Raw genomic sequence first — 57,671 nt, 5'->3', positions numbered from 1 at the left:
ACGCGCGGCACGCCACCAGCCGCCGAACCCCGACGCCGAAACCGACCCCAGGCCGCGACGCCGCAAGGCCCCCATCACCGTGGACCAGGTCATCGACACCGCGCTGGGCGTCATCGCCACCGAGGGCTACGAGGCACTGACCATGCGCCGCCTCGCCGGCGCCCTCGACACCGGGCCCGCCTCCCTCTACGCCCACGTCGTCAACAAGGCCGACCTCGACGAGCTGCTCATCGGACGGCTGTGCGCCGCGCTCGCCCTGCCCGAGCCCGACCCCGCGGCCTGGCGGGACCAGATCCGCGGCGTCTGCACCCGGATCCGCGACCAGTACCTGGACTACCCCGGGATCTCCCGCGCCGCGCTCGCCATCGCCCCCACCGACCTCGAAACCATGCGCGTCAGCGAAGGGATGCTGGCGATCCTGCTCGCCGGCGGCGTCGCCCCACAGGCCGCCGCCTGGGCCGTCGACGCGCTCCTGCTGTACGTGGCCGCCTACTGCCTCGAAGCCTCGATCGTGCGCCAGCGAGCAGCACACGACGACGACGCGTGGGTCCTCGACCGCGACGAGCTGCTGCGCCGCCTCACCGCCCTGCCCGCCGAGACCTTCCCCCACACCACCCGCCACGCCGCCGAACTCACCGCCGGCACGGGCCACGACCGCTTCGACTTCACCGTCTCCCTGATGATCGACGGCCTCGCCCGCCGCTAGGGCGTGACGTTCCGAAGCCAGCCGGGTTCACTGTCAACTGCTGTTCACGCAGCTCCGCCCGTCTGCTCACACAGCTCCGCCCGTCGCCCCGGCCCGAGAACGGGGGCCGGAGCGACGGGCGGAGCGACGCGCGGGTGTGGTCAGGCCTGTGCGTTGCCCGGCTGGCGGCCGGGGGCGTCGGCGGCGGCGCGCTTGAGGACGGCGGTGTTCGCGGTGACGGTGCCGGGCTTGACTCCGTAGGCTTCGGTGACCTGGACGCTGCGCTCGCCCAGGAAGGCGTAGGAGCTGCGGTCGAAGATGATCTCGTCGCGGGAGCCGGTGGTGGTGTTGGTCCGGGCGATCGCGATGCCGGTGCGCCCGGCGGCGTCGGTGGCGCTGTCGAGGAGGACGACACCGGGGATGCGGGCCGCGGCCTGGTAGAGCGCGGCGGCGAGCTTGCCGGGGACGGCCTGCTCGCGGATCAGGTCGGCGATGGTGACGAACGCCTCCTGGTCCGGCCCGTTGCCGCTTCCCTTGGTCTCGGTGTAGATCTTCTGCAGCAGTTCCTGCGGGTCGGTGGGCAGGGTGCGCACGTAGTCGTAGGAGGGCGCGTTCAGGTAGGCACCAGTGCCCGATTCGAGTGCCTTGCCGCCTTCCGGGGACTTGCCCTCTTCGGTGAGCCAGCCCGTGCGGCCGTCGGCCGAGTGCCAGATCTGGCGCTGGTGGGGCTTCTCGACCCACACGTTCGAGGTGCCGCTGGCGGCGTCGATGGTGCCCGTGAGGTGGGAGACGGTGCTCTCGATGTAGACGTACTGCCCCGGGCGCAGGACGAGGTCGGGCGCGGCCGCGGCGGCCAGCGAGATCCGCTCCACCGCGCCGGCCAGGCCCGCGGTGTCGCCCGCCGAGACCTGGATGACGGGTGCGGCGACGCGCTCACTGCGCGCGGGGGTCGTTCCCGGGCTGCCGAGCGTGGTGGCCGCCACGGTGGCGGCGAGGGCGAAGGCCGCCACCGTGGTGGGCACGGCGATCAGCAGCCGCCGACGCCTCCTGGCCTCGGGGCGGACCGGCACTGCGGCTTCGGGGGTACGGGTGATCTCGTTCATCAGGAACTCCTCGATCTGGCGCTGTCGGCCGAGCGGGGCGGCCGGTGCTCCGGCCGCCGGCAGCAGGTGCCTCAGCTCCGCGTCCTCAAGCGGCTGCTGCCACTCCGGGGTGCTGGTCATCTGTTCCACTCCTTGTTCGACCGGGCCGGAACCATCCGGCCACCCTGTACTTGTCCGGCTGCCGGCAGGGGTTCCCGGCGAGTTTTCGAAGCCTGCCGCAGTTCCTTGTCGGCCAGAGCACGCAGCCGGGTCCGGGCCCTGGAGAGCCTGGAGCGCACGGTGCCGACCGGGATGCCGAGGGCCTCGGCGGCCTCGGGGTAGCTGAGGCCCGCCCACACGCACAGCGAGAACACCTCGCGCTCCCCGCGGCGCAGTTTCTCCAGCGCCGCCTTGGCAGCGAGCAGTTGATCGCGGTCGGCGAGCCGGCCGACCAACTCGTCGGCGAAGTCCGGGGCGGGTTCGGCGAGCGGCATGCGGGCGAGGGCGGCCGCATGCCGGCGGGCGGCCCTGGCCCGGTTGCGCAGCACGTTGACAGTGATGCCCATCAACCACGGGCGAGGAGTGGTCCCCTCGTCGCGGAGCTTGTCCCGCAGCCGCCAGGCCTCCAGGAAGACCACCGCCATGACGTCCTCGGCACCGGCGCGGTCCCCGCTCACCCGGACCGCGTGCGACAGAACCGCCTGCGAGTGCTCCTGGAACAACTGCCGGAAGGCGCCCGGGTCCCCGGCTCTGATCCGTTCGTGCAGCGAATAGTCCACACCTCTGGTTGTCCGGCCACCACGAAGCAGTTCCAGTGAGCTGCGTCACAGGTGTGCCGGCAACCGGCGGATGCCTTTCGCGCGGACGACGGGTCCTCCGCGCAGGTGCCGACTTGAGCGGCGGCACCTGCGCGGCGGCACCTGAGGCGCTCGGCCCGGTGGCGAGCGGCTGCCACCGGGCCGTCCCCCGAACGCCACGAGGTGTTCCGGCGAACCCCCCGATGCCAGAAACTCTGCAGCGGCGGCGCATTGTCCGAAAGAGCCCTCTGGGCAGGACATTCAAGTCGGACAACGATGTGAGGGGGCGGGAGAGGCCTGCCAGGGGTGGTGAACGTGGACACGCGGCCGAACGGGACACGGCGCAAGGCCCGACTGGGCAGACCGGAGCGGTTCGTCGATCCGCAGGCCGGTCCGGTGGAGCGGCTCGCCTGGGAGCTGCGCCAGCTACGGGACCGGTCGGGCGCACCGAGCTACCGCGCGCTGGCGAAGGAGTCGCACTACTCCGCCAGCACGCTGGCGGAGGCAGCGAAGGGCGAGCGCCTGCCGTCGCTGGCCGTGGTGCTCGCCTACGCGCGGGTGTGCGGCGGGGAGAAGGCGGAGTGGGAGGCCCGCTGGCTGGCGGCTTCCCGGGCCGTCCAAGGGCCGTCCGCCACGGCGCAGGACGGCGACAAGGACCGCGCGGACGGGGGCGACCCCGCTCACTGCCCGTACCTGGGACTGGCCGCGTTCGGCACGGGGGACGCCGACATCTTCTTCGGCCGGTCGGAACTGGTGAGCCACCTGGTCCGGCACGTGGGTGACCACCGGCTGACGGCAGTCGTCGGCGCCTCCGGCAGCGGCAAGTCCTCGCTGCTGCGGGCCGGGCTGCTCCCCCGGCTCGACGAGTCCTGGCACACCGCGCCGCTGGTCCCCGGCGACCACCCGCTACGGGCGCTGGCCCTGGCGGTCTGCGCCCTGACGGGCGGTGACGCGGAGGCACTGTCCCGCGCGCTGGCCGACGAGCCCGCGGCCCTGGGGATCGCGCTGGACACCTGGCTGGTCACGCAGCCCGCCGACCGGCGCGTCGTCCTCGTCGTCGACCAGTTCGAGGAGCTCTTCACCACCTGCGCGGACGTCGGGGAGCGGGAAGCGGCCCTGGCCTGCCTGGCCTGGACGGCCGGCGACCGCACGGCCGTCGACGGGACGGCCGACGGCCACACAGCCGGCGACGGAGCGGCCGGGGCCGGCGCGGCCGAGGCCCGGGTACGGGTCGTCATCAGCGTGCGCGCCGACTTCTACGACCGCTGCCTCGCCCACCCCGCCCTGGCCGCCGCCCTCCGCTCCGGCGCCCAACTGCCGGTCGGCGCACCCACCCGGGCCGAGCTGCGGGACATCGTCGTCGAACCCGCGGCCCGAGCGGGCGTCGTGGTGGACCCCGACCTGCTGGAGGCCGTCCTCGCGGAGGCCACCGGCCAGCCCGGCGCGCTGCCGCTGGTGGCCCACGCGATGCGCGAGACCTGGACCAGGCACCGCGGGACCGTCCTGCGGCTGGCCGACTACCGGGCCACCGGCGGCATGCGGGGAGCCATCACCCAGACCGCCGAGGCCATGTACGCCGCTCTCCCGCCGGGCCACCAGGAGGCCATGCGGCTGCTGTTCCTCCGGCTCACCGCCCCGGGCGAGGGCACCGAGGACACCCGCCGCCGCCTGGCCCGGAAGGAACTCGACGGCCTCGCCGACGCCGCGACCGTCGACGACCTCCTGCACCGGCTCGCCGCCGCCCGCCTGATCGTCCTGGCCGACGGCACCGTCGACGTCGCCCACGAAGCGGTCATCCGCGCCTGGCCTCGGCTGCGCCACTGGCTCGACGTCGACCGCGAGGCCCTGCGGACACACCGCCGGCTCACCCAGGCCGCCCTGACCTGGAACGAACTCCAGCGCGACCCGGGAGCGTTGTACCGGGGAGCACAGCTCGCCACCGCCTGGAGCTGGTCCCGTACCCGCGGCGCGGCGCTCAACCGGCTTGAGTCCGCCTTCCTGGACGCCAGCACCGCGGCGGACGGCCAGCGTGGCCGTCGCCGGCGCCGGACGGTCGTGGCGCTGGCCGTCCTGACCGTGCTCTCCCTGGTGCTGGCGGTGACCGCGTTCGTCCAGGGGGAGCAGTCCGACGCGCAGCGCCGCGTCGCGGTCTCCCGCGAACGGGCCGCCCAGTCCAGGCAACTCCTCGAAACGCAGCCCGAGGCCGCGGCGCTGGTCGCGCTGGAGGGCTACCGGACGGCCCGCACCACCGAGGCCCGCGGCAGCCTGCTGAGCGCCTACGCCGCCTACTCCTCCAACCAGTTCACCGGTCACACCGGCACCGTGACGGCGGTGGCGTACGCGCCCGACGGCCGCACCCTGGCCACCGGCAGCGCCGACCACACCGTGAAGCTGTGGGACACCACCACCCACCGCATGCTCGCCACCCTGACCGGCCACACCGGCATCGTCAACACGGTCGCCTTCAGCCCCGACGGCCGCACCCTGGCCAGCGCCGGCGCCGACCGCACCGTACGGCTGTGGGACGTCGCCTCCGACCGCACGACGGGCATCCTCACCGGCCACACCGGCGCCGTCTCCTCGGCGGTGTTCTCGCCCGACGGACACACCCTGGCCACCGCCGGGTACGACCAGACCGCCCGGCTGTGGGACGTGGCGTCCCAGCGCGCCCTCACGACGCTCACCGGTCACGCCGGTTCCGTACGAGCGGTGGCGTACGCGCCCGACGGCCGCACCCTGGCCACCAGCGGCGCCGACCACACCGTGAAGCTGTGGGACACCACCACCCACCGCATGCTCGCCACCCTGACCGGCCACACCGGCGCCGTCGGCACCGTCGCCTTCAGCCCCGACGGCCGCACCCTGGCCAGCGCCGGCGCCGACCGCGCCGTGCGGCTGTGGGACGTGGCGTCGCACGACACCACGGCCGTCCTCAACGGGCACACGCAGGAGGTGAGCCAGGCCGCGTTCACCGCCGACGGCCGCACCCTGACCACGATCGGCCAGGACAACACGGTCGCCCTGTGGGACGTGGCCGAGCGCCGACTGACCGCCACCCTCCACGAGACCAACACATCCGCCCCCGCGCTGGCGCTCTCCCCCGACGGCAACGAGCTGGCCACCACCGCCACCGACAACATCGTCCACACGTGGGACCTCAAGAGCCGCCAGATCGCCGCCACCTTCAGCGCGACGAACGACCTGGACACCCTCGCGACCGTCGCCACCTACGCCCCCGACGGCCGGACCCTCGCCATCGGCCACACCGACGGCTCCGTCACCTCGTGGACCACCGCTCCGCTGCGCCCCGCCGTGACCTTCGCGGCGCACAGCCAGGGCATCATGCACCTGGCGTTCTCCCCGGACGGCCTCCTGCTGGCCGCCGCGAGCTCCGACCGCACGGCACGCCTGTGGGACGCCGCGTCAGGCCGCCCGGTGGCCACCCTCGAAGGCCACACCGACCAGGTGTCGAGCGTCGCCTTCTCCCCCGACGGCCGCACCCTGGCCACCAGCAGCCTCGACACGACCGTACGCCTGTGGGACGTGGCGACCCACCAGACGACAGCGGTCCTCCAGGGGCACACCAGCCTGGTCTCCAAGGCCGTCTTCGCCCCCGACGGACGCACCCTGGCCACCGCCGGGTACGACGGGACGGTGCGCCTGTGGGACCTGGCCACGCACCGCACCGTCGCCGTCCTGTCCGAGAACACCAACGCCATCGCTTCCCTGGCCTTCTCCCCCGACGGCCGCACCCTGGCCACCGGCAGCTCCGACGCCACCGTGCGCCTGTGGGACGTGGCGCAGCGCCGGACGGTCGCCACCCTCACCGGCCACATCAACACCGTCTTCTCCGTCACCTTCAGCGCCGACGGCCGCACGCTGGCCAGCACGGACGCCAGCGGCACGGTGTGCCTGTGGGACGTGGCATCACAGCAGGTCACGGCACTGCTCGTCGGTCACACCAGAGCCGTGCACACGGCCGCCTTCAGCCCCGACCAGAGCACGCTCCTCACCGCCGCCAGCGACGGAGCACGGCTGTGGCCCACGGACGCGGACCGGACCGCCGACCGCATCTGCGACCTGAGCCGGAGCAACCACTGGCCCGAATCCCTCTCCGGTTCCGCCACGGGCGACACCTGCCGGTGAGCTCCGAGTCGTTGACGTAGCCCGCGCCCACAGCGCACCCGCCCACCCACAGCTCTCCTGCTTCGCCGCCCGCACCCGCCCGCACCCGCCCGCACCCGCCCGCACCCGCCCGAACGCCGGATGTGCCACGAAGACACCGCCAACCCCCCGTTGCGCGGATCGTCGGAGCGGGCGGACGGGCCGGGGCGCCGGTCGCGGTCCGTCAGTTGGGCATCGGGCGCGGGCGGCTGGCGGGGGGATCCGAGGGGATGTCGTCCACGCTGGGCAGGTTCTTCAGGAGCCAGTGGACGCTGTTGTCACCGCCGAGTTCGGGGAAGTCGACGACGGCGGTCTCGCAGAGCCAGATCAGGTGCTCCTTCATGGTCCGGTGCCCCTTGGCCTTCTGCTCCGCGGCGAAGTCGTAGTACTCGAAGGTGGGAGCGGCACAGGCTCCGTCCCAGGCGGGGTCGTCGCTGCCCGGGGTCGTCATGAGGAGTTCCGCGATGGGGTAGAGCACACCGCTCATCGAGGCGATGAAGGTGCGTTCCAGGTGGTAACGGGTGCTCGTCCGGTTCGGGTTGAGGTTCGACCGGACGGCGTAGAGCTTGTCGAGCATGGCCAGGGTGTAGCAGTAGGCGGCATTGAAGAGGAGGGCCAGGCCTCCGGCCGGTCCGGAGAAGTCCTTCACCCGGGGATCGCCGGGGACGTTGCGGACCTGCCCGATGACCTCGATGCCCTGTTCGATCCTCTTGAACTTCGCGTAGTGCGAGAGCTCGTCGAGGCCGGGTCGCGGGTTGACGGGGTCGATCGGGACGGTGGCCTTCTTCGGGTCCACGCCCTCGCCCTGCTCGATCACGATCTTCAAGGCGGTCTGGGCCGTGTCAAGGTCGGTGATGACCACGGGTTCGCCGCCGCCGTCATGGTTCCAGTACGCGCTCTCGTACTGCCAGGGGGCGTTTGCCTTCGCGTACTTCCACACGCCGTCCGGGTCGACCTGGGTCAGGTGCTTGAGGCCCTCTTCGATCGCCCGGTAGAACTGGCCGAGCGTGTTGTACTCGTCCGGTTGCGGCTCGGCGCCCTTCTCGGCGGGCAGTTCCAGCGGCAGGAACACCCGGGTCATCAGGTCCTTGCTGCACCGCTCCAGGTGAAGGGTCAACGGCGGAGTCCGATGGAGCATCTTGCTCGGGTACTTGGTGATGAAGTCCGGGTCGTAGAAGACGATCCGGTCCGCTCCGCCGAGCGCGACCGCCAGGTTGCGCACCAGGCACAGGTGCAGCATCTCCTCGATCGCGATGCTGATGATCGTGCGCTGGGCGGAGATTCCCGGGTCCCACTGGCTGTGGCCCTTGGTCCCGATGGAGTAGGCCGCGTACAGGTACATCGGGATCGTGGACAGCTCGACCTGGGCCGCCTGATGCAGGTGGTCGAGCAAGGCGTCGATGTCCTCGATCGGCCGGTCGGCCTTGATCGTGTCGATCGGGGTGACGGCGAAGGGGATGTCGGCCAGGCGACGGGTGGCGGACTTGGTGGCATCGGTCGTCATACCTCGGCTCCGTTCGGTTCCGGGCGCTCGTGGCGCGGTGAGGGCGGTGCGGGTGGCGGACCGGCCCGGTCGGGGCGGTCGACTCGGTCGGGGTGGCCTGCCCGGTCGGGGCGGTCGACTCGGTCGGGGTGGTCGGGGAACCCAGCCCGGGAGGCGAGGAGCGTGCGCCGGACGTCCTCGGTCAGCTCCGTCACGTGGACGCCGTGGTCCCGGCGGCGCAGCAGCAGGAGTACGGGGCGTGCGGCCGGCGGCTGCGGGTCCTCGCCGCGGGCCACCGCGGCCGCGTAGCGGTGCACGGGGTGCCGACAGGCCAGCACTCGGCACGCGCGGTCCGGCTCGGCGTCGTACACCTCGGCGAAAGCCCTTTCATATCCCGCGAGTTCGACGATCAGCTGGACCCAGGGATCGACGTCGTGGCCCGGTGGGTCGCGGTCGGGTCTGGTGGTCGCGAGGTGCGACGCGAAGCCGTCGGCGAAGTGCTCCAGGGTCCAGCTGCGGGACGGGCAGGTGTTCAGGTACTCGGTGGCGAGCGCGTCGAAGGCCTCCGGCCCCAGGAGTCGGCGCAGCGCGGGGAAGCAGGAGCGCAGGCAGGCCAGTAGGCGCAGCCGGTAACCGCGGCGGTAGATGTCCAGCCGCTCGCCGGCGGTGAGCCGGCTGGACGGCGTGAGCACCTGGGCGGTGGCCTCGCCGCCCTCCTGGTCCGGTCCGGTGGCGTGGAGGACGGCGGCCTGCAGCCAGTGCTGGAGTTCGGCCAGGTGCGCCGGCGCCCCTTCGACCGTCGACATGTCAGACTCCCGTCGCGACGGGGATGTTCGCCGGATCGAGGGCCCGCTGGCGCGCCTTTCCGAGTTCCGCCACCAGCTCGGGGAAGGGCGGCAGGCGGTCGTCCCACTCCAGCAGGGTGGACACGGGCCCGGTCAGCGCGATCGCCGCGTCGTACAGCTCCCACACGGCCGGTGCGACCGGTCCGTCATGGGTGTCGATCAGATGTGTGCCCGCGTCGGTGTGACCGGCCAGATGGATCTGTACGACCCGGTCGTGCGGGAGCGCTCCGAGGTATGCGCGCGGATCGGTGTCGTGGTTGACGGCCGACACGTAGACGTTGTTGACGTCCAGCAGGAGCCCACAGTCGGCCTCGACCGCCAGCCGCGCGACGAACTCCTCCTCCGGCATGGTCGATGCGGCGAAGCCCACGTACGTGCTGGGGTTCTCCAGCACCAGCGGGCGCTCCAGGAAGTCCTGCACGGTCCTGACCCGTCGCACCAGATGCGTCAGCGCGGCCTCGGTGAAGGGGACCGGCAGCAGGTCGTGGGTGTTGAGCCCGGCGACCCCGGTGAAGCACACGTGGTCCGACACCCAGGCGGCGCCCACCGTGTCGGCCAGCCGCCGGAGCCGCCCCAGGTAGTCGAAGTCCAGGGGCTCCACGCTGCCGATCGACAGCGACACCCCGTGCATGACCAGGGAGTGCCGCTCGGCGACCCGGTCCAGTACGTGACGTGGGTGGCCGTGGGAGTCGAGGTAGTTCTCGGAGATGATCTCCAGCCACTCGGCGCCCAGCCCATCACCGAGGTGGTCCAGTACGTACCGGTGGTGCGGGCCGCGCAGGCCGACACCGAACCCCAGGTTCGGCAGGTCGAAGCGGGACACCCGGTCGATCCGCTCGCCCTGGTGGGGCTCCGTCACGCGGTCGCCTCGTCCGACGGCAGCGGCAGCACCTGCGGCTTGCTCCGGTCGAGCCTCTTCTTCCTCCGCTCGGCCTCGTTCACCTCGTACGGCGGGACCAGGTCGTCCGGGTAGCCCTCGCCCGGGGACGGGCCGAACGGGAGGCCGGCAGCGTACATCCGGGCCTCGAACAGCTGGCGGGCGAGCTTCCAGACGCTCTTGCCCTTCAGCGGGCCGCCCGCGAACACCCGGCTGACATTGATCGGGCTCGCACAGCTGCCGTTCTGCCGACAGGCCTGCTCGCCCGGCTTGGCGAGTTCCGCGTCGGGGCCGGTGTAGCCGCACCCGCCCTGCCCGCGGCACTCGTTGGCGCCGTGGCACACGTGCAGGACGGTGGCACAGGCTCCCATGCCCGCCATCGGCGCCTTCTCGTCGATGTCGTGGTTGCGGCAGGCGTTCAAGCCCATGCACACATGGAGCTCAAGGGCCTTCTGCAGCTCGGCCGCGGACACGCGCGGCCCGCCGGCCTCGTGCGCGGCGTGCCGCAGCGCAATCCCGTCGTCGCCGCCGAGGATCACGCGCTCGATCTCCGCCAGTTCCCCGGGGCTCAGATCCGGGAAGCCGTCACCGCCGGCCGCCCTGCCACTGTTCTCCCTGCCACTCACGAGTACCTCCTCGATCGCCTTGGGTCGGGCACGCACGGCAGTGCGATCTCACTGCGATGTCACACGATGTGACGCGCGCCACAGTCGCCAAGGTCATCACAGCCGGAGGCGGGCTGGATAGCGCCAAATGAGTAGTGTGCGAATTATTCCTGCGGAGCGAGCTCCGGGCGCTGCGCGGGGCAGGCGGTTCGGACGGCGGCCCTGGTCCGGGGTGCTGCGCGGGCGGCTACGCGTCGAGCGGGATGGTGCCGAGGGCGACGGTGAAGCAGGCGCCGCCCTCGGGGCCGTGGCCGTGGACGGTGATGGTGGCGCCGAGCCGGTCGGTGAGGCGACGGGTGATGGCCAGGCCGAGGCCGGTGCCGCCGGGGCGGGTGCCCGCATAGCGGGAGTGCAGGGCGCCGGGCTCGAAGGCGACCCGGACGTCCTCGTCGGTCAGGCCGGGGCCGCCGTCCCGGACCTGTAGCTCGGTGTCGCCGCTGTCCGTTCGCCGCAGGGCCAGCACCACGGGGGCGCCGGGCGGCGAGATCCGCACGGCGTTGCCGATCAGGCCGTCGAGCAGCTGGCGGACCCGGAATCCGTCGGTGACCGTGATCACGGGTTCCCCGGCCGTTTCCACCCGCAGGTGGAGTTCGCTCTGCCGGACCCTCTGGTCCCAGGCTCGCGCGGTCTCACGGACGAGGGCGGTGAGGTCGGTGGGTTCGCGGGTGATGGGGAAGTCGTCGGCGTCCAGGCGTGCGAGTTCGAGCAGGTCGGAGACGAAGCGGTCCAGGCGTCTGGTCTCGGTCAGGAGGATCTGGCCGACCTGGGCCTGCTGCCCGGGTTCGACGACCCCGTCGGTGAGGGCCTCGGCGTAGCCCTGGAGTGCGGTGAGGGGGGTACGGATCTCGTGGGAGATCGAGGTCAGGAAGTCGCGCTGGCGTTGTTCGCTGCGTTCGAGGGCGGCGCCCAGTGCGTTCAGGGCCTGGGCGACGTCACGGGCCTCGGTGGGGCCGTCGGCCTCGCAGCGCAGGCCGCGTTCACCTGCGGCGAGTCGGTGGGCGACACCGGCCGCCGCGACCAGGGGGCGGGCGATGCGGCGGGCCAGCAGGGCTCCGGCGAGGGCGGCTCCGACCAGGCCCGCGACCAGGGGGAGCGTCAGGCTGCCGCGCATCCGGCCGGCAGCCGCATCGACCTCGGTGAACGGCTGGGTCAGCACGACAGCGCCGCCGTTGCTTGCCGGGTGTCCCTGGACGAGTACGCGCTGGTCGCCGAGCGAGGCCGTGGCGGAGAGCGTCCGTCCGGCGAGCAGCGCGTCCCGGTCGGCCGGGGCGACGGCCTGCGCCGCAGGGCCGTCCACGTGTCCGTCGGGATCGACGACGGCGACCAGGACGCCGGTGGCCCCGGTCAGCCGTTGGGTCTGGTCGAGGAGCAGCACGGACAGGTTGGGAGCGAGGCTGAGCACGGTGGCCTGCCGGGACAGGCGCTCCCGGTACTGGGACTCGGCGTTGGAGAAGGCGGTCTGCCAGGCCGCGACCCCCGCCAGTAGCACGGCCGTGGCTGCCACCACGGTGGCGAGCAGGACCAGGCTGCCGGTGAGGGAGCCCGCGCGCAGGCGCCTCACCGCTCCGGCTCCTGGGCGCTGTAGCCGATCCCCCGCACGGTGCGGATCGGGCTGGCGTCGCCGAGCTTGGCGCGCAGCTGCGAGACGTAGACGTCGACGACCCGGCTGTCGCCGTAGTCGGCCTGCCCCCAGACCTGGGCGCGGAGCTGCTCGCGGCTGAAGACCTGACCGGGCCGGGCCAGCAGGTGGGCGAGCAGGTTGAACTCGGTGGTGGTCAGCTCCAGCGGTTCGCCGTCGCAGAGCACCGTGCGGCGACCGGGGTCCAGGCGCAGCCGGCTGCCGCCCAGGACGGCCGAGACCGGTGGGCCGGCGGTGCGGCGCAGCACCGCCTTGACCCGGGCGACCAGCTCGCGGGGCGAGAACGGTTTGGTGAGGTAGTCGTCGGCACCGATCTCCAGGCCGAGGATCCGGTCGGCCTCCTCGTCCCGGGCGGTGACCAGGATGACGGGCGTCCAGTCGTCGGCGGCGCGCAGCCGGCGGCAGAAGTCCGTGCCGTCCAGCCCGGGCAGCCCGATGTCGAGAACGATCGCCACCGGCCGCAGCCGTGCCACGGCGGCCAACCCGGCGGTGCCGTCGGCCTCGGTGTGGACGCCGAAGCCCTCGCGGGTGAGGTACAGGCGCTGGAGGTCGGCGATGTGGCGCTCGTCCTCCACCACCAGCACAAGGCCCTTGCTCTGTGTCATCTGTCCGGTGTCACCGCAGTCTCCCCGCGCCGCGGCACCCATCCCGCGGCTGCTTGGCCAGTCGCGCGTGCCACGGCTTCGAACTGCACCGATGCTAACCCGCGGGCCGTCACCGTCCGGCGGACCGACGGCGATCCTTACAAGGCCCGAACACAGGCCGAACCTTCGCCTTGCACAACGGCGACAGGATGCTTCCGACCTCGCCGACCGGCGGGGTCGGGACAAGGGAGAGCAGTCGTGCTCACGGGCTCCGGATCCCTCGTGCTGCTCGGTGTCTGTGTTGCGGCCCTCCTGATCGTCGCGGTCGTCGTGCTGCTCACGCGCACCGGTCGCGCCCCGTCCCCAGGACAACGGCCGACCACAGGACGCCGCCGGGACCGCACCGGGCCGCCCGCCCCCCTCCGACGCCCCGACAACGACAGCAGGACAATGATGACCATCCGTCCAGAACCGGCCCGAACCGCCACCGCGCGGCTGGGCCGCCTCCGCCGCCCGACCACCCGGCGAGGCCGGATCACTCGCGCCGTCGTCCTGCCCGTGGCCGTCGTGCTGGCCCTCGCCGGGGGCGGCGAGGCCGTCACCCGGCACGTCCTGAAGAGCCGGATCGCCGACCGCATGGGGAAGGCGCTCGACACCCGGGTGACGGTCGACACCGGCGCCGGCCCGGCGCTGCTCGCGATCCTCGACCGGCACCTGGATCACGTCACGCTCGGCGCGGACGACGCCCACCTCGGCTCACTCACGGGCGCCTCGGTCCGCATCACGCTCGACGACCTCCACCTGGCCGAGCCCGCGACGGCGTCCGACGTCCGGGCCACCGTCACGATCCCCGCCGACTCCCTGGCGGGAGCGATCCACGACTCGGGCCAGGGCGTTCCCGTCAGCAGCACCCGGACCGACCCCGCCACCGGCACCCTCCTGCTCGCCCTGGGCCCGGGTGGCATGGGCCAGTTGACGCTGAAGCCCGCCCTGGCCGACGGCCGGGTCACCATCACCGCCACCAGCCTGCAGTTCCTCGGCCGAACGATCACCGGTCCCCAGCTCGACCAGATCAACACCAAGCTCACCGCGCGGAACCGACAAGCCGACTACCCCCTGTCCCTCAAGCCCGTCTCACTCACCGTCACACCGACCGGACTCGCCCTCACCCTGGCCTCCGGCCCCACCACGCTGAAGCAGCCATGAACCAGGAGCCGACCCCGGCGATGACCGACCCCACGACACCACCGTCCAGCCACCCCACGACACCGCCGTCCAGCCGCCGCACCCGCCTGCGCCGACGCATCGTCGTCGCCGTCACGGGCCTGCTCGTCCTCGCTCTCACCGCGGCGTCCGGCGCGCTGTGGCTACTGACCGGCAAGTTGCTGCACCCCACCGACGACACCCCGCTGAACACCCGCGTCATCGCCGTGGGGGCCGCGACGGTGACCCTTCCCGCCACCGACGAGAGCCGCTACACCGGCACCTACGGCCTGGTCTGGCAGGACAGCGGATCCGCACAGCGGCGCTCGGGAGAACTCGGCCGCGTCCTCGCCTCGGACGGCAAGACCGTCACCCGCGAACTCCAGGCCACCACCCCACCCGCCGTCGGCGCCAAGGCGAAGATCATCGTCACCGTGTGGAACTCGGACCCGCGCCGAGCGGTGGGGCTGGACCACCAGGACGTCAGCTACCCCGGCGACCTGGGCCCGATGCCCGCCTGGTACCTCCCGGGCTCGCGCAGCACCTGGGTCATCCAGGTCCACGGGCTCGGCGCCGGCCGCAGCGCGGGCCTGCGGACGATGCCCGGACTGCACGACCTCGGCTACCCTATCCTCGACATCACCTACCGCAACGACCCCGGCGCACCCCGCGACTCCAACGGCAACCGACAACTCGGCAACACGGAATGGCGCGACCTCGACGCCGCCGTCCGCTACGCCCGCGCCCACGGAGCCTCCGGCGTGGTGCTCTACGGGTTCTCCATGGGCGGCGCCATCGTCGAGAACTACCTTCAGCGCGCCCAGGACACCAGCGCGGTCCGCTCAGTCGTCCTCGACTCACCCGCACTCGACTACCGGGCGGCCATCGACACGATCGCCACCGGCCTCGGACTCCCGTTCCCCATCGCCGACCTCACGGCCCCCTTCATCCGCTTCCGAGCCGGAGTGGACCTCGACCAGGTCGACACCCTGGCGGCGAACCGGCGCGACGGCGGCCCCGAACAGCCCGTGCTGCTCTTCCACGGCACCGCCGACACACTCGTCCCGTACGCCGGCAGCGCCCGGTTCGCCCGCGACTGGCCGGACAAGGTCCGACTCGTCACCGTCCCCGGGGCCGGCCACACCGGCTCCTGGAACGCCGACCCCGCCCGGTACGACAAAGAGCTCGCCGACTTCCTCGGTCAGCACTCCTGACCGCGTCCCGGGCACCGCGCCGCAACGCCGAACAGCCCCACTGACACACCAGCCGTCCCACCAAGGAGGCAACCGATGAGCCGAACCCGCCCCGCAGCCCTCGCGGCCGCGCTCCTCACCCTGACGACCACCGCACTCGCCGCCACCACCGGCACCGCCCACGCCGCCCACGCCGCCCACGCCGCCACCGTCAACTACGTGGCCCTCGGCGACTCCTACTCCGCGGGCGGCGGATCATCCAGCACGTACCTCAACAGCTGCAACCAGAGCACCAACGCGTACCCGTACCTCTACGCCCAGTCCACCTCACCGGCCACCTTCGACTTCCAGGCCTGCGGCGGCGCCACCACCACCGACGTCGTGAACAACCAACTCGCCCCGCTCACTTCCGGCACCACCTTGGTCAGCATGACCATCGGCGGCAACGACGTCGGCCTGCGCGACGTACTGGCCTCCTGCCTGCTCGGCAGCGACGCCGCCTGCCTCAGCGCCGTCTCCTCCGCAGAGAACACCGCCCGCACCCAGCTCCCCGGCGAACTCGACACCGTCTACGGCGCCATCCGCTCCCGCGCCGCCAACGCCCACGTGGTGATCCTCGGCTACCCCCGCTTCTACGACCCCGGCGCCCCCCTCTGCCCGGGGATCAGCCCGGCCAGGCGTGCTGCCCTCAACGACGGCGCCGACGTCCTGAACAGCGTCATCCAGAGCGAGGCCGCCAAGTACCCGAACTTCGCCTACGCGGATGTGACCAGCCGGTTCGCCGGCCACCAGCTCTGCGACCCCGCTCCCTGGCTGCACGCCCTGAACTGGCCGATCGGACAGTCCTTCCACCCGACCGCCGCCGGCCAGGCCGGCGCCTACCTCCCGGCTCTGGAAGCAAACGGCTGACGCAGCCCCGCCGCCCGCCGCCATCGGACGGCGGCGGACGGCGGACGGCCGGCGCCCGGCCGGCGGTGGGCATCAGGAGGGCAGGGTCCAGCGCTGGTTGGGGCCGCCGTGGCAGTCCCAGATCTGCAGCCTGGTCCAGTCGGCGCCGCTGCCGTCGCGGGCGTCGAGGCAGCGGCCGGAGGCCGGGTTGAGGAGCGTGCCGTCCGGGCGTGGCTGCCAGCGCTGGGCGCCGGTGCCGTTGCAGTCGTAGAGCTGGGCGGGCGTCCCGGCGGCGGTCCAGCCGTTGGTGACGTCCAGGCACTTGCCGAGGGCCCGCAGGGACTCGTCCTGCCCGACGGTCCAGTCCTGGGCGCCGGTGGAGTTGCAGCGGTAGAGCTGGACGGCGGTGCCGTTGGCCGTGTCGGCGCGGTTGAGGTCCACGCACTGCCCGGCGATGCCGGTCACCCGGCCGCTCGGGCGGGGGGTGGCCCAGCTCTGTTCGGCGCCCCCCGAGCAGGTCCGCAGCAGCAGCCGGCCGTCGGCGGCCGCGAGGCAGCGGCCGGACGCCGGGTGGAGGATCGAGGAGCCCGGGCCCGGGCGCCACACCTGGTCGGCGCCCGCGGTGCAGTCCCGCAGCCGGACGGCGGCGCCGTCGTCCGGGCCCGCCGGGGTCAGGCAGCCGTCGAGGGCGCGGACGGTGCCGTCCGAGCCGACCGTGGCGTCCTGGGCCGCCGTGCCCGCGCAGCCGGCCAGTCGTACCGCCTCGTTGCCGTCCGCGGCGGCGGCGCCCGCGTCCAGACAGGACCCGTCGGCACCGGTGATCCGCCCGGACCAGGTGGAGACGACCGGAGAGCCCGGGACGTCCACCGCGCCCTGCAACTTCGGCGCGCGCGAGGAGGAGCCGACCATGAGGCCGTACCGCCCGCCGGGGACCTGCCAGCCGTGCACGCCGGGATCCCAGACCGCGAAGGAGGAGCGGTCCAGCGGCAGTTCCACGTGCGTCGACCGGCCGGGCGCCAGCGTGACCTTGTCGAAGGCCTTGAGCTGCTGCGGCGGCTCGCCGGCCGCGGACGGGAAGGAGACGTACAGCTGCGGCACCTCGGTGCCGGTCCGGGCGCCCTGGTTGGCGAGGTCGAAGCCGACCCGCACCCGGCCGGCGGCGTCCGGGCCGGTCACGGTGAGGTTGCTGTAGCCGAAGGTGGTGTACGAGAGGCCGTGGCCGAAGGGGAACAGCGGGGCGGTGGCGGTCGCGTCGTACCAGCGGTACCCGACCGCGAGCTGCTCGGTGTAGTGGTAGGCGCCGTCCGTGCCGGGGTACTGGGAGGCGTCCCGGATCGGCGTGGCCGCCGCCGAGGTCGGGAAGGTGACGGGCAGCCGCCCCGCCGGATCGGCGTCGCCGAACAGCACGTCGGCGAGCGCGGTGCCGCTCTGCTCGCCCGGGTACCAGGCCTCGACCACCGCCGGCACCGCGTCCAGCCACGGCATGGTGACCGGCCCGCCGGTGTTGAGCACCACCACCGTCCGCGGGTTGGCGCGGGCGACGGCGCGGATCAGGGCGTCGTCCGCCGGGGCGAGGTCCAGCGAGCCGCGGTCCGCGCCCTCGGTCTCCTCGTCGCCGACCACCACCACCGCGACGTCCGCCCCGGCGGCCACCGAGGCGGCCGCGGCCGCGTCGTCGCCCGGGTGGTAGCGCACCGAGACGCCCGCACCGGCCCGGGCGGCGATGCCCTGGCGAGGCGTCACGACCTGGTCGGGGTAGGGGGCGACGTGCGAGGAGCCGTAGCCGCCGGTGTAGGCGTGGTCGGCCCACGGGCCGATCACCGCGACGGACGACAGGTGGGCGGCGTCCAGCGGCAGCACCGGCCCCTGGTTGCGCAGCAGTACCGTCCCGGCGGCGGCCGCCGCCCGGGCGTCGCGCGCGCCGGCGGCGGGGTCGGAGGCGGGCGGATCGGAGGCGGGCGGATCGGAGACGGCCTGGCCCGAGCCGGAGCCGGGGCCGGAGCCGGGCGGCCGGCCGCCGTCCAGCGCCCCGGTCCGGACCATCAGCCGCAGCACCCGCCGCACCTGGTCGTCCAGGACGGCCGGGGCGAGCCGCCCGTCGGCCACGGCCGCGTTCAGGTCGGCGAAGTACGTCGTACCGCCGAACTCCTGGTCCAGCCCGCCCGCCGCGGCGTTCACCGAGGAGTGGGTGGCCGGGTAGTCGGAACCGATCACCCCGTCGAACCCCCAACGGCCCTTCAGCACGTCCCGCAGCAGCGGGAAGTTCTCGCACGCCCAGATGCTGTTGACCGGGTTGTAGCCGCACATCGCCGACCAGGCCCGGCCGTCCCGGACGGCCGCTCGGAAGGCGGGCAGCTCGATCTCGGCCAGCGTCCGCTCGTCCACCTCCGAGCTGTACGACTGCCGGTTGTTCTCCTGGTTGTTCGCCGCGAAGTGCTTCACCTGCGCCGCGACCCCCTGCGCCTGGATGCCGCGGACCTCCGCCGCCGCGACCCGCCCGGCGAGGAACGGGTCCTCCCCCAGCGTCTCGAAGTTCCGCCCGCCCTGCGGCACGCGCACGAGGTTCACCATCGGCGCGTACAGCACCTGGTAGCCGCGCGCCCGGGCCTCGCGGCCCAGCACCGCGCCGTAGGTGGTGGCGAGCCCCGGGTCGAAGGCGGCGGCCAGCGACACCGGTGCCGGCAGCGCCGTCGCCGGTTGCCCGTCCCGCACGCCGGCCGGGCCGTCGGACAGCAGCAGCGGCGGGATGCCCAGCCGCGGCACGCCCCGGACGTAGCCGACCGCGTACACCCCGTTCGGTGCGGCGATCCCCTGTAGCAGCGTCGCCTTCTCGTCGGTGGTCAGCTGGCCGAGGAGCGCTTCGATCCTCTGCTCCGGCGACGGCCCGCCGTGCGACCCCCCACCGTGCGACCCCCCGTCCTGAGACCGCCCGCCGTGCGACTGCGGACCGGCCGGTCCGGCGACCGCTGGGCACATGCCGGAGCCGGAGGCGGCCGCCAGGAGGCAGCCGCTGAGCCCGAAACGGAGTATTCGCGTCCACGAGGTGATACGCCGCATGGCAGCACCTTTCGACGAAGGCGGGCCGAGCCGGGAGGGCCGGGAAATGTGACGGCCAGTCAAATTTACGGCGCATTAACACTTACCGGCAGGTAGCGCGCAAGGGCGCGTCGGAGGCACCAAGGGCGCGAACGGTCACCGAGGGGCGCAGGCGGGGGCGCGGACGGCGTCGGCCCGGCCGTCGTTGACGCGTCGTCTATCCGCTGTCAACACGCCGACCCTAGACGAACGGTGCTGCGCAACGGTCTGTACGCCGAGTTCCTCGGGGCGATCACCGCGCCCTGCCCTGGAGATCATCGCCGGAGGGCGCTGAGCGCCGAACGGGCTGGCGCTGTCCATCACGTGTCTACCGGTGCCTCGTACGTTCTGCCGCATCAATGTCACCGAATTCCTTTGGAGAGGACATGTTGCGGTTGCGAACGACCGTCCGGCCCGGCCGGGCACCGGGGGGCCCACCGCCAAGACGGCTTGTCGGAGGGCTCCGGCGGATGCTGGTGGTCCTGCTGGCGGTTCTCCTCCTGCCCATCGGGGCGACCGGGCCGGCGCACGCCGCCGACCCGCCGGACCCGGCTCGTCCCTACCTCCAGCTCATCGAGCTGCTGCGGGGGAACTTCACCCGCCCGTACCGCGCGGACTTCAACGTCACGCTCGATGACCCGAACCCCGTGATGGTCGACCTCTTCGATCTGGGACACCCGGATCAGGACCCCGTGCCGGGGATGGAAACCGGACTGATCATCGCGCCGCGCGACATGTACATCTGCGGCTTCTACACCGTCCGGGCGGGCGTGAAGACGCTCTACCGCTTGGCCGACAGGGGCGTCGGCACATCGCGGACTGCCCGCGACAACTGGTTCACGCAGCAGCAGCGGCAGCGGCCGCAACCAGGGCAAACCATCACGGTCCGGTATCGCGAGCTCAGCGCCATCGGCGTCGAGTACGGCGACCTCAGAAACGAGTCCGCCACGCCAGGCAACCTCTTCACATTCGAGAACGGCTGGGCGAATGTCGATGCCGACGCGCTGAGGAACGCCGTCAGAGTCCTGGAGAACGTCCTCGACGGCGGCCCGGACCCGGCGGCGCAGGCGCAACGGACACCATGGTTGCGCAGCGCACTGATGGTCCTCGTCGAAGCCGTGGCCGAGGGCACTCGGTTCCAGAACGTCAGGAACGGCATCGCGGCGGCGATGCGCAGCCGGATCCCGGCACGCATCCGTGAGTACGAGACCCAGATCCTGACCTGGGCCAGGCGAAGCAGGGACCTGTGGGACGCCAACCAGGACCCGAGCAACTCCTGGTTCGCCGCCACCGCAGCCGCCGTCGGGCTGGCCGTCCTCCAGGTCCAGGCGCAGAATCGGATCTGCCGGATACCGCGGTCGAGCGACGGCCCGTTCGCGTGCTCCCAGCCACTGGTGGAAGCGAGTTTCAGCACCAGCCGTGACGTCTACCTCCTCCGGGGGCCGTTCGTCGCCCGCATCGCGGACTTCCCGGGCAACGCCAGCCTGGCCGGAGGCAAGGAGGACACCATCTCCCACCTGTGGCCGGTCCTGGGGAACACACCGTTCGCGAACGGCTTCGACGCGGCCTTCACGCTGCCGGAGAACCCGGATGAAGTGATGATGTTCCGGGGGGACCAGTACATGCGGATGAGGGTGGACCCCGACACGGGGACCGCAACGATGACCAAGCCGCCGACCACGATCGCGGACGGGTGGCACAGCCTGGCCGGCAGTGACAGCACCGCACCCTTCACCCAGGGGGTCGACGCGGCCCTCTCGGTGACGGAGAACCAGGTCTTCCTCTTCAAGGGCGACACGTACGTGTCGCTGGAAGCCAACATCGGCCGTTCCACCGACCGCGTGCTCAACGGGCCCAAGCCCATCGGCGACAACTTCACCGCCCTGACCCGAGCCGGCTGGACCGACGGGTTCAACGCGGCCATCCGGTGGCCAGGCTCGCAGTTCTCCAACAGGGCCTATGCCTCCTTCTTCCGCGGGAACCAGTTGACCAGCGGATTCGTTGCGGCCGGCGGCACGGACGGCACCGTCGTCGTGGGCCCCACGGCTCTGCGCTGGAACGTCCTGCAGGGCACGATCTTCGCCGCCGGCGACACCACCGGCATGCCGAAGATCCCGCGGATGGACGACAACGGCCGCCCGACGGACACCCCACCGCCCCCGCCCTCGGCGGCCGGCGTCTCGCTGGTCAACGACGGCACCGGCCGGGTGGCCGACGTCGACCAGGCGAACCCCGCCAACGGCACCAAGGTCAAGGCCCTCGGCGGGAACGGGAACCCGGCGCAGAAGTGGAACCTGGACCGCCAGGACGACGGCCGGTTCGCGATCCGGACGGCCCTCGACCCCGGACAGGTGCTGGACGCCAACAGCAACCGGTCGCAGACCGTGGACGGCACCAGCTACTACAGCGCGCTCTGGCGGGACGGCGGGGGCGCGAACCAGCGCTGGCAGCTCGACGCGCTGGACGGGCGGACGTACCAGATCGTCTCCTCGGACGGCGGCTGCCTGACCGACCAGGGCGAGGACAAGGCCCTGGCCTTCTGGAAGTGCGCCGGGGCCGCCGAACAGCGGTGGCACCTGGAGGGCGGCACCAGCACCGGCGACCCCGGGGGGCCGGACTCCGCGGGAGCCCCGTTCGACGACTCGCCCGACGACCGGGGGACGAAGCCCGCCTCCTCGGGCGACTGCCGGCCCGAGGGGATGGCCGCCACCCCGGGGGTGAACGCCCGGTACTGCGACGTCTACGACAACAGCGGCCGGGAGTGGGTCGGTAACAACCGCACCCGGCGCACGGTGGGGTACTTCACGGGGTGGCGCTCCGGGGCCAAGGGAGACCCCGCGTACCTGGCGTCCAACATCCCCTGGTCGAAGGTCACGCACGTGAACTATGCGTTCGCGAAGGTGGAGAACAACCGGATCAGCGTCGGTGACGTGAACGACCCGGCCAACCCGGCCACCGGCATGACCTGGGACGGCGACCGGAACGCCATGGATCCGTCCCTCCCGTACAAGGGTCACTTCAACCTGCTGAACACGTACAAGAAGAAGCACCCGGCCGTGAAGACGCTGATCTCCGTCGGCGGCTGGGCGGACACCCGGAACTTCTACGCGATGGCCACCAACGCCGACGGCTCGGTGAACCAGGCGGGCATCGACGCGTTCGCCGACTCCGTGACGGACTTCCTGGACCGGTACGGGTTCAACGGCGTCGACATCGACTACGAGTACCCCGGCGCCCTGCCCAACACGGGCAACCCCAACGACTGGGACGTCTCCAACCCGCGCCGCAAGGGCCTCCAGCAGGGCTACACCGCCCTGATGAAGACCCTGCGGACCAAGCTGGACCAGTCCGGCACGGCCAAGGGCCGCTACTACCTGCTGACCTCGGCCGGGTCCGCCTCCGGCTACCTGGTGCGCGGACTGGACGCCGGCCAGGCGCTCCAGTACCAGGACTACGTCAACGTCATGAGCTACGACCTGCACGGCTCCTGGAACAAGTTCGTCGGCCCGCAGGCCCCGCTCTACGACACCGGGCAGGACAACGAGCTGGCCGCCGCCGGGATCTACAACGACCAGGCGCCCGACACCAAGGACTACCAGAAGAACGGCTACTTCAACACCGACTGGGCCTACCACTACTACCGCGGCGCCCTCCCGCCCGGCCGGATCAACCTCGGCATCCCCTACTACTCCCGCGGTTGGCAGAACGTGCAGGGCGGCACGGACGGCCTGTGGGGCACCTCCGCCATGGCGGACCAGTCCCAGTGCCCGAAGGGCGTCGGCGGCCGGGGCCCGGCCAAGGGCCAGGACTGCGGCCTCGGCGCGACCGGCATCGACAACGTGTGGCACGACACCGAGGACGGCCGCGAGGTCGGCGCCGGGTCGAACCCGCTGTGGCACACCAAGAACCTCCAGGACGGCCGCACCCCCGGCTACCTGAAGTCCTACGGCGTCGACCCGGCCACCGACGCCGGGAAGCTGACCGGCGGCTACGCCGAGAAGTACTCCGACCCGCTCCAGTCGTCGTGGCTGTGGAACGACGCCAAGAAGGTGTTCCTCTCCACGGAGAACGACAGGTCGATCGACGCCAAGGCGAAGTACATCGCGGACAAGGGCGTCGGCGGAGCCATGATCTGGGAGCTCGCGGGTGACTACACCAAGCGTTCCAACGGCGAGTGGGGGATGGGCTACGACCTGACCACCCGCCTCGACAACGCGCTCAAGGGCGCGGGGGCGTCCGGCAACACCACCGGCGGCGGCAAGACGCTGCCCGCCGAGGTGATCGACGTCAAGGCCGAGCTGGTGGACTTCCCGACCGACGTCGGGGACATGTGGCCGATGCAGCCGAAGCTGCGGATCACCAACAACTCCAAGGTCGCCCTCGCCCAGGGCACGGAGATCTCCTTCGACCTCCCCACCTCCGCCCCGCCGGTGGTGAAGGACGGGGCCTGGAAGGAGATGAGCGGCATCGTCCCCGGCCACACGGGGCCCAACGCGGGCGGGCTGAAGGGCGACTTCCACCAGGTGACCGTCAAACTCGGCTACTGCGAGGACATCCCCGCCGGCAGGTCGAAGGACATCGAGGTCAAGTACTACCTGCCCGTCACCGGCCCGGCGAACGTCACCTTCAGGATCGGCGGCAAGGACTACGGATCCACCGGCGACAAGCGCCGCGCGGTGACGACCGTCGATCCCCCGGCACCGGCCTCCGGGGCCCAGTGCCAGGCCGCGCCGTGGCAGGCGCACGCCTACAACCCCAACCCCTCGTTCGCGTTCTGGCAGACCGGCGACAAGTGGATCATCGAGGACCGCAACAGCGGCAACGTCCTCGACCACCCCGGCAGCTGGACCGACGCCCACCTGTCGATGAAGCAGACCGGCAACGCCAACCAGCTGTGGACGGTGAGCGAGGACGACCAGGGCTGGTACCACATCAAGTCCGCTACCAGCGGCCACGACCAGTGCCTCGGCGCCACCACGGCCAGGGGCACCCTCACGGTCCGGGACTGCGACGGGAAGGTCGACCAGTGGTGGCGGCTGGTGCCGCTCAGCACGGACCAGGCCACCGCGGGCAAGCCGATGCTGGACCGGTGGGTCACCGGTGGCGCCAAGCACGGCAGCTCCTACGCGCTGGGCAGCTTCGCCGGCGGGAACGACGACTGGTGGAAGGCACCGGCCTACCTCGCCGCCCCCGCGAACAGCGCCACCGCCTCCAGTACGAAGATCATCGCCGGGGACACCGACGGCGCCTGGGCCTCGACGGTGTCGTGGAACGGCTTCTACTGGCGCGCCAAGTGGTGGAACAAGGCGACCGACGAGCCCGGCAAGAGCGACGCCTGGCAGAAGCTCGGCCCCACACCGTGACCGACCCGCACCCTGAGGGGAGTTGACCGCAGCGGGCCCCGGCAGAGCATCGCCGCTCTGCCGGGGCCCGCTGCACATCGACGTCAGGGCGGCCGGCTCGTCCGGGTGCAGGTATCAGAGGGTGCAGGTGTCAGAGGGTGCAGGTGCCAGAGGGTACAGGTGTCAGGGGGTGCCGGACCGGGTGGGCGTCAGGTCCGCGACCAGGAGCGCCAGCAGGTCCGTCGGCGCCTCGATGAAGCGGTAGTGGCCTCCCTCCAGGAGTTCGAAGGTCGCTTCGCCGCACGCTGACCAGCCGGTCATCAGCGACGGCTCGATGCCCGTGTCCTCCGTCCAGCCGATGGCGGTGATCGGGCACGGCAGCCGGACCGGCTCGGCCACGTGGTACCGCTTGTTCATGTCGACGTCGTTCCGCAGGACGCCGAGGTAGAGCGCGAGCAGGCTCGGTTCCAGGGTGCCGCCCAGTTCCGCGACGAGCTGGCGCAGTTCGCCGGCCAGCTCGTCGTCGTCCATGCCGAGGAAGCGGCCGTAGGGGCCGTCCTGCGGCGCGACCTCGGCGGAGACGAACACCCGGGTCGGGGCGGGGCAGCCCCTTTCGACCAGCCGTACGGCGGTCTCGTACGCCGCCAGCGCGGAGCCGCAGTGCCCGAACAGCGCGTAGGGACGGTCCAGGTAGGGGCGCAGCGCCTCGCAGAGGTCGTCGGCCAGCGCCTCGTAGGTGGTGTGGGCGGGCTCGCGCATCCGGTTCTCCCGGCCGGGCAGCTGCACGGGGCAGACCTCGACGCCGTTGACCGAGGACGGCCACTGGCGGTACATGCTCGCTCCGCAGCCGGAGTAGGGCAGGCAGAACAGCCGTGCCGGTGCCACCGGCGACGGCTCACGCAGGAACCACTTGTTGCGGGTACGGGCCGTCGGAGCGTTCACTGATGACCTTCCGGGTGGGGTTTCTTCTCGGGTGCGGCTGCGGTGGTGCACGCCCTAGCGGGTCCGCGCGGTGATCGGCAGGTGGGTGAAGCCCGCGATGATGTTCGAGCGCATGCGCCGCGGCGTCCCGGCGAGTTCGAAGCCGGTGAACCGGCCGAGCAGTTCGGCGAACAGGATCCGCAGGGCCACCCGTGCGACGGTGTGTCCGATGCAGTAGTGCGCGCCGACGCCGAACGCGATGTGCTTGTTGGGCCGCCGTCGGATGTCGAAGGTGTCCGGGTCGGCGAACACGGTCTCGTCGCGGTTGGCCGACCCCAGCCACACGACGACCGCGTCCCCCGCGGGGATCGGCACGCCCCGGACCTCGACGTCGCGGGTGGCATGGCGCATGAAGTGCTGGGTGGGCGAGGCCCATCGCAGGGCCTCCTCCACGCCGCTGCCGAGCAGCTCCGGGTGGGCCGCCCAGTCGTCCAGGACCGCCGTCCCGGCCAGTTCGACCATCGCCGCGATCGGCGGCTGGGCGGTGGTGACGGTCGCACCGAGCAGCAGGCTGTAGCAGTTGGACACGATCTCGCCCGGCGACAGCCGGCGTCCGTCCAGTTCCATCGTGAGCAGCACGCTGATCAGGTCGTCACCCGGTGCGCGCCGACGCGCGGTGACGATGTCCTGGAAGTAGGCGAACAGTTCGCGGTGCGCGGTCACGAGGGTGGCCTGCGGTCCGGCGGCGAGCTGGAACTCGGGGTCGTCCGCGGCGATGCAGGCGTGGGCGAGTCGGACCAGCCGCGGCCAGTCCTGTTCCGGCAGCGCCATCATGGTGCCGATCACCGCCATCGGCAGGGTGGCCATGGCGGCGGCGAAGTCGAACGGGCCGCCGTCGGCCAACGGCCGGAGCAGTTCGACGATGACCCGGCGGATGGCCTCCCGGTCGTTCTCCACCGTCTTGATCGACAGCGCCTGTTGCAGCGGGCCGCGCAGGTGCGCGTGCCGGGGCGGGTCGGTCACGGCCATCTGCCGGCCGCCGGCGGGGTCGCCCTGGCCGAGGAGGTTGAGCAGGGTGCCCTGTTCGGAGGTGAACGTGTCGTGGTCGCGGAGCACCCGGTTGGCCTCGGCGTAGCCGACGACCGACCAGTAGCCGATGTCGCCGACCGGCTGCCAGCTCACCGGGGCGTGGCGGCGCAGCCGTCGCCACACCTCGTGCGCCCCGCCCGAGTGGTACAGGTCGGGGTCGATCAGGTCGACCGGTTGCGGGGCGAGGACCGGGCATCGCGGGGTGGGGGGAACCGCCGTCATCGGGGCTGCTCCTGCCGTGCTCCGTCGGCCTGGCCCGCCGTCGGACTGTCCGGGCGAGCCGCCGGGCCGTCCTGGCCCGCCGTCCGCATCCGGGCGGTGAGGGCCGTCGCCAGCTCGGCGACGGTCGGCGACAGGTACAGGATCTGCGCGGGGAGGTCCACGTCGAACTCGCGCTGGGTGGCGACCAGGAGGTCGGTGGCCAGCAGGGAGTGCCCGCCGAGGTCGAAGAAGTCGTCGTCGACGCCGACCGGTTCGATGCCGAGGATGTCGCCCCACAACTCGGTCAGCCGCGTCTGCACCTCGGTGACGGGCGGGACGTACTCGTTGGCCACGTTGCGCGGCACCCGGGTGGCGGTGGGCAGGGCCCGGCGGTCGATCTTGCCGTTGCGGTTCACCGGCAGCTCGGGACGGACGAGGATCGCCCAGGGGATCAGGTAGCCCGGCAGCCTGTCCCGCAGCTCGTGGCGCAGCCGCCGACCGAGGTCGGCGTTACCCGCCGGGTCGGACTGCGCGGGCACGACGTAGGCCAGGAGCCGGGTGCCGCCCGCCGGATCGGCCTGCGGCAGCACGACCGCGTGCCGCACCTCGGCGAGCCGTTCCAGCTCGACCTCGACGGCGCGCGGTTCGGCGCGGTAGCCCTGGACCTTGACCTGGTCGTCCGCGCGTCCGACGAACTCCAGCGTGCCGTCGGGCAGCCATCGCACGAGGTCGCCGGTCCGGTACATCCGGGCCCCGGGCTCGGTCCCGAACGGGTCGGGCAGGAACCGTTCGGCCGTTGCGGCCGGGCGCCCCAGGTAGCCGCGGGCCAGGCCCGCCCCGGCCACGTACAGTTCGCCGCACTCGCCGACGGGCACCGGCCTGAGGTCGCCGTCGAGCACGGCGACCCTGGTGCCGCTGATCGGGCGGCCGATCGGCACGCTGCGCAGCTCCGGGAGGGTGCTGCTGGTCCAGCAGGTCGTGTACGTGGTGTTCTCGGTCGGCCCGTAGCCGTTGGTGAAGAGCAGCTCCGGGTAGCGGGCCAGCAGGTGCTGGACGTGGCCCGGCGAGGCCACGTCACCCCCGGTGAGGACGTGCCGCACGTCGGCGAACGCCTCCAGGTGGGAGCTCACCATCTGGTGGAAGAGCCCGGTGGTCAGCAGCAGGACCGTCACGCGCTCGGCGCGGACGACGCGCGCCACGTGCTCCAGCGTGATGGCGACCGGGGGGAAGAGGACCAGTCGGCAGCCGTTGACGAGGGGGGCCCAGATCTCGAACGTGGACGCGTCGAACGCGACCGGCGCGAGGTGGAAGAAGACGTCCTCGGCGCGGACGTCCACCCAGTCCGCACCCCGGACGAGCCGGTCGATCGCCCGGTGGGGCACGCCGACGCCCTTGGGCTCGCCGGTGGAGCCCGAGGTGTAGCTGACGTAGGCGAGCCGGTCCGGGTCGCCGGGGCGGGCCGCAGCCGCCGGCCCGGCGGCCGGCTCCTGCGCCGGTCCGCCTTCCGTCACCGTGACGACGGTGTCGGGCAGCTGCTCCCCCAGGGCCTCTCCGACGATCACCATGCCCGCGCCGGCGTCCTCGAGCAGCATCGCGTGGCGGCCGGCCGGGTCGTCCGGTTCGAGTCCGAGGTACGCCCCGCCCGCGATGAGGACGGCGAGCAGGGCCACGATCAGCTCCGGCGACCGCGGCACCAGCACGCCCACGACGTCCTCCTGCGCCAGTCCGGCCGCTCGCAGCCGCCCGGCGAGCCGGTTGGCGCGGTCGTTGAGCTGCCGGTAGGTCAGGGTCCGTCCGTCGCAGGTGACGGCGGGCGCGTGCGGGGCCCGCTCCGCCTGTTCGGCGACCAGCTCGTGGATGGCCCGCGCGTCGAACGGTGGCCGTCCGCTGCCGACGAACGCCGGGATGTCGGAGGTGAGGACCGTCTTGGTCAACTGCTTCCCGCTTTCCTGTGCTGAAGTGTCCCCGTCGGGGTTGAACGCGCGACCGCGTGGGCCGTCGCCGTGGCCGTCGCCGTCGCGGTGGCCGTCGCGGTGGCCGCTGCGCAGCACGTGGTGCGCGGTGTCACCGGGTGCGTCCACCGCCTCAGACCGCCGGCACGTGGAAGAAGGTGTCCCGCGCGGCGATGCGGCCCTGCGGCGTCATCCGGAAGAAGTCCGCGAACCGCAGCTCGACCTCACCGCCGTCGTGCAGCACGCCACGGAACAGGCCGTGCACCGCCACCTCGTCGTCGGTCGTGACCACGGTGGCCAGGGTGTGCACACCGGTGCGGATCACCCGCTGGTCGCGGTAGAAGCGTTCCAGTTCGGCGTGCCCGACCATGGGTCGGTAGCCGGGGCGGTGGTAGCGGGCGTCCGGGGTGAACAGGGCGACCAGCGCGGGCACGTCCCCGGCGTCGACGAGCTGGTAGTACCGGCGGACCTGGGACACCCCCAGCGCCGGGGCCGTCAGGGTTTCCGGGGCCATCGGGGTCTCCGGTGTTGCGGGTGTTGCCGGTGGTGCCGGCGTTTCGTCGGGATGGGAGAGGGTGTGGACCATGCCGAGGTGCTTCCTGTGATCGCTTGATCTGTCAGAGTCGTGTACGTGGTGAGAGAGCCGGTACGGCCGCGGCGTCCGGGGCGTCCTCGAGCGCTTCGACCAGGCGCGCCGGCGTGGGTGCCTGGAACAGGGCGCCGAGGGTGAGTTCACGGCCGAACCTCACCCGCACCCGGTTGACCAGCCGGGTCGCGAGCAGGGAGTTGCCGCCCAGCGCGAAGAAACCGTCGTCGACGCCCACCGCGGGCCGGCCGAGCACCTCGGCGAACAGCGCGCACATCGTCTGCTCCGCCGGGGTTCGCGGTCCGGGCCCGGACGGTGCCGGCGCGAGGTCCGGGACGGGCAGCGCGGCCCGGTCGATCTTGCCCCTGGGGGTCAGGGGGAAGGCGTCGAGCGTGACGATCGCCGAGGGCACCATGTAGTCCGGCAGCACCGCGCAGGCGTGCTCCCGCACCGCCGCCGGGTCGAGCCCCGAGTCCCCGGCCGGGACGACGTAGCCGATCAGACGCCTGCCGGGCGAGGCGCCCGGGCCGGCGACCACGGTCGCCTGGGCGACGGCCGGGTGCCCGGCCAGCACCGCCTCGATCTCGCCCAGCTCGATGCGGAAGCCGTGGAGCTTGACCTGCTCGTCCGCGCGGCCGAGGAACTCGAGTTCCCCCTCGGCGTTCCAGCGGACGACGTCGCCCGTGCGGTACATCCGCTCGCCCGGGTCGCCGAAGGGGCACGGCAGGAACTGGCCGGCCGTGCGGCGGGGGTCGTTCAGGTACCCGCGCGCCACGCCCGCACCGGCGACGTACAGCACGCCGGCCACCCCCGGCGGCACCGGCGACAGCGCCTCGTCCAGGACGTACACCCGCCTGTTGTCCACCGGTCGGCCGAGGGGGACGACGTCGGGCACGGGCCGGCCGGGGCGCAGCACCCTGCGCGTGGTGAACGTGGTGGCCTCGGTCGGGCCGTACCCGGCGACCACCACGGAGTCCGGACACCGTGCCAGGACGCGCCGGACGGCATCGGCCGGCACGATGTCACCGCCGGTCCACACCTGGCCGACCCCGGCCAGCGTGCCGGGTGACTCCTCGGCGAACACCCGGAACAGCCCGGCCGTCAGCCACAGCGCCCCGACCCGGTGGTCGACGATGAGCCGGTGGAGGTCCGCGAGCGCCAGCTCGCCGGGCGGGGCCACGACGACCCGGCCCCCGTTGAGCAGCGGCACCCACCACTCGTAGGTCGAGGCGTCGAAGGCGTGCGGGGAGTGTGCGAGGACCCGCGGGCCGTCCTCTTCGCGCCAACAGCGTTGCGCGGTCAGGCTGATGACGTTGCGGTGGGTCAGGGCCACCCCCTTCGGCGTGCCCGTGGACCCGGAGGTGTACAGGACGCACGCCAGGTGGTCCGGGCGCAGCGGCACGACGGGGTCGGTGGCCGGCTCGTCGGCGAGTCCGGGGTCGGTGTCGACGACGACGACCGGGGTGCCGTGGGACAGTGCGTCGTCCCGGGTGGCCCGGTGGGTGAGCAGCACCGCCGCCCCGGTGTCGTCCAGGACGCGGCGCAGGCGGGCCGTCGGGGCCCGGGTGTCCAGCGGTACGTAGGCGCCGCCGGCCTTGCTGATCGCCAGGACCGACACCACCACGTCGGCGGAGCGTTCCATGAGCACGGCCACCGTGCTGTCGCAGCGGACGCCCAGGGCGATGAGCCGGTGGGCCAGCCGGTTGGCCCGGTCGTTCAACTCCGCGTAGGACAGGGTGGTTTCGCCGCACACGACGGCGGGCGCATCGGGCGTGCGCGCGGCCTCGGCCGCGAAGGCCAGCGGCACCGTCGGGTGCGGCAGCGGCTGCGTGGTGCGGTTGACGGCCACGACGGTCCGCTGCCGTTCCTCGGGGGTGAGGAGGTCGGGCCGGCCGATCGGCCGGTCCGGGTCGGCGGCCACCGCGTCCAGGAACCGGAGGAACCGCTGCTGGTGGGCGGTGAGTTCGGCCTCGGAGTAGAGCGCGGGGTTCGCGTCGACGTCGAGCCGGGGCGCGGTGCCGTCGGAGCGGTCGTAGACGGAGAACGAGAGGTCCTCGACCGGCCCGTTGGACAGGTTGTGCACGGTGGCGCGGACGCCCGCGAAGTCCAGGTGGTAGTAGAAGGACATGATGTTGACGAGGGGTCCGAACAGGACCCGCTCCGACCGGGCCGGATCCAGTTCCCTGCGCAGGTCCTCGCTGCGGTGGCGCTGGTGCCCGCGCAGGGCGGCGACCTCCTCGGCCGCCTGTCGCGCGAGTGCGGACAGACCCTGTTCCGGGTGCACGCGCAGCCGCAGCGGCACCACGTTCGCCACCATGCCGGGGACGGCCTGCACGGAGGAGCCGGTGCGCCCGGTCACCGGCATGCTGAGCACGATGTCCCGTTCGCCGCTGAGGCGGTGGAGGTACGCGGCGACCGTTGCGGTGAAGGCGGTGGGCCAGCTCGCCCCGGCGGGCCGCGCGGCCCGCCGCAGCGCGGCGACGGTCGGCGCGTCGAGGGTGCTGGTACGGCGCAGGAAGCCGTCCGAGGCGGCCGCCGAGCGGCTGGCGAGGCTGACGGGATCCGGCCGGCCGGCCAGCCGGGCCGCCCAGAACGCCCGGTCCTGTCCGGGCTGTTCCGACGCGTGGTAGGCGGCGTCGTGCGCCAGCAGGAGGCTCAGCGGCCCGAAGGCCGGTCCTGCCCCTCCCCTGCCCTCGACCAGTCCGGTGTAGGTCTTGGCGACGCGGCGCGCGATGAGCGACATGCTGAAGCCGTCGACCACGATGTGGTGGACGCGCTGGTACCAGAGGAAGCGGTCCGGCGCGACGGCGAACAGGGCCTGGCGGAACAGCGGGTCCCGGGTGAGCCCGACCGGTGTGGACAGGTCGGCGCGCATCCAGCGCTCGGCCGCCCGCAGCGGATCCGGTGTCGAGGTGAGGTCGACGTGGTCCATCGACCAGTCGGGCGACGGGGTGACGACCTGCCGGGGGCCCTCGGCACCGTCGGTGAGGCGAACGCGCAGGGACTCGGTCTCGTCCACCACGCGCCGCACGGCCGTCTCGAACAGCTCCGGGTCGATCGGCCCGGGGATGTCCACGTACTCACCGGTGTTGTAGACGGGGCTGCCGGGGCGCAGGTGGTGGGCGAACCAGATGCCGGACTGCGCCGACGACAACGGCAGCTCGTGTCCGTCGCTCATCCGAGCTCCTCCAGGACGGCCGACAGGGCGTCGGCGAAGGGTGCGGCGTGGGGCGGCGACAGCATGTCGTGGTGGTTGCCGGGCACCTCGACCACGCTCAACGCCCCCCGGGTGCGGTCGCGCCACCGGGCGGGGACCACGACCGGGGCGGCGAGCACGGGGTGCGCCTCGGCGCTCGTGAACAGGTGGATCGGTGTCCGCAGCCGCGCGGTCGACCGGTAGCGTCGGGCGGCGTCGCCGTTGGTGGTGAAGACCCTTACCATGCGCCGCAGTTGTTCGGTGCGCACCCGCAGGGGAAGGCGCTCGCCGGCGTGCGCGTCGTGGAGCAGCAGGGAGAGGGCGTCCTGCTCGTCGAGCTCGTGGAGCTCTCCGACGGCTCCGGTGGGCAGCCCGGAGGCGAGCGCGAACCGGGCCGTCCCGTGCGCGTCATGGCCGCCGGGCCCGTCGGTGGGCCCGTGGTCGGACTCGGTGGATCCGCCGGTGGAGCCGTCGGTGGATCCGTCGGTGGATCCGTCGGTGGATCCGTCGGTGGATCCGTCGGTGAACGCGGGCGCTCCGACGTCGATGATCCCGAGGAATCCCGGGGGGTTCCCCTCCTCCTCCAGCAGGCGGGCCATCTCGAAGGCGACCAGCCCGCCGAAGGACCAGCCGGCCAGCAGGTACGGGCCGTCGGGCAGGACGGACCGCAGCTCCCGCAGGTAGCGCTGCGCCTGCTCCTCGACGGTGGCCAGTGGCGGCTCCTCGGTGTTGTAGCCGACGGCCTCCAGGCCGTAGACGGGCCGGCCGCCGGCGAGCGGTTCGACGGGGTGCTCGGCGGGGTGCTCGGCCAGGTGTTCGGTGAGGTGCTCGGCCAGGTGGAGGAAGGAGCACACGTCGCCGCTCTGCGGGTGCACCAGGATCAGCGGCGCCCTGCGGTGATCTCCTTCGGCCAGCGGAACCACGAGCCGGCGCAGGGCCTGCGAGGCGTTGGGCAGTTCCGCGCACAGACCCTCGACGGTGGGATGGCGGAACACCGTGTTCAGCGGCACGGTGACCCCCCACTCCCGCCGGATCGCCTCCACGAGTTCGACCGCCCTGAGCGAATGCCCGCCCAGCGCGAAGAAGTCGTCCCGGACGCCGACCCGCGGGGTGCCCAGCACACGCTCCCAGATCCTGGTCATCAGGAGTTCCAGCAGGTCCCGCGGCGGTAGCGCACCCGCCTCGTGGCCGTGGCGGGCGGGCTCGGGCAGGGCCCCGCGGTCCACCTTGCCGTTCGTGGTCAACGGGATCCGGTCGAGTGCGGTCAGCGTCGTGGGCACCATGAACTCGGGCAGGGTCTCGCGCAGGGAGCGCCGCAGGACCGCCAGGTCACCGGGCCGGTCCTGCCACACCAGGTAGCCGGCCAGTTCGGCGTCCGTCCCGGTGCCCCGCACCGTCACCGTGGCCCTGGCGACACCGGGCTGCGCGCACAGCGCGGCCTCGATCTCGCCCAGCTCGATGCGGTAGCCCCGGATCTTCACCTGCTCGTCGGTGCGGCCCAGGAAGACCAGGCTGCCGTCCGGCAGGTACCGCGCCAGGTCGCCGGTCCGGTACAGCCGGCCGCCGTCGACACCGAACGGATCGGGCACGAAGCGCTCGGCGGTCAGCCCCGGCCGGTTGGCGTACCCGCGGGTGACGCCGACCCCGCCGATGTGGATCTCGCCCGGTACGCCGACGGGCACCGGGGCGCCGGCCGGGTCCAGCAGGTAGATCCGGAGGTTGCCGAGCGGCCGGCCGATCGGCACGGACCCTCCCGGCCGGGCCAGGTCCCGGTCGGCGTCCACGCGCCGGGTGACGCAGCCGACGGACGCCTCGGTGGGACCGTAGCCGTTCCACAGCGTGGAGACCCGGTCGAGGAGCCGCCGGGCCAGGGCGGGCTGGAGCGGTTCGCCCACGCAGATCGCCTGGAACCGGCCGCCCTGCCATCCGCCGTCCAGCAGCAGGAGCCAGGTGGCCGGTGTGGCCATGAGCGTGGTGACGCCGAACTCGCGCATCATCTCCGTCAGGCGCGGGCCGTCGACCGCGACCTCCGACGGGGCGATCACCACGCTCGCGCCCCAGGCCAGGGGCATGAGCACCTGGGGGACGATGACGTCGAAGGAGATCGAGGCCACCGAGGCGACGACATCGTCCCCGCCGAGGTCCAGCTGTCGGCCGCGGACCACCAGGTAGTTGACCACGCCCTCGTGCGGGACCAGCACGGCCTTGGGGCGGCCGGTCGAACCGGAGGTGTAGATCGAGTACGCCAGGTTGGCGGGCGTCGCGAGCGGCGGCAGCCGGTCCCCGGGCAGGGCCGCGATGAGCCCGGCCTCGTCGTCCGTCCACACCGTCGCGGCGCCGTGCCGCGGCAGCCGGTCGGCCAGGGAGCGCTGGGTGAGCAGCAGCGGCACTTCGGCGTCGGCGAGCATGAACGACATGCGCTGCGCCGGGAGGTCCGGGTCCAGCGGCAGGTAGGCGGCGCCCGACTTGAGGACGGCCAGCAGGGCCACGACCAGGTCCGCCGAGCGCGGCAGGCACACGCCGACCAGGCGTTCCGGCCGCGCTCCCCGGGCTCGCAGGTGCCGGGCCAACTGGTTGGCCCGGTGGTCGAGTTCCCGGTAGGTCAGTCGCTGGGCGCCGCAGCGGACCGCCACCGCGTCGGGGGTCAGCCGGGCCTGCTCCTCGACCAGCTCGTGGACGCAGAGGTCCGCGGGGAAGGGTTGGTCGGTGGCGTTGGCGGCCACCAGCAGCGCTTCGCGCTCGGCCTCGGTGAGCAGGTCCAGGCGCGAGACGGGACGGTCGGGATCGCCGGCCGCGGCGTCCAGCAGCCGCAGGTAGTGGCCGACCAGCCGTTCCACGCTCGCGCGGTCGAACAGATCGGTGTCGAAGGCCACGGTCCCGGTGGTGCCGGCTGCCCCGGTCGCGCCCGTCGGCCGGTCGGCTATCACCAGGCTGAGGTCGACCTTGGCCGTGCCGTTGTCGACCTCGATCTGTTCGACCTCCGTCCCCACCAGCCGGAGGGCGGCGGCCGGGTCGGACAGGCCGGCGAACATGACCTGGAACAGCGGGTTGCGGTCGAGACCGCGGGCCGGCCGCAATTCCTGCACCAGCCGTTCGAACGGCAGGTCCTGGTGCGCGTAGGCGTCCACGGCGGTGCTGCGGACCCGGTCGAGCAGTTCGGCGAAGCTCGGGTCGTCCGCGAGGTCGGTGCGGATGACCACGGTGTTGATGAACGAGCCCACCAGCGGGTCGAGTTCCGGACGGGTCCGGCCCGCGACCGGTGTGCCGACCGCCACGTCGGACTGCCCGCTGTAGCGGGCGAGCAGGGCCTGGAACGCGGCGAGCAGCGTCATGAACATCGTCGCGCCGTGCCGCCGACCCAGCAGCCGCAACCGGTCGGCCAGTTCCTCGGGCACCGTGAAGGTGATCCGCTCGCCACGGCCCGCGCGGACCGGTCCGCGCGGGCGGTCGGTGGGCAGGTCCAGCGGCGACAGCCCGGACAGCTGTGCGCTCCAGTAGTCCAGTTGGCGCCGCAGGCGGTCGCCGGAGAGCCGGGCCCGCTGCCAGTGGGCGAAGTCCGCGTACTGGATCCGCAAGGGGGGCAGCTCGTGCTCGCGGCCTTCGAGCCGGCTCCGGTACATCGCCGACAGGTCGTCCCACAGCAGCGGCATCGACCAGCCGTCGACGGCGATGTGGTGGACGACCACCACCAGGACGTGTTCGTCCTCGCCGACCCGCAGCAGTGATGCGCGCAGCAGCGGGGCGGCGGCCAGGTCGAACGGGCGCAGGATCTCGGACTGAACGAGATCGAGGGCCAGCCGCGTCCGGCGTTCCGCGGGCTCGGTCCGGAGGTCCGTGACGGGCAGGTCGAGCGGCCGGGCCGGCTCGACCGAGGGGCTGGGGAGCCCGTCCCGCTCGGGGAAGGCGGTGCGCAGGACTTCGTGGCGCCGCACCAGCTCGGTGAGGCTGTGGCCGAGGGCGTCCACGTCCAGCGGGCCGTGCAGCCGGAAGACCTCGTGGACGTTGTACATCGCGGGGCCGTCGGACAGCCGCTCGACCAGCCACATGCGTTCCTGGGTGAACGACGTCACCTGCGCACCCGCCGGACGGGGCGGGATCGCGGCCTCCGGCTCGCCCTCGGCGGCCCTGCTCCGGGCCGCGCGGACGCGTTGGTCGAGCAGGGCCCGGGTGGTGGCCGGCGTGGAACCGGCCGACGGGGCGGCTCCGGGCGCGGAACCGGTCGGCCGGCCGGGCTCGGGGCGACTGTGCTGTGCCTTCACGGGTGACGGGCCTTTCCGGCGGGAAGCGGTTCCGCTTCGGCGGCGGCACCGAGGTCCGCCAGCAACGCCGCGTCGATGCCGTCGGCGAGTTCGGCGACGGTCGGGTGGTAGAAGAGCAGGGCGACGGGCAGTTCGAGGTCGAGTGCCCGGCCGAGTCGGGACATGACCTTCGAGGCGAGGAGCGAATGGCCGCCCAGCTCGAAGAAGTCGCTGTCCACGCCGTCCGGGGTGACACCGAGCACCTCGGCCCAGGTCTCCAGCACGAGGAGCTCGGTCTCGGTGGCGGGCCCGGTCTCGGTGGCGGACTCGGGTACGGCGGCGGACTCGGGTACGGCGGCGGGCTCGGGTTCGGTCTCGGTGGCGGGCTCGGGTTCGGTCTCGGTGGCGGGCTCGCTGGCCGTCTCGCTCCTGGTGGCGGGAGCGGGGCGGCTCACGCGGAAGCCGGGAGGGGTCTCCCACGCCGAGATCGGCCGTTCGGGGCTGTCGACGAGCTGGTCGAGCAACACCCGGAAACCCTCGGAGAGTTGCCGCACCGTGTCGCGGTCGAAGAGGTCGGCGGCGTAGCGGATGACGCCGGTGAAGCGATCGCCGCCGTCCGTCATGGAGACCTCGATGTCGAACTTCGCCACGTCGTTCGGCATCTGGTGGTCACTCACCTCGACCCCCGGAAGGCCGGACGGGAGCGCGGGCGGCTCCTCCAGCTGGAACATGACCGTGAACAGCGGGTGTTGGCCGAGGTCGCGTTCGGGCCGCAGCTCCTGCACCAGCCGCTCGAAGGGGACGTCCTGGTGGGCGTAGGCCTCCACCGCGCACCGCCGCACCCGGGCGAGCACGTCGGTGAAGCCGGGGTCGCCCGACAGGTCGGTGCGCAGGACGAGCGTGTTGACGAAGAAGCCGACCAGCGGCTCCACCTCGATCCGGGTCCGCCCGGAGATCGGCGTCCCCACCGTCACGTCGGCCTGTCCCGTGCAACGCGCGAGCAGGACCTGGAAGGCGGCCAGCAGCGTCATGAACGGCGTCACCTCGTGGGCGCGCCCCAGTGTGCGTATTCGCTCGGCGAGTTCCGCCGGGATCTCGATCTCGACCTGGTCGCCCCGGCCTGACCACACCGCGGGGCGGGTTCGGTCCGTCGGGATCACCGACGGGCTCAGGTCGGCCAAGTGCTCGCGCCAGTAGGCGAGTTGGTCCAGCATCGCCGTTCCGGCCTGATGGCTCCGTTGCCAGTCGGCGAAGTCGGCGTACTGGACGGGCAGGTCCGCCAGGGCGATCGGCCGGCCGTCGACGGCGGCGGCGTATCCGGCGGAGAACTCCTGCCACAGCACCGACAGCGACCAGCCGTCGCAGGCGATGTGGTGGATCACCAGGAGCAGCAGATGGTCGTCGGGGGCGATGCGGATCAGTCGGGCCCGCAGCATCGGAGCGGTCCCGAGGTCGAACGGGGTCGCCAGATCGGCGGCCACCAGCTCCCGGGCCCGCTGCCAGGCCTGCTCCGCGGGGGTGTGCGTCAGATCGGTGATCGTCGGCACGAAGGTCTCGACCGGCTCCGCGGCGTGGCGCGGGCCGTCCTCGGTGTCGACGATCCTGCCGCGCAACACCTCGTGGCGCCGCACGACTTCGGTCAGCGCCCGGGTGAGCGCCCCCTGGTCCAGTCGTCCGCGCAGGCGTACCGCGGTCGGGACGTTGTGGTCCGGCCGGCCCGGCCGCAGCCGGTCGAGGAACCACAGCCGTTGCTGGGCGAAGGACAACAGGGTCGGAGCGTGCGCGCGCCGATCGGGACCAGGCATGACGGATCCACCTTTCACGGCGATCGGGAACGCTTCAACGCCCCGGAAATCCCCTCGCCGATTCGCTACTTGGCGAACAGTACGGCGGATACTAGGTGGCTCCCGTCTCACTCCGCAAGATCGAGAACGGGGTTGCAGGCATCAAGACAATATTTACGCCAGTCCACCGGAATCCTTATGTAGATCGAACACGCTCGACGGCTAGCATCGGCGCGGCCGGCCGTGACACCCTCTCTGACGTGCCGTCATGGCTCGGATCGTGCACCCCACTTCCGTGGACGGGCACCACGTGATAATTCTTCTGTCTCCAGGGGACGGCCGGGTGGGCCCCTTTCATGCCGGGCCTTCATTGTTCCGAATAAGATCGGTGAACCCGCTGCATGAACTCATCCGTTGTATATGAACCCACCCCGTTGCATGAACTCGGAGAAGTCGTGATGCAGCAGCAGAGTCTGGTGGGTTCATTCGTCTCGCACGCCACCGGCCACCCCGGTGATCCGGCGCTGATATGGCGCGGAGAAGAGACGACCTACCGTGAACTCCACCAGCTGGCGGAGCGGGAGCGCGTCCGGATCGCCCGGCTCGCCCCGGGCGGGGACGAGCCGGTCGGCATCCCGGCCGCCAAGTCGCCCTCGACGATCGCCCTGATGCTCGCCTGCCTGCTGGAAGGGCGGCGCTTCCTGCTGCTGCCGGCGCCCACGCCGGAGGGGAGGACGCCCCACACGTTGGTCGAGCAGGCCGGAATCCGGCACGTCCTGTCACCGGAGAGCCCCCGGGCGCCCGGACCCGGGCCGGGCGCCCCGGACCGGCCGGCGGAACCGGAGGCGCCGCGCCGTACGGAGCCCGCCGACGTCTCCTTCATGTTCACCACCTCCGGTTCCACCGGGCGGCCGAAGATCGTGCCACTGAGCACGGGGGCGGTGGACCGCTTCACCACCTGGGCCGGCGAGCGGTTCGGCGTCCGCCGGGGAACGACGGTCCTCAACTACGCCCCGCTCACCTTCGACCTGTGCCTGCTGGACATCTGGACCACGCTCAAGTACGGCGGCCGCGTCGTCCTGGTCGATCCGGCCCGGGCCACCCAGCCGGGCTACCTGCTGGACCTCGTGTCCCGCCACGCGGTCCAACTCGTCCAGGCGGTACCGATGTTCTACCGGCTGCTGGTCGACGCGGCCGCCGGGAGCGGCCGGCGGCTCGACACCGTCGAGCACGTCGTCTTCACCGGCGACAGCATGCCCGCCCGCTGCCTGGCCGAACTCCCGCAGCTGTTCACCGGCGCGCGGTTCTACAACATCTACGGCTGTACCGAGACCAACGACAGCTTCCTGCACGAGGTCGACGGCACCGAGCCGGCGGACGGCCCGGTGCCGATCGGACGCCCGCTGCCCGGAGTCCACGCGGTGGTCGTCGGTGCCGACGGCGGGATCGTGACCGGGCCGGGGACCGGCGAGCTCCACGTCGCGACGCCGTTCCAGACCGACGGCTACCTGGACCGGGAGCAGGACGCGGACAGGTTCGCGACCCACCACCACGACGGGGAGGCGCGGCGCTACTTCCGCAGCGGCGACCTCGTGCGGCGTGACCGGGACGGCCGCATCACCCTGGAAGGCCGCAACGACCACCAGGTCAAGGTCCGCGGCGTGCGGGTCAACACCCACGAGGTCGAGCAGGTGCTGCTCGACCATCCCGACGTCGTCGAGGCGGCCGTGGTGACCGTGCCCGACCCGGTGGCCGGCCGCCTGCTGCGCAGCGTGGTCCGCCGCGCCCCGGACAGCCGGCTGAACTCGCTGGCGCTGCGCCGGCACTGCGCACAACGGCTTCCGCTCACCGCCGTCCCCTCGACCCTGCTGATCGTGGACGACCCGCTGCCCAGGACGTCCACCGGAAAGATCGACCGCACGCCCCTCCAGCCCGCCTGCTCCCCGTCCCAGCCAAACGAAGGAACGGCCACGTGAAACACGCCGCGGTAGTCACGCAGTTCATCATCGAGGAGTTCCTGCCGGACGTCGGCGCGAACGAACTGGACTCCGACTACGACCTCGTGGACGGCGGGGTCATCGACAGCCTCGGCCTGCTCAAGACGATAGCCTGGCTCGAGGACTGCTTCGACCTGCGCGTCGAGGAGATCGACCTCGACCTCGACCCGGACAGCTTCCGCTCGGTCGGCTCGATCAGCAGGTTCATCGAGCAGGCCCAGCAGCACCGGACGGACGCCCACTAGCCATGCACGAGGTGCTGCGAGCGCTGATCGACCGGGACCGCGCCGTCGTCGACCAGGAGATGTGGGGGTCCTTCTGGGACCAGCTGCGTGACGGCGCCCTCCGCTCCGGCGAGACGGTGGCGCTGCTGTCCTCGCTGTCCACCCGGATGCCCGATCGGGACACGCTGGTCGCCATGCTCCGCTCGCTGGACGAGCGCCGGCCGGCCGTCACCGCGCGGCTGGACCGCACGGCCAACATCGTCGGCACCGGAGGCGGGCCGGCCACGTTCAACATCTCCACCGCGGCGGCGTTCGTCGCCGCCGCCCTGGGCGTGCGCATCGTCAAGACGGGATCCCGCGCCTACACGAGCACCTGCGGCTCCCACGACCTGCTCGACCGCCTCGGTATCGGAACGACCACCTCCTACGAGCAGACCGACGCCCTGCTGGAACGCTTCGGCATCGCCTTCCCGGGGAACTTCGTCTACCCGCGGGAGGTGGCACTGCTGGCCCGGAGCATCGTGCCGATGGACCTGCGGATGATCGGCGGATTCATCAACTCCGTCGGCCCCTTCCTGGCTGCGGTGCCGGTCTCCGCCCAGCTCGTCGGTGTCTCGGACCATTCGCTGCTGCCGACTCTGGGCCAGGTCGCCGCCACCGTTGCCGACCGGAGGATCTGGCTGTGCTCCAACGAGCTGGGAGTCGACGAGCTCGTCAGCTCCGTCGACAACGTCGTCCTCACCAATGACGGCACCGACGCGATCCGACTGCGGGCCGAGGCTCCCGGGACTCCCGCAAGCGGCACCGACCCGATCGCCGGACTACGGCCGACCAGCGAGGGCGAGGACGTGGTCGACCACTTCCTCGGCGTGCTCTCCGGAGCCGGGACGGCTCTCGCAACGCGGACCGTCTGCCTGAACGCCGCCGCCCTGGCCGTCGCGAGCGGGCTGATCGACGGCTGGCCGGAGGCGATCAGGGCGGCCGACGACGCCCTCCGCAGCGACGCCGCCCGCGACCTCGTCGACCGCTTGCGCGCGCACCCGGCGCGCCGCGTGATCACCACGGCGCGTGCGCGGTGAGCGGGTTCTTCGCACGCCGGCCACCGGACCAGCCCGGCCTGGCGATGTTCCTCAACGCCGGAGATCCCCCGCTGCCCGTCCTGGCCGACGTCATGCGGATGCTCGACGACTGCCGCGTGGACTGCCTGGAGCTGGCGGTGCCCTTCCCCCACTCGGTCACCGACGGGCCGGTCATCCGCCGATCGGCGCAGCGGGCCCTGGCCGACGGCGTCGGACTCGACGAGGTGCTCGGACTCCTCAGCGGGATCCTGCCCCGGCTGCGCCACCTGCGGGTGGCGCTGCTGGCCGACTGGAGCCACACGGTCAGAGGCCTGACCGTGCCCGGCTTCGTCCGGCGGGTCGCCGACTCGGGCGTCGACGGCCTGCTGGTCCACGGCCTGCCGCCGCGGCTACGGGCCGGCTACCTCGAAGCGGTGCAGGAGGCGGGGCTGCCCGTGGTCGCCACCTGCTACGCCGCGTCGACGGCCGAGGTGAAGGCCGCAGCCGCCGAGTCCGCCACCGCGTACCTGTACCTGGTGGCCCACTACGGCCGCAGCGGCGGCGAGCTCACGGCCGACCGCCAGGAGCTGGCCGACGCGCTGGCCGCACTGCGCAGGACGACCGCCGTACCGATCGCCGTCGGATTCGGCGTCCGCTCCCGGGCGGACATCGACCTGCTGCACGGCCTCGGCGCCGACGCCGCGGTCGTGGGCAGCGCCGGGGTCGCCCGGATCGAGCACGCCCTCGCCGCAGGGGCCGACGTGGTCGAGGAGTTCCACACCTTCGTACAGACCGTTTCGCCGTACTCAGCAAACCGCTGATTCGGCAAGCCGCTCACTCAACAAACTGCTCATTCAGCAAACCGCTCACTCAACAAGCCGCTCATTCGGCAAACCGCTGATTCGGCAAACCGCTAGGAGGCACACCCGATGATCGTCCGACGCCTTGACGAGGTGACCACCGTGGACTGGGGCAACGGGCTCAGCCGCAGGTTCCTTCTCGAATCCGACGGCCTGGGCTACACGATGACGGACACCACCGTCCGCGCCGGCACCAAGTCGAGGCTGGAGTACCGCCGTCATCTGGAGGCCTGCTACTGCATCGAGGGAACGGGGCAGGTCGTGAACGCCGACGGCACGTCCCACCCGATCGAGCCGGGCACGCTGTACGCGCTCGACCTGCACGACGCCCACTTCCTGATCGCGGACCAGGACGCGGACCTCCGCCTGGTGTGCGTGTTCTCGCCCGCGTTGCGCGGCGACGAACGCCACAACCTGGACTCGACCGATTTCTCCGAGTACTAACAGGACTGACAGATGATCAGCTGGAACGCCGACCAGATCGCTCTGGGCGAGGGCATCGCCCAGTGGTGCGAGGAACTCAGCTCGGGCCATCTCGAAGGGGACGCGGAAGGCGCCTTCCCGTGGGACAAGTGGAAGCTGATCCAGCGGTCCGGAATCCTCGGCCTGCCGTTCGACGAGCAGTGGGGCGGGCTGGGCCAGGACCTACTCACCACCATGCACGTGCTCGAACAACTCGGCACCGGGTGCCGTGACGGCGGACTGAACTTCTCGGTCGCCACCCACCTGGTCAGCGTCGGAGTCCCGCTGCAACGGTTCGGCTCGCCGGAGCTCAAGGCGCGCCACCTGCCGGGGATCTGCTCGGGAGAGACGATCGGGGCGCACGCGATCAGCGAGACCGAGAGCGGCTCCGACGCGCTGGCGATGAGGACCACGGCCACCCGCGAGGGCGACGGCTTCGTGCTGCGGGGCGGCAAGGCCTTCATCACCAACGGCCCGGTGGCCGACGTGTTCGTGGTCTACGCGCGCACCCACCCGAAGGCCGGCCCGCTCAGCATCACCGCCTTCGTCGTGGAGCGGGACACCCCGGGGCTCGTCGTCGGGCCGCCCGTCGCCACCATGGGGCTGCGGACGGCGCCGCTGGGCGAACTGCACTTCGACGACTGCCGGATCCCCGCATCCGCCGTGATCGGCCGGGTCGGATCAGGGTTCCTGGTCCTGGACCACGTGATGAAGTGGGAGATCCTCTGCTCCTTCGTCATCAACACCGGGCAGATGCGCTACCGGCTCGACCGCTGCGTCGAGTACGCCAAGGAGCGCGTCCAGTTCGGCAGTCCGATCGGCTCGTACCAGTCGATCTCCCACAAGCTCGTGGACATGAGCATCGGCTTGGACACCGCGCGGAAGTGGCTCTACGACACGGCCGTCCGGCTGACGGAGGGCGAGAACGTCACGAGGGACATCGCCGTCAGCAAGGTCCTCGCCAGCGAGAGCAACCTCTCCTCCGCACTGGCCGCCGTGCAGATCTTCGGTGGCAGCGGGTACCTGGCCGAGTACGGACTGGAGAAGGACGTGCGCGACGCGGTCGCCGGCCCGATCTACTCGGGCACGTCGGAGATCCAACGCAACCGCATCGCCGCCATGTTGGGGTTGTGACACCTGATGCTGGTCAAGATCTGCGGAGCCGCCTCGGCCGAGGACGTGGCATCGCTCGACAGCGCCGGAGCCGACTTCGTCGGCCTGTGGCACGGCGTCCCAGGCGGCCGTGCCGACCTGACGCTCAGTCAACTCGCCTCCCTCGCCGACGCCGTACACCGAACGGCGCGCATGCATCCGGTCCTCGTGACCTTCCTCAACGACGCCGAGACGCTGCGCGCGGCGACGGCCGCGGCCCGGGTCCGGTGGGTCCAACTGCACGGCTACCAGCCGCCGGGCCTGGTCCGCGCCCTGAAGGGCACCACGGACCTCACCGTGGTCAAGGTGCTGCACCTCGGCACGGACACCCGCGCGGAGCGGTCCCTGATCGCGGCGTACGAGCGGGCCGGAACGGACCTCTTCCTGCTGGACGCGGTCGCCGGAGACGGCCGGATCGGCAGCACCGGGCAACCGGCGGACTGCGGGGCCGTCATCGAGATCGCGGACCGCCTCTCGCGGCCCTTCCTGCTGGCCGGCGGCATCTCGGCCGACAACCGGGAGGACTACCGGGCGGTGCTGGACCACCCCCTGTTCCTGGGCATCGACGTGGACACGGCGGCCAGGGACGGCGACGGACGACTGAGCGCCGACCGGGTCACGGCCGTACGGCGCGGCTGGCGTGATCCGAAAGCGAGGGCCTAGATGACGGCCGCGTTCATCGAGGCGCTGCTGGACGCCCGCCGACCGGTGATCATGGAGCTCAAACGGCAGGACGCCGCCGGGCACGACCTGTTCGGTGACAGGTCGGCCGCCCGGCTGGTCGCCGACTACCAGGACGTCGGCGCACCCTGCCTGTCCGTGGTGACCGGCCAGTGGTTCGGCGGCACCCCGGACCTGCTGCACGAGGTCGTGGCGGCGACGGACCTGCCCGTGCTGCAGAAGGACTTCATCACCCGCCGGAGCCAACTGCACCAGGCCCGCGAGAGCGGCGCGTCCGCGGTCCTGCTCACCGCCGCGCTGCTGCCGCGCACCACCCTGGGCCATCTGGTCGAGCTCGGCCTGAGCCTGGGCCTGACGCCGTTCGTCGAGGTCACCACCGAGGAGGAGATCAGCCGCGTGCCGCGCGCCGAGGAGTGCGTGGTCGCGGTGAACAACAAGGACATCGCCACCCGCGAACGCGGCGCGGGCGACCTCGGGCGAAGCTCGTCGCTCCTGCCCGCGGTACTGGGCAGCGGCACCCGGTGCCCGGTGAGTGCCGGGGCCATCCGCTGCCCCGATGACGCCGCCCGCCTGCTCGGTGAAGGCTTCGCCGGTGTACTCATCGGAACGGGCCTCCTGCGCGCCGCCAGCCTTCCGCAATGGCTGGACGGCCTCGACACCCACCTCGACTCCCGTCTTGGCACCCACCTCGGCTCCCGTCTTGGCACCCGTCTCGACACCGGCCGTGAACCGGCTCCACCCGTCCGCCGCCCGGCGGACCCCCCGACCACCGACATCTGGAGGTAACGGCATGACCAGCGAAGCATCCGAGCAGTGGAAGGTCGTCGTCAACGACGAGGAGCAGTACTCGATCTGGTCCGCCGACCGCGAGTCGCCGGCGGGCTGGCGCGAGGTCGGCGTCCGGGGCGCGAGGGACGAATGCCTCGCGCACATCGAACACGTGTGGACCGACATGCGCCCCCGCAGCCTGCGCCTGCGGTCCGTCCCGGAGGGCGGTGCGCAGTGAACCGGACGCTCGCACCGCACGGCGCACGCCCGGTGGCCGAGCCCCTGCTCTCCACCACCCTGAACCTCCCGGGGTGCCAGGCCCGGGGCTGGGTCGTCGTCGACTCCATGGTCGACGGCCTGGCCCTGGGCGGCACCAGGATGACCCGGACGGTGACCGAACAGGAGCTGACCGGGCTCGCCAGGGCGATGACCCACAAGCTGGCACTGGTCGGCCTGCCCATCGGTGGCGCCAAGGCCGGCATCGCACCCGATCCGGGCGCCACCGTCGAACGGCGGGCGGTGATGCGGGGGTTCGGCCGCGCCGCGGCCCCGCTGCTGCACGGCGGGGTGTACCTGGGGTGCGACCAGGGCACCACCTACGCCGACCGGCAGGTCGCCTTCGAGGCCGCCGGGTACGACGTCACCCGCCGCCCCGGCACCACCCGTCTCACCGTCGACTGGGCCGAACTGTGGGACCACATGGCCGACATCACCGGGTTCGGCGTGGCCGTCGCGGTGCTCGGGGCCCTACGGGCCTCCGGTGCGCGGACCCCGCAGCGCATCGCGATCCAGGGCTTCGGCACCGTCGGGCGCGCGGTGGCCGGCCACCTGGCCGCCCACGGCCACTCGGTGGTGGCCGTGGCCGACGTCCGGGGCACCATCGAGGACCAGCGCGGACTGCCCGTCGCCGAACTCGCCGCGCTCACCAGCAGCGACGGCACGATCGACCGGAGCCGCCTGCCCGCCCGGGTCACCGTCCACGGGCCCGGCCAGGCGTGGCTGCACGTCGACGCCGACGTGCTGGTGCTGGCGGCATCCGCCTCCGCGGTCGACGAGGAGGCGGTGCCGGCGGTCCGGGCCGGCCTGGTGGTCGAGGGCGGAAACCTGAGCTGCACCCCGCCCGCCCGCCGGTTGCTGCGCGAGGCCGGCCACACCGTCCTGCCGGACGTGGTCGTCAACGTCGGCGGAGCGGCGGCAACCGGGTGCGTGCTCGCCGGGCTGGCCCCGTCCGACCTGCCGCTCCCGCAGCTGTCCGAGTGGCTGCGCGAATGGGTCTCCAGCAGGATCGCCAGGAACTGCGAGCTGGTGCAGGAGCTGAGCGCCTCGGGCAGCGCCGATCCGGTCGCGCAGCTCCTCGGTTCGCGCGGAGCCCCGGCCGGCGCCTCCGAACCGGAGGTGCCGGCCGAGCGGTGACCCGGCGGGAGGTGTCGGCCGAACGGTGACCGGCGGGAGGACGCGCCCTCGCGGCCTCACTCGAACGTGGCTTCACTCGAAGCGAACCGCCCCCTTCGTGGTTGCTAGCCTCCCGGGATGACCGCGACATTCGACGCAGCCGTCCGCGCCCGGCTGCGGGCACCCAACATCTGGTACGTCGGCACCGTGTTCGCCGACGGAGCACCGCAGGTCAGCCCGATGTGGGTGGATCTGGAGGGCGAGGGGGAGCTGACGTTCAACACCTCGGTGGGGCGGGTGAAGGAGGAGAACCTCCGTCGCGACCCGCGCGTCTACCTCTCGCACGCGGACGCCACCGACCCCTTCGACCGCGTGCAGATCAGTGGCGTGGTGGCCCGCTTCATCGAGGGCGAGGAGGCGCGTGACCGGATGGACCGGCTGGCCCGCAAGTACCTGGGCGTCGAACGCTTCGAGTGGACCATGCCGGGTGAGCAGCGGGTCGCGGTGATCGTGCGCCCGCTCAAGGTGCGGCACATCGTCGGGGTGGAGCGCTTCCGTCCCGGCGGGCCCGTCCCTGCCCCTGAGTAGCACTCCTGCCGGGCGTCGTCATCGAGACCCGGCGACGGGTCGCCGTTCCGGAGGCCGGTGCGGAGGCCAGTGCGGAGGCCAGTGCAGCGACTCGTCAGCGACCGGAGCGACCGAAGCGACTCAAGGTCGGCGGTCAGTGCGCGCATGCGCGACCGGCCGCGCGTGAACCCGGCTCCCCTCATCAGGCCCCTCGGGATCGATCATCTAGGCTGGCGCGGTGACTGATGAGCAGGAGCGGGTGCAGCCGTCGGGAGTGTGGGCCACGGCGGTGGGGGTGGCCAGGGTGCGGGCGCTGGAGACCGAGCGGGTGGACGCGTTGTTCCGCGACCCACTGGCACAGGCCTTCGCCACCGCCGGCGGCCTGTGGCCCTCCTCGCCGCCACCCGCTGACGAGGCCGCGCGCCGCCGCCGACTGGCCGTGTCGTTCTCCATCGTCATCAGGACGAAGTTCCTCGACGACCTGTTGCGGCAGGCCTCCGCGTCCGGGGTCCGGCAGGTCGTGCTGCTCGGCGCCGGCATGGACAGCCGCGCCTTCCGGATGGACTGGCCCGAGGGCACCCGGCTGTTCGAGGTCGACACCTCCGCGCCACTGGACTTCAAGGCCTCGGTGCTGCGCCAGGAGCGGGCCGTCGCACGCTGCGAGCGGATCACCGTCGCGGCGGATCTGCGGGAGGACTGGCCGGCCGCGCTGGCCGCCGCAGGGCACGACCCGGCCGCGGCGACCGTGTGGATCGCCGAAGGACTGCTGATCTATCTGCCCGAGGACGCGGTGGAGCTGCTGCTGGCCCGGATCAGCGCGCAGTCGGCGGCAGGCAGTCGGATGGGGCTGACGTTGGGCTCGCGCGGCGTGATCGAGCGCTTCGGCGCGGACGCTGTGCCCGGCTCGGCGGCGTCCATGTGGGTCTCGGAGATGCCCGACGACCCGGTGCGCTGGCTGGCCGGGCACGGCTGGGAGGCCGACAGCCACACTCTGCGCGAGCGCGCCGCCGCCTACGGCCGCCCGGTCAGCACCCCGGCGCAGCGCGAGGAGCAGCCCGGCGGACTGGTCTCGGCGGTCCGCCGGTAGGGCGCCTCCCGGTTCCCCGGTTCTCCGGTTCTGCGGTTCTGCGGTTCCCCGGATCATCGGTTCCAGGGGAGCCTGATCCGCCCAGCAGCCGCCCGGACGCTGCCACTTCACGTGAACGAGTCCAGGCCGCCGGCGGGGACGTCCCGCTGGAGGTCGCGGATGTGCGGGACCGTGGCCGCCACGTCCAGCGCGTTCCGGCAAAGGGTTCGTCAACGGTCATTCCCGAACTCCCGGATCCCGCAGGTGGCATGCCCACCGGGTCCGGCCGGACCGGCATTCGCCGTGGTCGGGAGGTGGAGGGGAGTTGGCGAAATCGTGTCCATGACCGGTCCGGCCCCGTTGACCGCCGGTACGGCCGGGCGGTTGGCTCGGCCCGAGCCGGCCGGCGGGGGCGGGAGGCGGTACGGCCCGAGGCAAGGGGAGGACGGTTCAGGTGGAACGGACGAACGCGAGGACCCGCGGCCGGTGGGCGGTACGGGCCGGCAGCGTGCTGGCAGCCGCACTCCTGGCCGCCACCACGGCCCAGGTCCAGGCCCAGGCCCAGGCCGCGCCGCTCCCGGAGGGCACCGTCACGGTGAACGTCGCCCCCGACGGCACCCCGGCCGACGACTGGTCGGAGCCGCTCGGCCTGAGCGCCGACGGCCGCTACGCCCTCTTCACCTCGCTGGCCGCCAACCTGGTGCCCGGCGACACCAACCGCCTGTACGACGTGTTCGTCCGCGACCTGTGGACCGGGCACACCGAGCGGGTGAGCGTGGCCGACGACGGCGGCCAGCTCGACGGCTCCACCAACCAGGCGGCGATCAGCGCCGACGGCCGGTACGTGGCCTTCAGCACGAACGCCGCCGACGTCGTCCCGGGGCAGCACGGCGGCGGCCGGTTCGACGTCTACGTCCGCGACCGCTGGACCGGCCGCACCGAACCGCTCACCGCGGGCACCGGCGCCGGCAACTCGCTCGACCCGGCGATCAGCGCCGACGGCCGGTACGTCGCGTACACCTCGGACCGCTCCGACCTCGCCCCCGGCACCCAGCCCGGCACCCAGCCCGGCGTCCAGAACATCCACCTGACGGACCGTCGGACCGGCACCACCCGCCTGGTCAGCACCGGCCGCGACGGCGCCGCCGCCGACGGCGGCTCGGTCGAGCCCTCACTCAGCGCCGACGGCCAGACCGTCGCCTTCCGCTCCAAGGCGACCAACCTGCTGCCGACCGCGCCCACGACGGCCACAACGGCCACGGCCACGGCCGCCACCAAGCCCCCGCCCGCACGGCAGCTCTTCCCCCTCTACACCTACGACGCGCGCACCGGCCGGATCCAGGGCGCCAGCATCGACGCCGCCGGCACCCTGCGCGACGCCGCCAAGGCCGGACGCCTCAGCCCCGACGGCCGCTACGCCCTCTTCCGCGTCTTCGAGCGCGAGCAGGACGTCGTCCAAGTCCGCCTCTACGCCCGCGACCTGCGCACGGGCACGGTGACCACGGTCTCCGCCGTCGACTCCCAGCCCGCCGTCATGACCGCCGACGACCGCTGGGTCTACTTCGCCTCCGACTCCGCCGCCCTCGTCCCCGGCGACACCAACGGCGTCGCGGACGTCTTCCGCCGCGACCTGTGGACCGGCCGGACCGAACGCGTCAGCACGGCGGCCGACGGCAGCCAGCGCCCCGGCGCCTCCACCGCCCCCAGCGTGGACGCCCTCGGCACGACGGTCCTGTTCAGCACCCTGAACGGAACCGGCGCGGAGCTCCTGGCCCGCCGCCTGCCGCCACTCTGACTCCGGTCGAACTCCCCTCTCCGGCACTCCCGATGACGGCGACGGTGCAACGCGCCGGAGAGGGTCCAATTCGGTTGAGCGGCCGACACGGCCCTGATAACAATGTGACATGATACAAGGACTCAAGATCGCCCTCCGCGCACGCCACGAGAGCGACGTAGCCGTTCTGCAGACCGAACTGTACGACGACGTCGCCGTCCGATCCCGGGCCGACTCCCGCCCCTGGCGGCCCATCTCGCCGGGCGCGGCAGAGTCCCCCTACGCGCTGACCCCGCCCTCGGAGGAAGCGGCCTGCTTCTCCGTACTGGAGCTGGCCTCGGGGGAGTTGGCCGGGGAGGCCGTGCTCTGGGGCATCGACACCCACAACCGCACCGCCCACCTCGGGATCGCCCTGCGCCCTGGCCTGCGCGGCCGGGGCCTGGGCACGGATGTGGTCAGGGTGCTCTGCCAGTACGGCTTCGCGGTACGCGGCTTGCACCGGCTGCAACTGGAGACCCTCGCCGACAACGCCCCGATGATCGCGGCCGCCCGCAGGGCCGGCTTCACCCTGGAGGGAACGCTCCGCCGCTCCGCCTGGGTGTGCGGCGAGTTCGCGGACGAGGCCGTCCTCGGGCTCCTCGCCGAAGAGTGGAGGCCGTGACCATGCCTACCAACACGGAGATCATCGGCCTGGCCCTGGACCGGATCACGGCCGGGTACGTCTTCCCCCAGCGAGTCGTGGGTGTCGTGCCGGACCTCGCCACCACCTCGGGGCAGGCGCTTGCGGCGGCGCACAAGGACGCACTGCACCGCGCGGCATAGCCGCCTCAGCGCCTTCGGTGATGCCCGGAGCCTTGCAGGGACCGGGACGTCGGGGCCGCTTGCGGGGTGGCCGATCCGGTCGGCGACGGGTGGGGCGCCGTCGGCCGGGGCGAGGCTCCGGGTGACGACGTTGACGTCGACCGCGGTGATGATCACACGGAACGGGATGCCGCCGCCGTCGCTGATCAGGTGGTCCTTGTGGATCCGACGTTCGTCATCCTGAAGGCCGCGAAAGGGTGAACTGCTCCATCTCGGTCCCGTAGTAGCGGTCAGTCAGTCCGCGCCCGGCCATCCCCAACCGGCGGCAGACCGCCATCGAAGGATCGTTGCCCGGCCGAACGACCGCGTGGACCTCCGCCAGCCCGCTCGCGAACCCGGCCGCCACCAGAGCCCGGGCCGCCTCAGTGGCGAAACCGCTCCCCCAGCTGTCGGGATGGAAGTGCCACCCCACCTCCACCGCGCCGTCCCCGTCCGGAATCGGCGCCAGCAGCACCGTGCCTACCAGCACTGCCGTGTCCCGCCGCTCCACGGCCCAGCACCCGAACGGCGGGTTCACCGACCGTTCCCGGAAGCGCCCGATCAGCGCCTCCGCGGCCCCCTCGTCCGCCAGCACCTTCGGCTCCGCGCCCAGCCACCGGGCGACCTCCCAGCGGGAGTAGATGTCCAGCGCACGGTCGCGGTCGGCGGGCCGCCACTGGCGCAGGGTCAGGCGTTCGGTCTCGTACACGGGATCTCCAGGGTGAGGGTGGGCATGCCTGCGGGCGATCCTCCTCCTCGTGGACCACAGCAGCCACGGGATTTCCGTCGCGTGGGGTGCCGACCCCCTTGCTCGGCGAACGTCACCGCCACCCGCCATCGACGACGCCGTCACCACCGGCTCCAGCAGCTCCTGGTGAGCCCGGGTCCGTTTCACAGGGGCCTTGCCAGACACTACGGTCACCGTACTATGGTGGGGAACGTGAAGAACAAACGCTCCATGCAGGAGCCGACCTTCCTGCTCCTCACCGCGCTGGCCGACCGGCCCCGGCACGGCTACGCGCTCGGCGACGAGGTCGCCGCGATCTCCGAAGGCCGGGTACGGCTCGGCGCCGGCAGCCTGTACGGCACCCTCGACCGACTCCTGGCCGAGGGGCTGATCCGCGTCGAGCGCGAGGAGACGGTGGACGGGCGCCCCCGGCGCGTGTTCGCCCTCACCCCGGACGGTGAACAGTCGCTCAGGAACGAGGCCGAACGCCTCCGCTCCGCACTGCGCGAGGCCGACCGGCGCCTGACGCAGACCTGGACCCGTCCCGCAGGAGGCACGGCATGACCTCGAAGCACCCCTTGAACACGCGCCTGCTGCAACGGGCCCTCCGGCTGTACCCGGCTTCCTACGGCGCCGGTGCACTCGCGGAGGTCGCCGACCTCGCCCAGCACCGGATCGCCCGCTCCGGCTCCGCGGCGGGGCTGCGCGAGGTGGCCGACGTCGCCGGGCACGGGGCCCGGCTCCGGCTGGGGATGGTCTCCCACCGGCCGCCGGGCCGGGCGTTCGCCATCGCGGCGCCGCTCGCCGCGATACTGGCCGGAACGTACGCGGCGACCTACCTGTGGCGGAACCTGCGGCTCGCCATCAGCCCCGAGTCCCCCGGCTTCCCCGCCGGAGTCCCGGTGGGAGGCGCGCTCCTGGCGGCGATGTCGCTGCTCGTCCCCGCTGTGCTGACGGCCTGCGCGGTCGTGGCCGGCCGCTGGTCGGCCGCACGGGCCCTGGCCCTGGTGTCGCTGGTACTGGCGCCGCTGTTCTACGCCATGTGCCGCTTCGGGCTGCTCGACCTCGACTTCCGCACCGCGGCCGAACTCGGCCTCGGCCCCCGGGGGTTCGGGCTGATCGTGCTCAACACCCTCGTCCTGCTGGTCGCCCCGCCGGACCGGACCCGCAGGACCGGTGCCGGGCTCTGGCTGGTCGCCGCCACGGTCACGGCCCTGGGCATCGGCGCCACGATCACCGGCGAATCCGCCGAGCGGATCCTCACCTCCGGCTTCGGCACCTGGGCCCCGCTCGCCACCGGTGCCGCCCTGGCCTTCACCGCCCGGACGGCCGGGAACGCGGCCCTGGCCGCGACCGTCCTGGCGGCGCCGCCCGTACTCACCCCCGTACTCCTCGGCGGCCACGCGTCGGTCGCGGCGATGCTGCCTCAGCTCCTCATCCCGTCCGCCTTCGGCTACCTGACGGCCCGAAGCGCGATCCTCCTCATCGACCGTCTCCCCCGACGGGGCCGTGTCTCCCGCCCCTGACCGGCTCCGCGCCAGGACGCCCTGGCCCTCTCCCCCGGTGAGTCCGGCCGGCCGGAGCTCGGCGAAGGCCGACGCGCCGAGGTGCTGCAACAAGGTCGGTAGGTCCGGACATCGGTCTGTCGGAACAGCCGTTGTGCTCACGGCTTCGACAGCACCGATGTCGAGGCGCCCTTGCTGGAACTGACGGCCTACCGAGAAACCACCACCCGACTCCATCCGCGACCGGGGCGACCGGACGTGGCGGCGAGTTCCGTGGGCGGTCCGCTGCGTGACCGACCACCGGCACCACCCGGGTCGAACCGAGTGTCGCCCGCATGCTCAGTTCCTCGACGCTGGTCACCGCGCACCTCCGACCACGACGGGCACGAGGCGGCGATGTCACCTCACGTGCTTCCGCGTCCACCGATTCGTCGAGCTGGCCTGACCGGTCGTTGGCGCGGAGAGGGTCTGCGAGGTACGGCTCGGCGGGTCGGATGGACACGGTCGCGGCAACCGGGCCCGGCCGGGTGTCAGGGGTGGTAGTCGGTGAGGGTGTGGGTGGGGATCCAGCCCTGGGCGCGGGCGCGGGTGAGGTCGAGGACGACGCTGCGGGTGAGGAGGTCGACGGTGTAGGGGGTGAGTCCGGGGATGCGGGTGGTGCGGGCGGCGAGGCGAGCGAGGGGTGCGGGGAGGTGGGCGATGCGGGCGGGGACGCGGTGGGCGGTGAGGACGTGGCGCAGGGCGTCGTCGCGGCGGTAGGGGGTGGCGTCGGCGATGTTGTAGGCGCCGGGCGGCCAGGGCGGGGTGCCGGTGAGGCCGAGGGCGGACAGGCAGGCGTCGGTGAGGTTGGCGACGGCGGTGAGGCTGAGCGGGATGTCGCGGCCGGGCAGCGGGAGCAGGCCGTGCCGGGCGCGGGCGAGCAGTTGGGGGACGAGGTGGGGGTCGCCGGGGCCGTAGACGGCGCGGGGGCGCAGGACGACGGCGCCGGCCGCGAGGGCGAGGCGTTCGGCGGCGGCCTTGGTGCGGCCGTAGGCGTTGAGGTGGCCGGCGGCGGTGGGGTGGTCCTCGGTGACGGCGGGGGCGGCGGTGGCGGCGGGGGCGGTGCGGGCGGTGGTGCGCGGGTCGTAGACGCTGGCGCTGCTCACGTGGACGAGGGGGCGGCCGGCGGCCGCGCGCAGGACGCGTTCGGTGCCGGTGACGTTGACGGCGTGCTGGTGGGCTTCGGCGGGATCGCCCGGGGGCAGGTCGGCGACGGCGGCGGCGCAGTGGACGACGAGGTCGGCGCCGGTGAAGTCGGGCTCGCCCTCGTCTGCGTCCCAGGGGCGGTGGCGGCCGACCGGGCCGGGGCGGCGGCCGTGGCAGGAGACTTCGAGGCCCAGGGCGGCGGCGGTGCGGGCGAGGTGGGCGCCGCAGAAGCCGGTGGCGCCGGTGATGGCGAGGTGCATCAGGATCTTCCCCGTCGGACGGTGAGTTCGGCGTAGCCGGGCAGGGCGCTGCGGCGGTCGACCCGGGCGCGGGTGACGACCGGGTGGTGGGGGGCGAGCGCCAGGAGGAGGTCGGCGAGCAGGGCGCGGGCCAGTCCGGCTCCGGGGCAGGCGTGCGGGCCGGCGCCGAAGACGGCCTGGGTGGCGGCGGGATCGTCGGCCGGGCCGCGGCGGTGGGCCCGGGCGGCGTGCCGGGCGACCAGGACCAGTCGGTCGCCGGCCCGTACGGGGTGCCCGGCGAGGGTGGTGTCGGCGGCGGCGACCCGGGGCAGCAGCGGGGACGGGGCGGTCAGGCGCAGGAGTTCGGCGGCGAGGCGGGGTGCGGTCGTCTCGCTCACGGTCGGCCAGAGCCCGGCGTCGGCGCACCAGGCGACGGCCCGGGGCAGTGCGGCGACGGTGGTGTTCACGGCGGCGACGGCCACCATGGCGTCACGCGCGTCGGGCGCGTCGGGCAGCAGGGCGGCGAGCCGGGCCGCGGCGGCGACCGCGTCCGGGCTGCGGCGGCGGGGGCCGGGGAGGTGGTCGCGGGCGGCGTGGGCGGCGGCGTCGGCCGCGGCGTGGGCGAGGCGGTGCGGGCAGGACTGCGCGCCAGTCAGGGCGGCGGCCGTGACACCGGCCAACTCGCGCGCCAGTGAGACGATTTCGAGCTCGCCGGCGGCAAGGTCCGGGATCCGCGTCGCGAGCACGGCCTGCCAGTGCGGGCGGATCCGTTGCTGTGCGGCGGTGTCGAGGCCGCCGGCCAGGGCGCGGCGGGCGCTTCGGTGTTCGGCGCCGTCCTGGTCGAACAGCAGTCCGCCGACGGTGAGTTCGGCCGCTGCGCCGCCGGTGGTGCCGGGTGCGGTGCGGTCCAGCGGGACCCGGGTGAGCGCTTCGCGGTAGGCCTCGGTGCCGTGCACCAGCACGGTGCGGCCGAGCCGGACCACCGGGCGGCGGCGGGTGGCGGCGAGCAGGGCGAAGAGCAGGGGGTGGCTGCGCAGGTAGACGCGGCGGTCCCGGCGGCGGGCCCGGCGGGCGGCGGCGGGTGGGGGCGGCGGCGGGGGCACCGATGCGGGCGTCGGTGCGGGCACGGGGTCGGTCACCGGTCCAGCTCCCGTGCGCAGTGCGCGGCGGCCGCCGCCCGGTCGGGCTTGCGGGAGCGGCCCGCGAGCGGGACCTCGCCGAACAGGACGGCGTCCGGCCGGGCCGCTGCCATCCGGTCGAGCGGTCGGCGCAGGGCCTCGCGCAGGCGCCGCGGGTCGGTGCCCGGCGCCGGCTGGACGAGGGCGACCAGCCGCTCGTCGCCGTCCCCGGCCGGAACGCCGACCAGGACGGCGAGTTCGACGCCCGGCAGGTGCAGCGCCGGTTCGTACAGGCCGGGGTAGATGTTCTCGGCGCGGCGCAGCACCATGTCCTTGAGGCGGCCGGCGAGGACGATCCGTCCGTCGGGGGTGAGCGCGGCGCGGTCGCCGGTGCGCACCCAGGGGTCGGGGTCCTCGCCGAGGTAGCGGTGGCGGGCGCCCGGGCCGGTGAGCAGCAGTTCACCGCCGGTGGCGATCCGGGCGCGGACGCCGGGCAGGGGGGCTCCGACCAGGTCGCCGTCCCCGTCGTGGGCGCTCTTGTCCGCCTCCTCGACGGCGGCGGCCGGGAACAGTTCGGTGAGCGCGTAGACGCTCCAGGCCTGGTGGGCGCCGGACTGCTTGACCCGGCGCAACAGGGCGGCGTCGGCCGGGGCGGAGCCCGTCCAGACCCGGCCGGTGAAGCGGGCCCCGGCGGCGAGGGCGGCGCGCAGTTGCGGTGGGGTGAGGTAGGTGTGGGCGGGGTCGAGGCGGGCGAGTTGGCGGCCGAGCGCGGCGGGGCGGCGGGCGGGCAGCACGACGGCGGCGCCCGCGGCGAGGGCCGGGACGAGGACGAAGAACGTCCCGCCGAGGACGACCGTCCCGGGGCGCGGGTCGACCAGGTCGGCGACGGTGCGCAGCCCGGCGGCCAGCCCGTCCCTGGTGTGGACGACGGCGCGCGGGCGCGCGGTGGTGCCGGAGGTGAAGACGATCACCGCGTCCGTTTCCGGGCCTCCGTCAGGTCGGGCGGGCGGGGTCGCGCCGGCAGGGCGCAGGTGCGGCGCGCAACCGGGCAGGCGGCGGCCCAGGGTGGCGACCGGCCCGAGTGCGGTGAGACGGGGCAGGGCGAGGTCGGCGCGGCGGGCGAGCGGCCCGGCCCAGCCGGCCACGGCCTGGGCGGCGGCGTCGGCGAGGACGAGATCGGGGCGGGCCAGGGTGAGCCGGGCGGCGAGCACGTCGGGCCCGGCGGTCGGGTCGAGGACGGCGATGCGCAGGCCCAGCCGGTGCGCGGCGAGCATGACGGCCAGTGCGCGCGGCCCGGGCCGGACGGCGACGCCGACGGTGTCGCCGGGGCCGAGGCCGTGGGCGTGCAGCGCGGCGGCGTAGCCGTCGGCCAGGTCGGCGAGTTCGCCGCGGCGAATCACCGGGCGGACGGTGCCCAGGCGGGTGTGGCGCAGGACGGCGGGCCGGTCGGGGTGGTCGGTGCGCAGGGCGTGGGTGAGCCGGTCGAGCATGGCGGGGTCCTTCGGCGGGCTGCGGAGTGGCGGGCTGCGGGCTGCGGGCTGCGGCTGCGGAGCGGGTCCGGTCGGGA

General features: G+C 73.0%; 44 protein-coding genes and 1 pseudogene (1 of these 45 cut by a window edge). 25 read left to right on the top strand and 20 right to left on the bottom strand.

The annotated features are described in order from the left end of the window. Positions 1 to 706, top strand: the 3' portion of a protein-coding gene (locus tag AB0O82_RS14305) for a TetR/AcrR family transcriptional regulator (RefSeq protein ID WP_363583454.1). The gene continues 17 nt to the left of window position 1, outside the view; only the last 706 of its 723 coding nucleotides appear in the window; its start codon lies off the left edge, out of view; it ends in the stop codon at positions 704 to 706. A gap of 140 nt (positions 707 to 846) precedes the next feature. On the opposite strand, the gene AB0O82_RS14300 is transcribed toward AB0O82_RS14305, so the two are convergent. Continuing rightward, the gene (locus AB0O82_RS14300) at positions 847 to 1,908 is read right to left on the bottom strand and encodes a CU044_5270 family protein (RefSeq protein WP_363583452.1); all 1,062 of its coding nucleotides are present in this window, start codon (positions 1,906 to 1,908) and stop codon (positions 847 to 849) included. Continuing rightward, complete coding sequence (locus tag AB0O82_RS14295; RefSeq protein ID WP_363583450.1) at positions 1,905 to 2,546, bottom strand: RNA polymerase sigma factor; 642 nt, start codon at positions 2,544 to 2,546, stop codon at positions 1,905 to 1,907. Before AB0O82_RS14295 ends, AB0O82_RS14300 begins: the two co-directional genes overlap by 4 nt. 333 nt (positions 2,547 to 2,879) lie before the next feature. Here AB0O82_RS14295 and AB0O82_RS14290 point away from each other — a divergent pair, with 333 nt between their 5' ends. Beyond that, the gene (locus tag AB0O82_RS14290; RefSeq protein WP_363583448.1) at positions 2,880 to 6,710 is read left to right on the top strand and encodes a cytochrome D1 domain-containing protein; all 3,831 of its coding nucleotides are present in this window, start codon (positions 2,880 to 2,882) and stop codon (positions 6,708 to 6,710) included. Between the two features lie 202 nt (positions 6,711 to 6,912). On the opposite strand, the gene AB0O82_RS14285 is transcribed toward AB0O82_RS14290, so the two are convergent. The 6 genes from AB0O82_RS14285 to AB0O82_RS14260 form a co-directional block, all read right to left on the bottom strand. Continuing rightward, complete coding sequence (locus AB0O82_RS14285) at positions 6,913 to 8,232, bottom strand: ferritin-like protein (protein ID WP_363583446.1); 1,320 nt, start codon at positions 8,230 to 8,232, stop codon at positions 6,913 to 6,915. Further along, complete coding sequence (locus AB0O82_RS14280; RefSeq protein WP_363583444.1) at positions 8,229 to 9,017, bottom strand: DNA-binding domain-containing protein; 789 nt, start codon at positions 9,015 to 9,017, stop codon at positions 8,229 to 8,231. The genes AB0O82_RS14285 and AB0O82_RS14280 overlap by 4 nt, the downstream gene beginning before the upstream one ends. Before the next feature lies 1 nt (position 9,018). Then, positions 9,019 to 9,915, bottom strand: a complete 897-nt coding sequence (locus tag AB0O82_RS14275) for a DUF692 domain-containing protein (protein WP_363583442.1) — start codon at positions 9,913 to 9,915, stop codon at positions 9,019 to 9,021. Further along, a complete protein-coding gene (locus AB0O82_RS14270) occupies positions 9,912 to 10,559 on the bottom strand; it encodes a hypothetical protein (RefSeq protein WP_363583440.1) in 648 nt (215 codons plus the stop codon). Before AB0O82_RS14270 ends, AB0O82_RS14275 begins: the two co-directional genes overlap by 4 nt. 226 nt (positions 10,560 to 10,785) lie before the next feature. Continuing rightward, positions 10,786 to 12,159, bottom strand: coding sequence for a HAMP domain-containing sensor histidine kinase (locus tag AB0O82_RS14265; RefSeq protein WP_363583438.1), 1,374 nt, complete (start codon positions 12,157 to 12,159; stop codon positions 10,786 to 10,788). Further along, positions 12,156 to 12,842 (bottom strand): response regulator transcription factor, encoded by a 687-nt coding sequence (locus AB0O82_RS14260; RefSeq protein WP_363583436.1) that lies wholly within the window; start codon positions 12,840 to 12,842, stop codon positions 12,156 to 12,158. Before AB0O82_RS14260 ends, AB0O82_RS14265 begins: the two co-directional genes overlap by 4 nt. 432 nt (positions 12,843 to 13,274) lie before the next feature. Between AB0O82_RS14260 and AB0O82_RS14255 the strand changes: the two genes are divergently transcribed. From AB0O82_RS14255 to AB0O82_RS14245, 3 genes are all read left to right on the top strand, one after another. Then, positions 13,275 to 14,027 (top strand): DUF2993 domain-containing protein, encoded by a 753-nt coding sequence (locus AB0O82_RS14255; protein WP_363583434.1) that lies wholly within the window; start codon positions 13,275 to 13,277, stop codon positions 14,025 to 14,027. 20 nt (positions 14,028 to 14,047) lie between these two features. After that, positions 14,048 to 15,238 (top strand): alpha/beta fold hydrolase, encoded by a 1,191-nt coding sequence (locus AB0O82_RS14250; protein WP_363583432.1) that lies wholly within the window; start codon positions 14,048 to 14,050, stop codon positions 15,236 to 15,238. Between the two features lie 75 nt (positions 15,239 to 15,313). Beyond that, positions 15,314 to 16,126, top strand: coding sequence for an SGNH/GDSL hydrolase family protein (locus tag AB0O82_RS14245; RefSeq protein WP_363583430.1), 813 nt, complete (start codon positions 15,314 to 15,316; stop codon positions 16,124 to 16,126). Positions 16,127 to 16,198: 72 nt separating this feature from the next. On the opposite strand, the gene AB0O82_RS14240 is transcribed toward AB0O82_RS14245, so the two are convergent. Then, on the bottom strand, positions 16,199 to 19,162 hold the full coding sequence (locus AB0O82_RS14240; protein ID WP_363583428.1) for a glycoside hydrolase family 3 C-terminal domain-containing protein: 2,964 nt from the start codon (positions 19,160 to 19,162) through the stop codon (positions 16,199 to 16,201). A gap of 488 nt (positions 19,163 to 19,650) precedes the next feature. Here AB0O82_RS14240 and AB0O82_RS14235 point away from each other — a divergent pair, with 488 nt between their 5' ends. After that, entirely contained in the window at positions 19,651 to 24,543 is a 4,893-nt protein-coding gene (locus AB0O82_RS14235; protein ID WP_363583426.1) for a glycosyl hydrolase family 18 protein, read from the top strand. 162 nt (positions 24,544 to 24,705) lie between these two features. Here AB0O82_RS14235 and AB0O82_RS14230 read toward each other — a convergent pair whose 3' ends face one another. The 7 genes from AB0O82_RS14230 to AB0O82_RS14200 form a co-directional block, all read right to left on the bottom strand. Further along, positions 24,706 to 25,464 (bottom strand): thioesterase domain-containing protein, encoded by a 759-nt coding sequence (locus AB0O82_RS14230; RefSeq protein ID WP_363583424.1) that lies wholly within the window; start codon positions 25,462 to 25,464, stop codon positions 24,706 to 24,708. Positions 25,465 to 25,518: 54 nt separating this feature from the next. Next, positions 25,519 to 26,754: a cytochrome P450 gene (locus AB0O82_RS14225; RefSeq protein ID WP_363583422.1), complete on the bottom strand. Its 1,236-nt coding sequence runs from the start codon at positions 26,752 to 26,754 to the stop codon at positions 25,519 to 25,521. Next, entirely contained in the window at positions 26,751 to 28,814 is a 2,064-nt protein-coding gene (locus AB0O82_RS14220) for a non-ribosomal peptide synthetase (RefSeq protein ID WP_363583420.1), read from the bottom strand. Before AB0O82_RS14220 ends, AB0O82_RS14225 begins: the two co-directional genes overlap by 4 nt. A 4-nt stretch (positions 28,815 to 28,818) precedes the next feature. Next, a complete protein-coding gene (locus AB0O82_RS14215; protein ID WP_363583418.1) occupies positions 28,819 to 29,199 on the bottom strand; it encodes a nuclear transport factor 2 family protein in 381 nt (126 codons plus the stop codon). Between the two features lie 103 nt (positions 29,200 to 29,302). Then, positions 29,303 to 32,449: an amino acid adenylation domain-containing protein gene (locus AB0O82_RS14210; protein WP_363583416.1), complete on the bottom strand. Its 3,147-nt coding sequence runs from the start codon at positions 32,447 to 32,449 to the stop codon at positions 29,303 to 29,305. Then, a complete protein-coding gene (locus AB0O82_RS14205; protein ID WP_363583415.1) occupies positions 32,446 to 36,726 on the bottom strand; it encodes an amino acid adenylation domain-containing protein in 4,281 nt (1,426 codons plus the stop codon). Before AB0O82_RS14205 ends, AB0O82_RS14210 begins: the two co-directional genes overlap by 4 nt. Beyond that, on the bottom strand, positions 36,723 to 38,510 hold the full coding sequence (locus tag AB0O82_RS14200) for a condensation domain-containing protein (protein ID WP_363583413.1): 1,788 nt from the start codon (positions 38,508 to 38,510) through the stop codon (positions 36,723 to 36,725). Before AB0O82_RS14200 ends, AB0O82_RS14205 begins: the two co-directional genes overlap by 4 nt. 437 nt (positions 38,511 to 38,947) lie before the next feature. On the opposite strand from AB0O82_RS14200, the gene AB0O82_RS14195 reads away from it, so the two are divergent. From AB0O82_RS14195 to AB0O82_RS14120, 16 genes are all read left to right on the top strand, one after another. Beyond that, entirely contained in the window at positions 38,948 to 40,465 is a 1,518-nt protein-coding gene (locus AB0O82_RS14195; protein WP_363583411.1) for an AMP-binding protein, read from the top strand. After that, on the top strand, positions 40,462 to 40,731 hold the full coding sequence (locus AB0O82_RS14190) for an acyl carrier protein (protein ID WP_363583409.1): 270 nt from the start codon (positions 40,462 to 40,464) through the stop codon (positions 40,729 to 40,731). Before AB0O82_RS14195 ends, AB0O82_RS14190 begins: the two co-directional genes overlap by 4 nt. A gap of 2 nt (positions 40,732 to 40,733) precedes the next feature. Then, the gene (locus AB0O82_RS14185; RefSeq protein WP_363583407.1) at positions 40,734 to 41,789 is read left to right on the top strand and encodes an anthranilate phosphoribosyltransferase; all 1,056 of its coding nucleotides are present in this window, start codon (positions 40,734 to 40,736) and stop codon (positions 41,787 to 41,789) included. After that, entirely contained in the window at positions 41,786 to 42,589 is an 804-nt protein-coding gene (gene trpA, locus AB0O82_RS14180) for a tryptophan synthase subunit alpha (protein ID WP_363583405.1), read from the top strand. Before AB0O82_RS14185 ends, trpA begins: the two co-directional genes overlap by 4 nt. Positions 42,590 to 42,697: 108 nt before the next feature. Continuing rightward, positions 42,698 to 43,072 (top strand): ectoine synthase, encoded by a 375-nt coding sequence (locus tag AB0O82_RS14175; RefSeq protein WP_331744348.1) that lies wholly within the window; start codon positions 42,698 to 42,700, stop codon positions 43,070 to 43,072. Between the two features lie 12 nt (positions 43,073 to 43,084). Next, positions 43,085 to 44,224 carry an acyl-CoA dehydrogenase family protein gene (locus AB0O82_RS14170; protein ID WP_363583403.1) on the top strand — a complete coding sequence of 380 codons (1,140 nt, stop codon included), beginning with the start codon at positions 43,085 to 43,087 and terminating at the stop codon, positions 44,222 to 44,224. A 6-nt stretch (positions 44,225 to 44,230) separates the two neighbouring features. Then, entirely contained in the window at positions 44,231 to 44,905 is a 675-nt protein-coding gene (locus AB0O82_RS14165; protein WP_363583401.1) for an N-(5'-phosphoribosyl)anthranilate isomerase, read from the top strand. Next, positions 44,906 to 45,709: an indole-3-glycerol-phosphate synthase gene (locus tag AB0O82_RS14160; RefSeq protein WP_363583399.1), complete on the top strand. Its 804-nt coding sequence runs from the start codon at positions 44,906 to 44,908 to the stop codon at positions 45,707 to 45,709. It abuts the gene before it with no gap. A 4-nt stretch (positions 45,710 to 45,713) separates the two neighbouring features. Further along, entirely contained in the window at positions 45,714 to 45,929 is a 216-nt protein-coding gene (locus tag AB0O82_RS14155; RefSeq protein WP_363583397.1) for an MbtH family NRPS accessory protein, read from the top strand. A 32-nt stretch (positions 45,930 to 45,961) separates the two neighbouring features. Then, on the top strand, positions 45,962 to 47,104 hold the full coding sequence (locus AB0O82_RS14150; protein WP_363583395.1) for a Glu/Leu/Phe/Val dehydrogenase dimerization domain-containing protein: 1,143 nt from the start codon (positions 45,962 to 45,964) through the stop codon (positions 47,102 to 47,104). A gap of 117 nt (positions 47,105 to 47,221) precedes the next feature. Continuing rightward, the gene (locus tag AB0O82_RS14145; protein WP_363583393.1) at positions 47,222 to 47,671 is read left to right on the top strand and encodes a TIGR03618 family F420-dependent PPOX class oxidoreductase; all 450 of its coding nucleotides are present in this window, start codon (positions 47,222 to 47,224) and stop codon (positions 47,669 to 47,671) included. 217 nt (positions 47,672 to 47,888) lie between these two features. Further along, the gene (locus tag AB0O82_RS14140; protein WP_363583391.1) at positions 47,889 to 48,737 is read left to right on the top strand and encodes an SAM-dependent methyltransferase; all 849 of its coding nucleotides are present in this window, start codon (positions 47,889 to 47,891) and stop codon (positions 48,735 to 48,737) included. A gap of 433 nt (positions 48,738 to 49,170) precedes the next feature. Continuing rightward, on the top strand, positions 49,171 to 50,511 hold the full coding sequence (locus AB0O82_RS14135) for a hypothetical protein (RefSeq protein ID WP_363583389.1): 1,341 nt from the start codon (positions 49,171 to 49,173) through the stop codon (positions 50,509 to 50,511). Between the two features lie 109 nt (positions 50,512 to 50,620). Beyond that, positions 50,621 to 51,151, top strand: a complete 531-nt coding sequence (locus AB0O82_RS14130; protein WP_363583387.1) for a GNAT family protein — start codon at positions 50,621 to 50,623, stop codon at positions 51,149 to 51,151. A gap of 2 nt (positions 51,152 to 51,153) precedes the next feature. After that, positions 51,154 to 51,312, top strand: a complete 159-nt coding sequence (locus tag AB0O82_RS14125; RefSeq protein ID WP_363583385.1) for a hypothetical protein — start codon at positions 51,154 to 51,156, stop codon at positions 51,310 to 51,312. Positions 51,313 to 51,378: 66 nt separating this feature from the next. Then, the gene (locus tag AB0O82_RS14120; protein WP_363583383.1) at positions 51,379 to 51,552 is read left to right on the top strand and encodes a hypothetical protein; all 174 of its coding nucleotides are present in this window, start codon (positions 51,379 to 51,381) and stop codon (positions 51,550 to 51,552) included. On the opposite strand, the gene AB0O82_RS14115 is transcribed toward AB0O82_RS14120, so the two are convergent. Continuing rightward, positions 51,527 to 52,039 (bottom strand): GNAT family N-acetyltransferase, encoded by a 513-nt coding sequence (locus AB0O82_RS14115; protein WP_363583381.1) that lies wholly within the window; start codon positions 52,037 to 52,039, stop codon positions 51,527 to 51,529. The genes AB0O82_RS14120 and AB0O82_RS14115 overlap by 26 nt on opposite strands. A 249-nt stretch (positions 52,040 to 52,288) precedes the next feature. Between AB0O82_RS14115 and AB0O82_RS14110 the strand changes: the two genes are divergently transcribed. The 3 genes and pseudogenes from AB0O82_RS14110 to AB0O82_RS14100 all read left to right on the top strand — a co-directional run. Then, a complete protein-coding gene (locus AB0O82_RS14110; protein WP_079136622.1) occupies positions 52,289 to 52,621 on the top strand; it encodes a PadR family transcriptional regulator in 333 nt (110 codons plus the stop codon). Beyond that, a complete protein-coding gene (locus AB0O82_RS14105) occupies positions 52,618 to 53,583 on the top strand; it encodes a hypothetical protein (protein ID WP_363583379.1) in 966 nt (321 codons plus the stop codon). Before AB0O82_RS14110 ends, AB0O82_RS14105 begins: the two co-directional genes overlap by 4 nt. A 171-nt stretch (positions 53,584 to 53,754) precedes the next feature. Beyond that, a pseudogene (locus AB0O82_RS14100) lies at positions 53,755 to 53,850 on the top strand (DUF1963 domain-containing protein); the annotation flags it as partial. Positions 53,851 to 54,092: 242 nt separating this feature from the next. On the opposite strand, the gene AB0O82_RS14095 reads toward AB0O82_RS14100, so the two are convergent. The 3 genes from AB0O82_RS14095 to AB0O82_RS14085 are packed head-to-tail and all read right to left on the bottom strand — an operon-like array spanning position 54,093 to position 57,594. Next, on the bottom strand, positions 54,093 to 55,007 hold the full coding sequence (locus AB0O82_RS14095) for an NAD(P)-dependent oxidoreductase (protein WP_363583378.1): 915 nt from the start codon (positions 55,005 to 55,007) through the stop codon (positions 54,093 to 54,095). Then, the gene (locus AB0O82_RS14090) at positions 55,007 to 56,125 is read right to left on the bottom strand and encodes a cytochrome P450 (protein ID WP_363583377.1); all 1,119 of its coding nucleotides are present in this window, start codon (positions 56,123 to 56,125) and stop codon (positions 55,007 to 55,009) included. Before AB0O82_RS14090 ends, AB0O82_RS14095 begins: the two co-directional genes overlap by 1 nt. After that, complete coding sequence (locus AB0O82_RS14085; protein ID WP_363583375.1) at positions 56,122 to 57,594, bottom strand: class I adenylate-forming enzyme family protein; 1,473 nt, start codon at positions 57,592 to 57,594, stop codon at positions 56,122 to 56,124. Before AB0O82_RS14085 ends, AB0O82_RS14090 begins: the two co-directional genes overlap by 4 nt. Positions 57,595 to 57,671: the final 77 nt, after the last annotated feature.

Source organism: Kitasatospora sp. NPDC088264, from assembly GCF_040685715.1.
Lineage (GTDB): Bacteria > Actinomycetota > Actinomycetes > Streptomycetales > Streptomycetaceae > Kitasatospora.
This window is presented reverse-complemented; position numbering and strand designations above follow the sequence as displayed.

Coding starts and splice junctions, on each gene's coding strand:
- AB0O82_RS14170 (WP_363583403.1), top strand. CDS start 43,085: ATGATCAGCTGGAACGCCGACCAGATCGCTCTGGGCGAGGGCATCGCC.
- AB0O82_RS14285 (WP_363583446.1), bottom strand. CDS start 8,232: ATGACGACCGATGCCACCAAGTCCGCCACCCGTCGCCTGGCCGACATC.
- AB0O82_RS14185 (WP_363583407.1), top strand. CDS start 40,734: ATGCACGAGGTGCTGCGAGCGCTGATCGACCGGGACCGCGCCGTCGTC.
- AB0O82_RS14085 (WP_363583375.1), bottom strand. CDS start 57,594: ATGCTCGACCGGCTCACCCACGCCCTGCGCACCGACCACCCCGACCGG.
- AB0O82_RS14240 (WP_363583428.1), bottom strand. CDS start 19,162: ATGCGGCGTATCACCTCGTGGACGCGAATACTCCGTTTCGGGCTCAGC.
- AB0O82_RS14225 (WP_363583422.1), bottom strand. CDS start 26,754: ATGACGGCGGTTCCCCCCACCCCGCGATGCCCGGTCCTCGCCCCGCAA.
- AB0O82_RS14260 (WP_363583436.1), bottom strand. CDS start 12,842: ATGACACAGAGCAAGGGCCTTGTGCTGGTGGTGGAGGACGAGCGCCAC.
- AB0O82_RS14175 (WP_331744348.1), top strand. CDS start 42,698: ATGATCGTCCGACGCCTTGACGAGGTGACCACCGTGGACTGGGGCAAC.
- AB0O82_RS14280 (WP_363583444.1), bottom strand. CDS start 9,017: ATGTCGACGGTCGAAGGGGCGCCGGCGCACCTGGCCGAACTCCAGCAC.
- AB0O82_RS14215 (WP_363583418.1), bottom strand. CDS start 29,199: ATGGCCCCGGAAACCCTGACGGCCCCGGCGCTGGGGGTGTCCCAGGTC.
- AB0O82_RS14210 (WP_363583416.1), bottom strand. CDS start 32,449: ATGAGCGACGGACACGAGCTGCCGTTGTCGTCGGCGCAGTCCGGCATC.
- AB0O82_RS14145 (WP_363583393.1), top strand. CDS start 47,222: ATGACCGCGACATTCGACGCAGCCGTCCGCGCCCGGCTGCGGGCACCC.
- AB0O82_RS14125 (WP_363583385.1), top strand. CDS start 51,154: ATGCCTACCAACACGGAGATCATCGGCCTGGCCCTGGACCGGATCACG.
- AB0O82_RS14300 (WP_363583452.1), bottom strand. CDS start 1,908: ATGACCAGCACCCCGGAGTGGCAGCAGCCGCTTGAGGACGCGGAGCTG.
- AB0O82_RS14160 (WP_363583399.1), top strand. CDS start 44,906: ATGACGGCCGCGTTCATCGAGGCGCTGCTGGACGCCCGCCGACCGGTG.
- AB0O82_RS14245 (WP_363583430.1), top strand. CDS start 15,314: ATGAGCCGAACCCGCCCCGCAGCCCTCGCGGCCGCGCTCCTCACCCTG.
- AB0O82_RS14105 (WP_363583379.1), top strand. CDS start 52,618: ATGACCTCGAAGCACCCCTTGAACACGCGCCTGCTGCAACGGGCCCTC.
- AB0O82_RS14110 (WP_079136622.1), top strand. CDS start 52,289: ATGCAGGAGCCGACCTTCCTGCTCCTCACCGCGCTGGCCGACCGGCCC.
- AB0O82_RS14095 (WP_363583378.1), bottom strand. CDS start 55,007: ATGCACCTCGCCATCACCGGCGCCACCGGCTTCTGCGGCGCCCACCTC.
- AB0O82_RS14235 (WP_363583426.1), top strand. CDS start 19,651: ATGCTGGTGGTCCTGCTGGCGGTTCTCCTCCTGCCCATCGGGGCGACC.
- AB0O82_RS14165 (WP_363583401.1), top strand. CDS start 44,231: ATGCTGGTCAAGATCTGCGGAGCCGCCTCGGCCGAGGACGTGGCATCG.
- AB0O82_RS14250 (WP_363583432.1), top strand. CDS start 14,048: ATGACCGACCCCACGACACCACCGTCCAGCCACCCCACGACACCGCCG.
- AB0O82_RS14200 (WP_363583413.1), bottom strand. CDS start 38,510: ATGCCTGGTCCCGATCGGCGCGCGCACGCTCCGACCCTGTTGTCCTTC.
- AB0O82_RS14130 (WP_363583387.1), top strand. CDS start 50,621: ATGATACAAGGACTCAAGATCGCCCTCCGCGCACGCCACGAGAGCGAC.
- AB0O82_RS14255 (WP_363583434.1), top strand. CDS start 13,275: ATGACCATCCGTCCAGAACCGGCCCGAACCGCCACCGCGCGGCTGGGC.
- AB0O82_RS14195 (WP_363583411.1), top strand. CDS start 38,948: ATGCAGCAGCAGAGTCTGGTGGGTTCATTCGTCTCGCACGCCACCGGC.
- AB0O82_RS14155 (WP_363583397.1), top strand. CDS start 45,714: ATGACCAGCGAAGCATCCGAGCAGTGGAAGGTCGTCGTCAACGACGAG.